Source organism: Amycolatopsis sp. cmx-4-54, assembly GCF_046548895.1.
Taxonomy (GTDB): Bacteria; Actinomycetota; Actinomycetes; order Mycobacteriales; family Pseudonocardiaceae; genus Amycolatopsis.
In genome coordinates, this window is the sequence record NZ_JAEBEJ010000015.1 from 115344 (window position 1) to 173014 (window position 57671).

Below are 57671 nucleotides of genomic sequence, written 5' to 3' on the forward strand. Positions count from 1 at the left end.
TCAGGCTATCGATAATCTCCTCCGGATCTTTCACGGCTCCAGCTTGGCAGGGCGTGGGGAAGTGACAAGTCGTGGAACTATTTTCACACGTTCGGCGCAAGCCGAATGGCGAGTGGAAGATTCAGCGATATGTCCATAAAGGACAAACGATGGTCGGAACGGCTGCGTTGATGTCCGCCAGGTGGTGGTGTGAACGTGGCGGACGGTGCACAAAAACGGATAAAACCCAGAGATTTCGTCGCGGTTCATCAAAAGATCACCAACTGTCGTGTGTTGTCGGTGATGTACGTGCTAGCGTTGCCGATGGCGTCAGCGATGGCGACGACAAAGCTAACGCGCCGATTGATCATGGTGTGGTCCTAGTCCGCGACGGCTTGATCGCGACGGTGGGACCTGGGGTGCGCCGAGCGTCGGAGACAGTCGCTCCGATCCAGCGAACGAGGCCACTTCGGCATTTTCTCCAACTGGGCGGGGTCGATCGCGCCTGAGAGCACTCGAACCGTCATTGGCGCGACGCACTGCGGACGTTCACGAAAGTTCAGGTGACGGCAGTACGGGAAGGGGTCCCCATGCGCGAAACGGATCAAAACAGCGAACCGCGACGGCCCGGCGCGGCACGTGAGGGGAGAGTCTTAAGGTGACTGCTCCTCTACCGCGTCGTCCGGAACAGGAGACGGCGCACTACCAGTGCCTCGGCGTCGGCGTGGGGCCCGCGAACCTCAGCCTGGCGTCCTTGCTGCACGACCGGGACGGGATCGCGAACCTCTTCCTGGATCGGGAAGAGCGTTTCGGCTGGCACGATGGACAACAGATACCCGGCGCCACCCTGCAGGTGTCGCTGCTCAAGGACCTGGTGACGCTGTCCGATCCCACCAGCCGGTTCTCATTCCTGTCCTATTTGCACGAACACGGCCGGATCTACCATTTCATCAACGCCCAGTTCGATGCCGTGCCGCGGCAGGAGTTCCGTAACTACCTCGAGTGGGCCAGTGAGACCAACAAGAACGTCCGCTTCGGTGAAGAAGTCCGTGAGGTCGACTTCGACGGTTCGTCTTTCGTCGTCCGCACCACCAGGCGAACGGTCACGGCCGACAACGTCGTGGTGGGGATCGGCACGAAACCCTGGGTGCCCGAACCGGCGCGCGGAAAACTCGGCGGATCACAGTTCCACGTCGCAGATTTCGTAACGCACAGCCGGGATTTCGCCGGAAAACGGGTCTCGGTGGTCGGCGGCGGGCAATCCGGCGCCGAGGTCTTCCTCGACCTGATCTCCCGTCCAGCGGAGCAACTTCCGCGCCGGGTGACCTGGGTTTCCCGCCGGCACAACTACTTCCCGATCGACGACACGCCGTTCACCAACGAGTACTTCGTCCCCGGCTATTCCGACTACTTCTTCGACCTGGACCGTCCCGCCCGGGTGGCGCTCAACGCGCAGAACGTGCTGACCAGCGACGGAATCTCCGAGTCGACGCTGCGGGAGATCTATCAGCGCTGCTATGCCCGCAGGTTCGTCGACGGCGTCGATGACCTTTTCGCTCTCCTGCCCAACCGCACCGTCACCGGTGTCACCGCCGACCGCGACGCGTGGGATCTGACCGTCGAGAGCAACGACGACCCGGGCCTGGTCGAGCACGTCGAAGCCGACTCCGTGGTGTGGGCCACCGGATATCACCCCGCGACAGCGGATTTTCTGTCGCCGCTGGAGGACAGGCTCGCCCGGGAGGGCGATGAATACAACGTGGACAAGGATTTCGCCATCCGCTGGGACGGTCCCCGCGACCGCTCGGTGTTCCTGCAGAACAGAGTCCGCGATCAGCGCGGCCTCGCCGACCCGAATCTGAGCCTGGTCGCGTGGCGCAGCCAGCGAATCATGGACCGGTTACTCGGCATGCACTCCAACGAACAGAGGGAGCCCTTCATCGATTGGGCCGGCAAGCACATCGCCGACGCGTTGGACCCGACGTGAGCTCGGCGACGGCCGGTACCGCACACCGAGCCGCCGGTGGCGGGATGGCGGGCGTCCGGGGCCAGGTCGACATCGCCGTACTGGGCGGGGGCATCATCGGCTGCTTGATCGCGCACGAAATCCTCCGGCGCGCGCCGGAGGCGTCGGTGCTGCTGCTCGACCGCGAACTGGTCGGTGGCGGAGCCTCACTGCGGTCGGCCGGGTTGCACATCCCGCGCGGCGCCACCGCGACGGTGCGTGAAATGGCCCGCTTCAGCCATGAGTACTACCGGAAGCTGGTCCAGGACCGTCCTGCGCTTCCTCTTCATCCGGTGGCCATGCGAGTCGTGGGCACCGCCGCCGACGAGCCGAAGATGCGCACGGATTATCTGCCCGAAGCGGAGCTCACCGTCACCAGCGACCTGCCGGATGAAGTGAGCCTGCCGCCGGGTGCGGCCGCCTGGTCCGTCCGAGGCGGCCACCACGCCGACGTGGCCCAGGTGACCCGCGCCTTGACCGCCGATCTGCGCACTGTTGCCGAGGTACGTGAGGCAGTGCGGGTGGAAGCGGTGATCGAGCATCGGGACGGCGTCGCCCTGCGTCTGGGCACCGGCGAGGCCCTGACCGCGGGCAAAGTGGTGCTCGCACCGGGGCCGTGGCTGGCCGCCCCAGCGTGGCGGGCGATGGTGGCCCCGTTGAAGGCGAGGGTGAAGAAGGTCGTCGCGCTGCACGTCGGCGGACGGCCTGCCCCGCACGACGCGGCGGTGATCTTCGAGCGCGAAGACGCCTTTCTGTTGCCGTTGCCCGAACGAGGGCACTGGCTCTTCAGCTACACCTGCCCGGAATGGGACGTCGACCCGGACGCCCCGTCGAGAGGGCTGACCGAACACAACCTGGACGAAGCCCGGGAGATCCTCCGGCGTCACGCTCCCGCGATGGCCGCCGGCCGACTCTCCGGACGAGTCTTCTGCGACGCCTACAGCGGTACCGGCGAGCCCGCGGTGCGCGCGCTCGGTGATGGCCGGGTCGTCTTCGCGGGCGCGGCGAACGGGTCGGGCTACCGGCTCGGGCCCGCCATCGCCGCCCGCGCGGCCGACCTGCTCGAGACGGGAGGAAGTTGATCGTGGAGATCAGTACGTTCACCGGCGAAGGACTGACCCGGGCGTTCGGCATCGATGTCGCGACCTTGGATCCGGGTGCGGGCGGCGACCTGGGGGTGGGGGCGTCCTGGGGCCGGGTGGCACCCGGCGTGCGGTCGCTGACCCACCAGCACGACGAGACCGAGGTATGGGTCCTCGTCGCCGGAGGCGGCGACCTGGTCGTCGACGGCGCCGATCATCGGATCGAGGCCGGGACGGTCGTCCGGTTCGACCCGTTCGAAACCCACTACGTCACCAACAACGGAGAGACCGACCTGGTACTGGTGTCGTTCTTCTGGCGCGACCTCACCCGTGCGACGGCCGCCGCCGAGAAATCGGTGCGCCGCCGGTTCGGCGAGCGTCCGGTCTTCGTGTTCTCCTCCGCCCCGACCCCGAACGGGGATCTGCATCTGGGCCACCTCGCGGGACCGTTCTTCGCCGCCGACGCCTACACCCGGTTCCAGCGGATGAACGGCGTCCAGGCCTGGCACCTCTGTGGCACCGACGACTACCAGAACTACGTCGAGGCGGCCGCGGCCAAGGAAGGCCGCACCGCGCTGGACACCGCGGCCCACTACAGCGAGCGGATCCGCGAAACCTTCGCCGCGATGGACATCGAGGTCCACCAGTTCACCGCGACCAGTGTCGACGACACCTATCCGGACGGGCTGCGCGCCTTCTTCGGCTCACTGGCAGGCTCCGCTCCGGTCCGGTTGACCGAGGCCGACGCGCTGTTCGACCCGGAATCGGGCAAGTACCTCTTCGAATCCGGCGTCACCGGCACCTGCCCGTCCTGCGGGCAGACCACCGGCGGCAACATCTGCGAGGGCTGCCGCGAGCCCAACTCGGTGGCCGACCTGGGCAACCCGGTGTCGGTCGAGTCCGGCGCCCTGCCCCGCCGTGGCACCGTGCGCCGCTATCAGCTGTCCCTGCACGAACTCGCCGACGATGTCCGTGACCACCATCGCCGGGGCCGGGTACCCGCCTCGGTCAAGGAACTGGCCGCCCGGGTGCTGTCCCGCGGCCCCGTCGAGTTCCCGCTGACCCATCCCTCCGACTGGGGACTGTCTCCTGACGAGTCCGATGTGGACGGACAGGTGATCTGGTCGTGGGTCGACCTGGCCTACAGCTTCCTGCACGGCATCGGCGCCCTGGGGGCGCGCATCGGCCATGACTGGAAAGCCGCCGATCCGGACCCGGACTGGAAGATCGTGCATTTCCTCGGGGCAGACGGAACCTTCTTCCACCCGATCGCGTACCCGGCGCTCTACCGGGCGGCGTATCCGGGTTGGGAGCCCGACATCGACTACCACGTCAACGAGTTCTACCTGCTCCAGCAGAGCAAATTCTCCACCAGCCGCCGTCACGCGGTGTGGGGGCGCGACGTGCTCGGCCCGGAGACAGCGGACGCGTACCGGCTCTATCTGGCGCTGACGCGCCCGGAGGGCAGGCGCACCAACTTCGATCCGGACGAGTTCGACGTCTTCACCCGCGACACGCTGGAAGGCCACTGGCAGGGCTGGCTCGCCGGCCTGGGCGAGCGTCTCGCCCGTGACCACGGCGGCAAGGTCCCCGACGCCGGTATCTGGACCCCGGAACACACCGCCTTCCTGGCCCGGCTCACCGAGCGGCTCACCGCGCTGACCCGTGCACTGGGCGCCGACGACTTCTCTCTGAACTCCGCCGCGGCCCAACTTCTCGGCCTGGTCGAAGACACCCGCGTGTTCGCGGCCAGGGAGTCCGCCGCCGCGCAGATCGGTGACTGGGCCGACGAGGCGCGCACCGCCCTCGCGCTCGAAGTGGCCGCGGCCCGGTTGCTGGCCACCTGCGGCACCCCGGTGGTGCCCCGGTTCGCGGGTGCCCTCGCCGAAGCTTTGGGGTTGCCCGCCGAACGGAGCTGGCCGCGGACGGTGGAACTGGTCCCCGCGGGAACCACCGTGACCCTCGCCGGCCGCACGTTCTTCGGGGAGAAACAGGAAAGCGCCGCCGAGTCGCCGCTGTTGCCCTGGTTGTCCGACGTGGTCCGCGAGGTGCTGAGGCTGCCCGCCGACGAACCGGTGGCGCATCTTTCCCTGGCGGAGCTGGGGATGCAGTCGATTCAAGCCGTCGCGCTGCAGTACCAGCTGACCGACCGGCTGGACGCCGACGTCTCGTTGGAGACGCTGTTCAACGGAGGTGACGTCGCCAAGCTCGCCGACACCCTGGCCAAGGAGCTGCCCGAAGACGTGGTGCGCAAGCACGCGGAGGTGAGCCGATGACCACGATCGAACGAGAGACCCCGGCTCGGGTGGTTCGAGAACTGCGCTCGCGAGGGCTGAACGTCAGCCTGTCGGGTACGGACCTGAAACTGCAGGGGCCGCGCGAGCGGATGGACGCCGAACTGATCGCGAAGGTCAAGGCGCACAAGGCCGATCTGGTCGAATATCTGGACACACCGCCCGGCGTGCCGCTGACCGCGTTGCAACGCGGCTATCTCATCGGCCGGGACCGTCAGGTCGAAATCGGCTCCGCCAGCCACATCTACCACGAAATCTCCGGCAGTTGGGACATCGACGGGCTGGAGAGCGCGCTCAACACGGTGGTGGCCCGGCACGGCATCCTGCGCACCCGGTTCACCGAGGACGGAACCCAGATCGAGCAGCGTTCCGCGCATGTCCCGATCGACCGGTACGACCTGCGTGGCAAGTCCGCCGAGGAGCAGCACGCCCACCGGGAGTCGGTGCGCGCCGAACGCGGTCACCGCAGCCTCCCGGCCGACGAAGCGCCCCTGCTCGCCGTCGCGGTCACCCTGCTCTCGGACCAGGAGATGCTGCTGCACGTCGACCACGACGGCCTCATCCTCGACGCGATCAGCATCTTCCTGTTCTTCCAGCAGTGGCACGCCGCGTATACGGGGGCGACGGCGGACGCGGAAGAGGAAGCGAGATTCGCCGACTTCGTCACAGCGCGGGAACGTGCCCGGACCAAGACCCCGGCCGCACGGTCGAAGGAGTACTGGCTGGCCCGCCTGGACAATCTGGCGCCGTATCCAAATCTGCCGTTGCGCACCGGCCCGGCGGCGATCACGGAGGCCCGGTTCACCGCTCGCTTCGCCCGCCTTGACAATCCACAATGGACTAACTTGAAAGAGCTGAGTGCCCGGCACGGGCTGACCCCGTCGGGGCTCCTGCTGGCGGTCTACGCCGAAGTGCTGGCCTGCTGGGGCGCGGGCGAGCGGTTCACCCTCAACGCCACGGTGGCCAACCGGCCGCCGATCCATCCCCGGATCCACACCGCGCTGGGCAACTTCGGCGAAACCATGCTGGTGCAGGTAGAGCCGGAAGCAGGTGAAGCGTTCGCCGACCGGGCCCGCGCCATCCAGGAATCGCTGCGCGAGTCGCTGGACAACCGGCACTTCAGCGGCATCGAGGTGCTCCGCGAGCTGGCCCGGCAGGACGGCGCGGACGCCCGGATGCCCTACACCTTCAACAGCGCCATCGGCTACGAAGACGTCGACGGGTCGGCGATGGAGCTGTTCGGGCCGGAGGTGTACACCGAAAGCCAGACCCCGCAGGTGTGGCTGGACGTGTCACCCTACGAGCAGCACGGCGGGGTCGTGGTGCAGTTCGACAGTGTCGACGAGCTGTTCCCGGAAGGACTCGTCGACGCGCTGGTCGGCGGATATCAGCGGCTGCTCGGCGAACTGCGGGACCCGGACGCCTGGTCACGGCAGACCTTCGACCTGCGCCCGGACGACCAGCGCGCCCGCCGCGCCGAGGCCAACGACACCGCGACCGAAATCCCGGACCCGGTTCTGCCCCAGCGCTTCCTGGCACAGGTTCAGTCCACTCCGGACGCTCCGGCGGTGATCACCGGTACGGCCGAGATCAACTATCGCGAACTGCACGCGCACGTCCAACGCGCGGCGCGCTGGCTGCGTGATCGCGGAGTGCGCCGTGACGAGCCGGTCGGGCTGGTGATGACCCGCGGCCCCGAGCAGGTCGCGGGCATCCTCGCCGTCGTTCTCGCCGGAGGCGCGTATCTGCCGATCGACGCCGGGCTGCCCGCCGAGCGGCGTGCGCTCATGCTGGCCGACGGCGAAACCCGGTTCGTCCTGACCAACTCCGGCCACGGCGACGACGAGCGCGAGGTTCTCGACCTCGACCTGACTCGACCCGCGGAGAGGGTCGAGCCGGTGAGCCCGCTACCCGACGCCGATCCAGGCGACCTGGCGTACGTGCTCTACACCTCCGGCACCACCGGCAGGCCGAAGGGCGTCATGGTCACCCACGGCGCGGTCGCCAACGTCGTCGCCGACTGCAACAGCCGGTTCGGCGTCGGTCCCGGTGACCGGTTCTTCGGTATCAGCTTGTTCTCATTCGACCTGTCGGTCTACGACGTGTTCGGCGCGCTGTCGGCCGGGGCGGCCGTCGTGCTGCCGGATGCCGACCGAGCGGCCGACCCGGCGCACTGGCTGCGGCTGTGCGACCAGGCGGGGGTGACCGTGTGGAACTCGGTCCCCGCCATCGTCGGGCTGCTGCTCGAACAGGCCGAGGCCGACGGCGCCGAATCCCTGCGGACGTTGCGGCTGGTGATGATGAGCGGCGACCGGCTGCCCCCGGCACTTCCGGCCGCGTTGCGGGCGATCCGCCCCGGACTGGACGTGATCTCTCTCGGCGGGCCGACCGAGACGACCATCTGGAACATCTCCCATCCGGTCGGCGCGGGCGAGGACGGCTCGGAGTCGATCCCCTACGGCAGACCCAACGCCAACAACCGTGCCTACGTGCTCGACGCGGCGGGCCGCGACCTGCCGGACTGGGTCACCGGCGAGATCTGCGCGGCGGGCACCGGGCTGGCGCGCGGCTACTGGAACGACGAGGAGCGGACCGCGGAGCGGTTCTTCGAAGACCCGGTCCGCGGTGAACGGATCTACCGCACCGGGGACCTGGGACGGTGGCTGCCCACCGGCGAGATCGAGATCTTCGGCCGGTCGGACTTCCAGATCAAGGTCAACGGCTACCGCATCGAGGCGGGCGAGGTCGAGACCAGGCTTCTCGCACTCGACGCCGTCCGCCGCGCCGTGGTGGCCCGCGAGTCCGGCGCCCAGGGCGACCGGCTGATCGCGCATCTCGTGCCCGCCGGCGGCGAGCGGCCCACCGCCCACGAGCTCGGCGAGCAGGTGCGTACCGTGCTACCGCACTACATGGTGCCGTCCGGAGTGTACTGGCACGACGCGTTTCCGTTGACCCGTAACGGAAAGGTCGACCGCGCCCGGTTGCAGCAGCACAAACCCGACGCGGTCGCCGTCGCCGAAGCGCCGCCGGACACCGAACTGGAGCACGAGGTCGCGCGGCTGTGGGCGAAGGTGCTCAAAGTCGACGCCCCGCCCGCCACCGCGACCCTGTACGACCTCGGCGGCGACTCGCTGGCCGCGGCCCGGATCCTCGCGGGCGTCCGGAAACAGTTCGGCGTCGGCTTCACGCTGGATCGGTTGCCCGAACTGGACACCGTGCGCCGCATGGCCGCGATGATCGCCGCCGCCCCACCGAAGGGGGGCCGTCGATGACCACCACCGAATCCGTGACCGCCGTCCGGGTGCTGAACGAGATCAACGCGACACCGCCCGAACCCGGTCACCGGCTGCACCTCGCCCGGCTCGACCGCACCGAACAGTTCGATTTGCGGGAAGTGCACGAGATGGTGGGCAGGCTCGCCCGCGCCCTCGTGGATCTCGGTCTCCGCCGCGGTGACAGGATCGGGATCCTGGCGCCGAACTGCCTGGAGTGGGTGCTGCTGGACCTCGCGGCCCTGCGCGTCGGCGCGGTCACCGTCGGCTTCGACCCGGCCAAATTCGACGCGGACCCGGCACTGGCCGTCCGATACGGCCTGACATTGCTCTTCGCCGACGGAGAGGGCGACCGGGTCCAGCCGCTCGCCGACGTCCGGGCGCTGGCCGGCGACCAGGACGCCGTCCCACCCGAGCCGGTGCGCTACCGGCCGGAGGACTTCACGAGCCTCAAGCTCACCTCGGGCAGCACCGGCGAGCCCAAGGGCATGACCGCGTCGGCGGGCAGCATCGACGCCGGGATCGCCGCCGTACAGGAGATCTTCCGGCACGGCGCCGGCGACAACCTGTTCGTCTTCCTGCCGTTGGCGGTCCTGCAACAGCGTTACTGGATCTATTCGGCCCTGCGTTTCGGCCACGACGTCACCTTGAGCACCTACGAGGCCGCGTTTCCGACGCTGCGCCGGGTCAAACCCACCGTGGTGATGGGGGTGCCGGGGTTCTTCGCCACCGCCAAGGCCTACATCGAGCAGCAGGTCACCAGGGCCGGCCCGGAGACCCCGCCGTCGGAGGCACTGGCCCAGGGCGCCCGCCGCGTGTTCGGTGACCGGATCCGCTACCTGTGGACCGGCTCCGCCCCGGCCGCCGAAGACGTACTCCGGTTCTTCACCGACGCAGGATTGCCCATCTACGAGGGGTACGGGCTCAACGAGACGTGCGTCGTCGCGAAGAACCATCCCGGCGCGCATCGACCCGGAAGTGTCGGGAAGGTGTTGCCGCACAAAGAGGTCTTGATCGACGGTGACGGCGTCGTGAGTGTGCGCAGCCGGCCTCCCGTCTGCGATCGCTACGAGTTCGCGCCGCCCGGCGCGTCCGAACGGGTGTTCCCGGAGCCGGGTCTGGTCCGCACCGGTGACCTGGGAGAACTGGACGACGACGGCTATCTCTACATCAAGGGACGGGCCGACGACGTGATCGTGCTCGAGAACGGGCGGAAGGTGGTGGTGCGCCCGGTGGAAGACCACATGCGCACCAGTCCCGCCATCGCCGAATGCGTGCTGTTCTGCCCCTCCCAGACGTATCTGGTGGCGGTGGTGTCCCCGGCGTCGCTTCCCGCCGACGAGGCGGCGATCGCCGAACAACTCACCCGCACCAACGCGGCTTTCGGAACCGACGAGCAGATCCGCAAGGTGGTCGTCGCCGCCGAACCGTTCAGCGCCGGAAACGGGCTGCTCAGCTCACAGTTCAAACCGCTGCGGTCGCGGATCGCCGACCGCTATCACCACGAGATCCACGATGACCAGGGGAGTGTCCATGTCTGCTGAACCGTCCACCATCGACGACACGGTGCGGGACAACCTGTCCCGGGTGCTGAGCAAGCCTGTCGAACCCGCCGAAATCGACCCGGACCGCGATCTCGCCGACGGCTACGGCCTGACCTCGATGCAGAAGGTGATGTTCCTGATGTCCGTTTGCGACGACACCGGAGTCGGCCTGGAGACGTTCACCGAGCCGGACGTGGCGGCCATGCACACCCTGCGCGACGTCACCGACGCGCTCGCCGGGGCGGTGAAGAAATGACCGGGCAGCGCTGGGCGGAACTCGCCCGCACCGAACTGGCCGATGACCACGTGGTGCTCCGGCCGATAGCCGAAACCGATCGCGAGCCGCTGCGCACGATCGCACTCGATTCGGCGATCTGGCGCTACTTCGTGCAGCTCATCGAGACCGACGAGCAGTTCGACGCGTTCTTCGACGCCGCCGTCGCCGACCAGGCCAAGGGCGACCGGGTCGTGTACGTGATCACCGAGCGGGAAACCGGGCTGATCGCGGGAAGCATGAGTTTCTGCAGTATCAACCAGGACGCGGGACGGCTGGAGATCGGCTGGTCCTGGCTGGGCACGAAGTTCCAGGGCAAGGGCGTCAACCACTGGGCCAAGTACCTGATGCTGCGCGAAGCCTTCGACGCGCTGGGCGCCGAGCGGGTCGAATTCAAAACCGACGTGCTGAACAAGCAGGCCCGGCAAGGGCTTCGCAACATCGGCGCGGTGGAGGAGGGCGTCCTGCGCAGCTTCAACCCCATGCCGGGCGGCCGCCGCCGGGACGCCGTCTACTACAGCGTTCTGCGCGCCGAATGGCCCGGCGTGGCGGCCACCCTGCTCGCGGGGAAGAAGGTCACGGAGCGTGGCTCGTGACCGTCCCCTTCGTTCGTGCCCACGGTGACGCGTTCACCCGAGGCCGGGCGCACGGCGAAGCGCTGGCGACGGAATTGCGCCATTTCCTCGGTGACCGTCTCGCCCGGCTCAACGCGCTGTCGCCGGACCCGCTGAGTCTCGGCGCGTTGCGCCCGGATCTCGCCGAGTACGCCCGCGCGATCGACGAACAGATCCCGGACCTGGGCACGGAGATCCGCGGCCTGGCCGAAGGGGCGGGCATCACCCACGACGAGGCGGTGCTGCTGCAAATGCGCCGAGAAGTGCTCGGCTACCAGAAGCTGCCGACGATGGGCGACTGCACCACCTACGCGCGGACCGGCTCCGACCCCGTGCTGGCGCAGACGGTCGACCTCAACGGCGATCTCGACGACCATCTCGCCGTCCTGGACGTCCGAACAGGGAAGCGACGGTCGCTCGTGCTCAGTTTCGGTGGTCTGCTCGGGTATCTGGGGGTCAACGACGCCGGCCTCGCCGTCGGACTGAATCTTGTGCTGGCCGGGAAATGGCGCCACGGGCCGTCGCCGTATCTGGCGATCCGGCATCTGCTCGACACCTGTGGCAGCGTCGCCGAGGCCGTGGAGACCCTACGAGGCATGCGGCTGGCCGCCTCGCGTTCAGTGACTTTGTGCGATCTCACCACCACCGCCTGGGTGGAGATCGCCGATGACGACCTGCGATCGACCGAGGGGCCGGAATCCGTGCACACGAACCACTTCCTGCATCCGGACCTCGCCCCCCGCGACGAACTGACCGTGTTCGCGCGCAATTTCTCGCTCCAGCGGCTCAAAGCCTGTCAGGCGGGGATCGAACGGCTGCCGGGACAGGCGTCCACAGAGGACCATTTCGCGCTGCTGTCCAGTGCCCCCGTGCGGGTCGCCGGGAACGGCGACATCCGCCGCGAGAGGACCGTCGCCGCGGTCGTGCTCCGGCCGGATCGGGGAGAACTGCACGTACGTCCCGGCGACCCGGCATTTTCGTCCACCGAATCCTTCACGCTCTGAGAGGAGACGCACCGGTGCCCGACTGCTTCCTCACCCGCGGCGGTGATCGCCCCGCCAGAGTCTTCTGCTTCCCGTACGCGGGCGGTGATCCGCGCGTCTACCTGGAATGGCAGGAGCGTCTCGACGACCACGTCGACGTCGTCGCCGTCTGTCCGCCGGGTAAAGCGCACCGGGCGCACGAATCACTGCCGGTGTTCGATGACCTCGCCGACGACCTCGCCACCGCGATCGCCGACGAGGTCGGCGCGGACCCGCGGCCGGCGCAGTTGTTCGGCCACAGTTTCGGCGGGCTGCTGGCCTTCGAGGTCGCTCGCCGACTGCGCGACCTGCCCGCGGTCGGCCACCTGACCGCGTCCGGGGTCTCCGCCCCCTCGCTGTTGCCCTCGGACCGGGTGCGCCGGATCGCCGACCTCGACGGCGCAGAATTCGCCGACGCACTGGCGTACTTCGGGCAGTTCCCGCCCGAGGTCGTCGCGGACAAGGACGTGCTGAACCTGCTGCTGCCCGGCCTCAAGGCGGATTTCGACCTGGCCGTGGGCTACCGGTACCGTCCGACGCCACCGCTGGAGATCGGGGTGTCGATCATCGTCGGCACCGAGGATCCGCACGTCGGCGACGTGCAGGTCGCGCCGTGGGCCAAGGAATGCGTCGAACCCCCGGAGCAACTCCGTGTCGCCGGCGGGCACTTCTACTTCGACCCCGATCCCGAACCTGTCCTCTCCCTGCTGCGCGCGCACGCCGAGGCCACCACCCACGTGGAGGTCATCTGATGGCCACCGGCGTGTACCTCAGCGATCCGCGTTACGTGCTCGGAGAGCAGGAGGTGGACCACGCGGCCCTGCCCGGGCTGGAAGCCAAGGCCCAGCAGTACGGGCTCGCCTTCGACCCCGGACTGTGGGGCTGGGGCAGCGTGTTCCGCACCGAGCGCGGACTCGACGACCTCGCCGTCGACGCGGGCACGAAGGCGCTGCTTGCCAGCGGGAGCGATCCGGACGAGGTCGACGCCCTGGTGTTCTGTTCGACCTACCTGCCGGTGCCGCCGGAAGGACACGGCTCGCTCATCCGGGGAATGCTGACCCGTCTGGGTCTCGGCGACATTCCCGTCTACGGCACGAATCTGGGCCGTTGCGTCAACCTGCTGTCCGGTTTGGACATGGCCACCGCGCTGGTCGGAAGCGGACGGTTCCGGCGGATTCTCGTCGTCACGGCGGATCGGGTGTTCGACGAGGACGCCCGGATCACCGGATACGCGCTGTTCAGCGACGGCGCCGCCGCCTGCTTGGTCGGCGCGGAGAGGGCCGGCTACGAAATCCTCGGCTGCGCGTCAGCTCAGGAGACCACGTCACTGGACTGGTCGTCCGAGATCAGCTCCGACCTCGCCAAACAGGTCAACGAGCGGCTTCTCGGTGCGCGCGGGATCGACACCAGGGCACTGGACGCCTTGCTGCACGCCAACATCTACCTGCCGCTGCTGGTGATGAAGGAGAGACAAGCCGGTTTCGCCCCCGGCCAGCTGGACACCACGAACGTCACCCGGATCGGTCACTGCTTCGCCGCCGACCCGCTGATCAACCTCGCCGATCGCGAAGCCTCGGACCGAATCCGTCCCGGCGGGCACTACCTGCTGGCAGCGAGCGTTCCCGGTTCCCGCATCGGGGTTCTGGTCCGTAAACCGGAAGGAGCGACCGATGGCCGTTGAGCCGACCCTCGTCCCCGACGACACCACGACCGCCTTGCCGCCCAGGCCGTTCAACTTCACGCCAGGCACCGGCGAGGCCGTCGACGAAGTGATCGCCGCCGGTCCGCGTGAGATGTTCCGCACGCTGTTGCAGGACCGCGAGTCCGAGACGACCCTGTTGCTCGCTCGCCGGGTCCTGCACGCCTTTCTCGCGCGACCCCGGGTGCGGGCCGTGGACGACCTGCCCGCCGCCGTCGCCGAGCTGGTCGAACAGGCCCGCGCCGATCTCGTCCCGGCGCACGCGTCCCTCGCCGCGGCAGACCGGGAGGTCCACGCCGAGCTGCTGCGCCAGCGCGGGGTGATCGCACTGCTCGACGGCTGCTGGCTCGACGCGGTGTCGCAGCCCGCCACCCAGCCCGCCCTCGTGGTGAACCGCCTGTTCGGCCACCATGTCGTCCTCGCCGGGGGCGGGGACCCGCTCGAATCCGCACAGCACCGCCGGGCCCGGGCGCTGGAGGACGCCGGGGCGGCGCTGCCCGACGTCGCCGCCGCCGATTTCCTCGACCGGGCCGAGGCCCGGCCCGCGACGATCCTGCTCGCGTGTTTCCCGTTGGCGCTCGCGGTGCTGCCCGCCAACTTCCTGCCCGAGGTCGTCGGCGTTCACCACGCGTTCCACCGGCTGGGGATCGACGACCGCTTGCTGGGCACACCGCCGCCGATCCCGCCGGGCGACCTTGACGCACTGCTCGCCGAGTACGCCGGCCAGGCGAGCCCGCACGACCGTGGGCGGGTGCTGGCCGCGGTCGAGCTGACGCTGTCGCTGGAACGGGAACACCTGGGCCTGCTCACCGAGCTGCTCGAATTCCGGCGCACCCAGACCCTGGAGTCGAAGGCCGCCGAAGTGATCTCCCGGCACGCGCCGCTGGCAGGCAAACAGCACGGCCGGGTCACGCTGGGCGATCGGTCACTGGTGGAGACGTTCGCCGGCTTCGGCCGCACCGCGGCCGCTGCCGACCCCGCCGCGCTCGCCGAATTCCTCACCGAGTTCCGCGAATCCCCGTACCTGGCCGAACAACCGGACGGTGATTGCCGGTTCCTCGCCGCGACCCGGTTCGGGGGCGCGATGTTCGGCATCTTCGACGAACGCGAGGCCAAGGTGCTCGCCGACTGGATCGCCACCGTGCACAAGGGTGCCAAGCCCTCGATCGCCGTGCGGCCGAACACCGTCGGCGACGCCCTCGCGGCTCGCTGGTCCGCCGCGATTCGCCACGCCCGGCCGGAGGACGTCGTGTTCGACGCGTCGCCGCCGTCCGACGATCGCGAACTGTTCTACCGGCTGGTCAACATCGAGAACCACGCCGCGACCCTGAAGGTGGCCGCCGATCGTGCGGAGCGGTGTTTCGCCGACGCGCAGGTGCTGTTCGAACACGGCGCGGGTGGCCGCTACACCGACGCCAGCTTCTTCGAGTACGACGCCGACGCGCTCTACGCGCGAGCGGAGAAGATCTACTGGGAGAAGCTGGTCGAGCCGTACAAACCGCTGGAGCAGGTCCCGGACGCCGACGAGGTGCTGTTCGAGCAGAGCACCTATCAGCTCACCTACCTGATCGACGGCGCCTGGCTGCACCGCGTCGGCAGGCTGGGCCGCCGGGAACGGGAAAGCGACGGGATGCTGTTCAGAATTCACGCGGACGAGATGGGCAACGGCGATGTGCGCAAGAACCATCTCACCCTGACCCGCCGCGCGATGGTCAGCCAGGGCCGGGACCTTCCGCATATCCGGACCGAGGAGTTCACCGACCAGGACGAACTGCCCGACGACATGTACGGCTTCGCGTTGCAGCAGCTGTCGATGTGCCTGTTCCCGGACCGGTTCTACAACGAGATCCTCGGCTACAACCTGGCGATCGAGATGTTCGGCTCCGGGGAGATGCGGCTGCACGAGATCCAGAAGCTGCGTCACCACGGTTTCGACGACTGCTACGAGCAGGCGCATCTGACCATCGACAATTTCTCCGCCGGCCATGCCAAACAGGCCGCCGACATCATCGTCGCCTACCTGGACCGGGTGCGGCGGAACAGCGGCGAAGCGGCGGTGGCGGGGGAGTGGCGGCGGGTCTGGCGCGGTTATGCTTCGTTCGCGTTCTTTCTGGAACAGCCGCTGCTTCGCGAGGTCGCGACGGCAGAGACCGCGGACGAGAGTGCGGAGCTGGTGTTGTGAGCGGAGCGCGGTTGCTGATGCGCGAAGAGTTCCGGCCGACCGAACGCCGTGCGCCGTTGTCCCCGGCTTCGGCCCGCGACGTGATCCGCAGGGGCGTCGAGGTCAGTGTGGAACGGTCGTCGCGACGGGTGTTCCGCGACGACGAGTACGCCGCCGCCGGCTGCACGCTTGTCCCGGCAGGCAGCTGGCCCGACGCCTCGGACGACGTGTTCGTACTGGGGCTGAAGGAATTGCCCGAGCACCCTGCCGTGCTGCGACACCGGCACATCTACTTCGGGCACGCCTACAAGAACCAGCCCGGTGCGCGGGAACTGCTGCGCCGCTTCACCGAAGGCGGAGGGGCGCTTCTGGATCTGGAGAGCCTCGTCGACGAGGAAGGTCGTCGCGTCGCCGCCTTCGGCTATTGGGCGGGCTACGTCGGCGCTGCACTCGCCGTGCTGCGCCGTCGCGACCGGCTCTGCGAACCACTCGTACCCCTGTCCCGCGAGAACCTGGACGAAGCACTTCGGGTGGCGGCGGAACCGTCGCGTGCCTTGGTGATCGGCGCGCTCGGCCGCTGCGGTCGCGGGGCGGCCGACGCGCTCACCGCGGCGGGCGCCGACGTGACACGGTGGGATCTGGAAGAGACGCGGGACCTCGACGTGACGGCTCTGCTCGACCACGACATCATGGTCAACGCGGTCCTCGCCACCGGTCCGATCACCCCGTTCCTGACCGTGGAGACGCTGCGCCGTCCCCGGAGGCTGTCCGTGGTCGCCGACGTGACCTGCGATGTCGGATCGCCGTGCCACACGCTGCCGATCTACGACGAGACCACCACCTGGCGGGATCCGGTGCGCCGGATCGGTGGTCTGGACGTGATCGCGATCGACAACCTGCCGTCGCTGCTCCCCGTCGAGTCCACTGTGGACTTCGCCGCGGACCTCGCGCCGTATCTGGCGGAACTCGGCGGCTCGGGCGCCTGGCGGCGCGCTTCCGCCGCGTTCACCGCCGCTTGCGCGAGCCACGACCTGAACCGGAAGGAAGACCATGTCTGACATCCCGGCTGTGCACTGGGCCGGCACCGGCCTGTCGACCGGCCCCGGCCTCACGGCCCTGGCCGAGCAAACCCGCGTCGTGCTCTGGGGCCGCACCGAAACCAAGGCCGAGGACTGTCTGAAGCGCCTTGGCGCGGCAGGGGAACCGCGAGCGTTCACACCCGAGGCACTCGCCGCGGAGGTCGACGCGGGCGACGTCGTCGTCTCGATGCTGCCGGGTACCGAACATCCGGGACTGCTGCGGATCTGCCTGGACCGCGGCGCGCACTTCGCGTGCAGCAGCTACGCCTCGGACGCGATCCGCGACGGCGCGGACGAAGCAGCCGCGGCGGGGCTCACCGTGCTCACCGAGATCGGACTCGACCCGGGTATCGATCACCTCTTCGCCGACGTCCTGGTCGAACGGGCGTCGCGGGCGCTCGGGTCCGACAGCCGCGTCACGGCCGCGTTCACCTCCTACTGCGGCGGGGTGCCCGCCGAACCGAACGAGTTCCGCTACCGGTTCAGCTGGGCGCCACGCGGTGTCCTCACCGCGCTGCTCACACCGGCGCATTACGTCGAGTCGGGCAGGAAGCACGTCGCCGATCGCCCGTGGGAGGTGGCGCGGCCGCTGGCGCTGGACGGCGAACAATTCGAGGTCTATCCGAATCGCGACAGCCTGCCCTACATCCGCCAGTACGGGGTGCCGGAATCCTGGCAGCTGGACAGCTTCGTGCGCGGCACCCTGCGCCTGGACGGCTGGCTCGACGCCTGGGCGGACGTGTTCACCGAACTACGCCGAGGCGACGCCGACCGGATCACCGGACTCGCGGATGTACTCGCCGCCCGTCATCCGACCCGCCCGCAGGACCGGGACCGAGTGGTGCTGGCCGTGGAGTTGTCCGCTCGCCGTGAGGACGGGCGCACCTGGTCCGGCCGGTACTCGCTGGATCTCGTCGGTGACCCCGGGGCCAGCGCCATGGCCCGCTGCGTGTCGTTGCCCCTCGCCCTCGGCATCGGCGAACTGCTCGACGGTGCCCTGCCCGCGGGCCTGGTCCAAGGCGCCCCCGACCCGGCAGCCGCCGCGCGCTGGCTCGACCGCCTCGCGGCGTGGGGCCTGCCGATCCGCGTCACCGGTACCGACCTCTGAACCGATCCGCCGACCTGCGAGGAGGCAATATGACCCAGCGGACAGCCAAGCCCGGAGCCGTCATTCTCACCGGCTCTTTCCCGGTGATCCGGCGAAATCCGCTTTACCTCGGCGAGCTGACCCGGCGCGGCCTGCGGGTCCTGGTGATCACCGCCGAGTCCTATCGTGACCAGGCGACCGAGGCGATCGGCGACCCGGGCAACCCGGCGTCGCAGATCACCGAGATCGGCTACGTCTCAGGTGATTTCACCGTGCAGGGCGCCTTCCTGGCCGGGGCGATTGCGCAGGCCACCGCCTGGCGGGACAGGTACGACATCGTGGGCGCCTACGCCGTCGGCGACTACCTGGCCGAGCCGACCGGCCTGCTCTGCGACGCGCTCGGCGTCCCGTCACCCGGCCTGCGAGCGAGCCGCGCCTGCCGCAGCAAATTCCTTCAGCGCTGGTACGTCCCGGAACTGAGCCCACCGTCGCTGACGATTCCCGCTGGGGATCGCGAAACCGCGGACCTGTCCGGCATCAGCTATCCGGCGGTGATCAAACCCGCCGGCCGCTCGTCCAGCTCCGGCGTGGCGACGGTGCAGGACGAGACCGAGCTGCGGCGCCGCCTTCCCGATTACCCCGGCCACGAGGTCATCCTGATCGAGCAGAAAGTCGACGGCCCCGAGTACTCGGTGGAAAGCCTTGTACAGCAGGGAGAAATCGTCTTCGCCTCGGTCACCGGCAAGGAGACCACCGACGCACACGCCCGCACCTTCGTCGAACTCGCGCACAGTGTCCCGACCGCCGACGACGGCGTTCGCGACAGCGTGCTCACCGCGAACCGTGCCCTGCTCGGCGCGTTGGCGTTCGCCGACGGCATCGCGCATTCCGAATGGCGGGTCGGTCAGGACGGCGCGCCCAGACTGATGGAGATCGCCGGCCGAACACCCGGCGACGGACTCCTGGTGCTCTACCACCTGGCCACCGGAGCCCCGCTGGAACCGGAGATCATCCGCATCGCCCTCGGCGAACCGGCGTCGTACCCGCAGCCAGTCCGCTACGCGCGCCAGGTCTACCTCGAACACGAGACCGGAATCCTGGCCGACGTCACCGTCGAGTGGCCGGACGTGGACCCGGTCTGGATCGGCTCCAGCGGCGTGTGGCCGGACATCCTGCCCGGCACCCCGCAGGACGCCCCGACCCTGCGCGCGGTCCTGGTCCACCAGCCGCGAGGAACCGAACTGGTGCCTTTGGCCAGCTCCGACGACCGCTCGGTCAGCTTCATCATCGACGCGGCCACCCCCGGCGAACTGGACGAACTCGAGAAGACGGTGCGCACCGCAATCTCGATCGAGATCAAACCCGGCTGACCGCCTGCGGAAAACACCGTTCACGACGAGCCCTTGCTGGACACGCTCACTACCATCGCCGCCGATCACGCGAAACTCTCCGTCGGGCACACCCGCAGCCGGCTTGCCCTCACCAATCACCCGGACGCCGGGACAACGGCTGTTCTGTGATGCGGGTTGCGCTGTTCGCCGGTCCTGGTGGCGTTGTTGTTCCCGTTTACTGGTCAGAGCGACGCGACCGTTGAGGTAAAGGGTGGGACGTGGTTGGAGAGAGCCGGAACTTCCGCAGTGTGGTGGTGGGCGTGGCGGCCGCCGTGGCGATAGCGGTCTTGCTGATCGGGTGCGCGATTCCTCGCGAAACTCCTGCGAATCCGGGCGCTGACGGGGCTACCGCTTCGACGGTGCCGGCGATCCCGGTGGCTGAGGCACGAAAGCATCTCGACGAGTTGCCGGTCGCGGTGCGTGGGGTTCTGGATGGCTATGACCGGACCGAGAAATTCCCGACTTGGAGAACCCTGTCCAACAGTTGCGATGTCCGGGAAGAGGTGCTGAAACGCGACGGTGTCGACGTCGCCGTCAACGATGAGTGTGTTCCGGTGTCCGGAACCTGGCGCAGCCCCTACGACGGCCGGACGTGGACGAAAGCGTCCGATGTGGACGTGGATCACGTCGTACCGTTGGCTCAGGCGTGGGTCAGCGGCGCGAAGTCCTGGGACCAGGCCAGACGTGAGCAGTTCGCCAACGATCGGACCCTCCCGCAACTGCGGGTGATGACCGACAACCTCAACCAGGAAAAAGGCGACAAGGCCCCCGACCAGTGGAAACCACCTCTGGTGTCGTACTGGTGCGTCTACGCGACCGACTGGATCACCATCAAGCACGCGTACGCGCTGTCGATCACCGTGCCGGAACGGACAGCGCTGTCAAGCATGCTCGACAAGTGCTGACAGAGCGGTTGACGATGCCAGCCGACGCGCGTTCTGCGGTACGGCGTCGGCCGGGTCCGGCGGGGATACACCAGAAGTGTCACGGTGATTTCTCCCATGCTGCGGAGACCGCTCCGGCTTGGGACGGGGCCCTCGTCGCGATCGGCGGTTCCTGTCCAGAGCCTGCAGATCATGACGGAAGGGGCGTCCTTGCGGTGACCTGGTCGGTGGTCCCGGGGCTAGTGTGGTTGGGGTGACCGCTGAGCTGCTGCATCGTGCCATGACCGATCCCGGAGAGCTCGCTATGCGCACCCTGCCGGCCCGTGCCGCGCTTCTGCTTGAGAAGCTGCAGACCTCACCTCGACTGGTCGCGCACCTCCGCGCGGTTCACGACGTTGCCTGTCAGTTGACGGACTGGGTCCATCAGCACTATCCCGACGTGCGGTTCGACGGCGACGCGGTGGCGTTCGGCGCGGCCATTCACGACATCGGGAAAGCCGAACACCCCAACGAGTTGTCCGGGCCTGGCTCCGCTCATGAGCAGGCCGGATATCAGCTGTTACTGAAGCTGGGGGTCGAGGAGGATTTGGCCCGTTTCGCCCGCACGCACGCATCGTGGACCGCGGTCGGGGTCAGTGTGGAAGACCTGCTGGTCAGCCTTGCCGACAAGGTGTGGAAGGCCAAGCGCGTGCCAGATCTGGAGGAGTTGATCACAACGCGCTTGGCAGCTTCTAGCGGTCAGCAGCCGTGGGAAGTATTCATGGCACTGGATGACGTGCTTGACCGGATCGCGGCTGACGCGGACGGCCGACTGGCCTTTCAAGCGAGCTATCCGGTCGCGGCGTGACTCGCTTCCGCCACGGTCGTGGCCCGCGGGCTCCAGTACGTCGGCAACGGCTACCACGCGACCCGGGCGAGGTCGATCATCTTCTACCGTGTATTTTCCTGGAGATGTCTTCAAAGAGCCAACGTAGTCGCGAACTCGTGGGGCATGCCAGGAATTAAATGGATTAAGTATACTGGGTATGGCGTGGGTTGTTTGTGGGGAATGAGGTTCGGATAATGACCGAACCGTTCGGCTCGAGCGCATTGAGCGACGAAGCGGAGGCGATCTTCGTCGAGCTGCGCCGCGAACCGGTCGACGCCGAATACGTCCGTAGCCTCGTCGCCGGTACCAGTGTCACACTCGACGAAAGTCTCGCCGCGGTCATCCAGGCTGCGGCGAGACACCACGAGGCGGCCGCTCTGGCAAGCAGAATCCTCGTCGAGCGCGACCCAAATCGAAGTCCGGACTTCCTTCCTGATTTCATTCGACCAGTCACCCTGGCCAGGAGCAAAGGGGCAAAAGGCCTCGCGCGCTTCACCGAATTCTTTTTGGGCGAGCCGCCGCCCTCCGCCTTCCAATTCGGGTATTCGCGCCTGCGGAGCGTGGACGCACTCGGTGACTACACGCGAATGGCCAAACACCGCTTCTCGTCACTTCGATACGGTGCGATGCTCGGCCTCGCCGATACCGCCGACCTGGCCGCTCTCGATCCCCTCGCACGCGGACTCGACGATCGCTCGCCGCGCGTCCGTGAGGCTGCGGCGAATGCCGTGCGCCGCCTTCGCCATGCGGGGCCGGTGAAGGACATTCTCGCTCATCAAGTACATCAAAAGCTCATACAGGCGCTATCCGACAGGAGCGCCGAAGTCCGAATCGCGGCAGCGCGCGCACTCGGCGCCCTGGGCGACCACGACGCACTTCGAAAACACAGCCACGCCCTGCGCGGCGAACAGACTGAGCTTGACCAAATCCTCAACAACCGAATCCCCCCGCTCGACAAAATCTGGCCCCTCGATGACACGACCTGACCCCTTTCCGCGACCACGGCCGTAGTCAGCGCCAGACCGAAGCGCGCCCACGTGACGTGCTGCACGGTTCGAATGCCGCGATCCTGTATGCGGCACGACGTGGGCTGTAGCGCTACATGCACGCCTCATTGGCGCTGTCGGGCTGGTGCAGCACTCCTGCTCGCCCGTCACATCGACGACACCGCCTTTCTCGGGCACACCCTGCGCATGCACGGTAACGAACTCCGCAAAGCCGAACGGCTTCCCGCCGCCATCGCCCGTCTCGACCACGCCACCACACCAGAAGACCCGCGGCACCGGTGGCCGCGGAGTACGCGGCCGAATGGAGGTAGCTCGGCGCGAACGGCCCACACGCACGTGATCCGTCCTCACAGCGACGATTCGGACATCGAGGCCCGACCGCCGGACCGGGTAATGTGCCGCTACTGATGCACCTTCTGCGAGAAGACTCTGGGGTACACGATGAGCATGGATGACACCGCACGGGTAGCCGCGTCGGTGGACAAGGTCTCGGTGGGGCGGGTGTATGACTACCTGCTCGGCGGCACGCACAACTACGCCGTCGACCAGAATTTCGCTGAGAAGCAGCTCGCGGTGCTGCCGGAGATCCGGGACTTCGCCCGCGCGAACCGCGCGTTCCTGGGCCGCGCTGTCCGCTTCATGGTCGACCAGGGGATCCGGCAGTTCGTGGACATCGGCTCCGGTCTGCCGACACAGGGCAACGTGCATGAGGTCGCCGACGAGGTGGCGCCGGGTGAATGCCGGGTCGTCTACATCGACAACGAGCCGATCGCCCAGGCGCACGCGCAGATTCTGCTTGAGGAAACCGCAGACCCGAACCGGCACGCGGCGCTGGACGCCGACTTTTTCGACCGGCGTTTGCTGTGGGACCGCGTGCTCGACACCGGTCTGATCGACGGGACCCAGCCGATCGGGCTGCTGCTGGTCGCTCTGCTGCATTTCATGCCCGACGACCAGAGCCCGCACGCCGCACTCGGTTTCCACCGCACGATGCTTCCCCCGGGCAGTTTCCTGGCTGTTTCCCATATCCACGTCGAACCCGAGGATGTCGAGACGCAGAACGCGGGCAAGAAGGTAGCGCAGGAGTACGGCCGGCGGACCAACCACGCCGCGATCATGCGGTCGCGGGAACAGATCGGCGAGTTCTTCGGGGACCTGGAGCTGGTCGAGCCCGGGCTGGTGTGGCTGCCCCAATGGCGCCCCGACAGCCCGAACCCGGTCAAGGATGCGGCACGGTCGCGCGGTCTGGCTGGAGTGGCCCGCACCCCCTGAGTACTCGCTCTCGGCCCGGTCTGGGCCAGCTCAGGAATGAGGGTGATCGTGTCAGGGGCGAGGCCTGTTTCTTCGGTCAGTTCGCGCAGGGCCGCGCTGGGAGGTCGTTTTGCTCTGCCGATCGCCATGTCCGATGGAAAGACGGATAGTGGAACGGTCGGGGTCGGGTCGAACGCTAGGATGGAGCGAGGATGAACAACGATGCCACGGACCGCGCCGCGTACCTGGCGTTCGTTCGACAGCACCACCCGGATCGTGGAGGTGACGTCGATACCTTCGTCGCCGGCCTGGCCGAATTCCGTGCGGCGAACGGCCGGAGCAGTGGGGCGCAGGACCGCTTCGACGCACCGATCGTCGTGGTCGTTCGCAAACGGGGCCTGAAGGCCGTCGCGCGCCACCTCCGTCAATGGCGGAAGCGGCGCCGTCACACCCGAGTCCGGTAGCACCACCACGCGTGAGGGGTCAGCGCACCACCCGGCGGTAACGCACTGCCCGGCGCGGCCCGGGCAGGGCGAGCCGTCGGATCAGATAGGTGAGCACACCGGCGATGACCAGCCAACCCAAAGCGGCCAAACCGTCATTGACCAAGACCTCGAGCTTCGCGTTGCCCGGAGCGAAAAGCCCGCGCAGGCCCAGCGATACGCCGGCCGACCAGCTTTCGATGAACGCCGCGAACCCGTTGGCGGGGTTGGCCTCGCCGATGACGAGCACGATGTGCAAGGCGAGTATCACGGCGAAGAACCCGCATACGACGTTGATCACGGTGCACACCACACTCACGACCCGAGCCCGCCGTCGCCGCGGGTCGACCACGCCGTCCTCCACGACGGTCTCCGGAGCCCGCCGTTGCGGGTATTCCGGTGCGGCGGGGGCAGGCGGCGGGTCCGCGGGATGCAGATCCAGGCGGGTGGGGTCCTCGGTGCGTCTCGCGTTCCTGTCCGGCATGTTCATGACACAGCACCTCCAAGGCAGGCACGGCCGATGTCGCTGTCCGTAGAGCGCCGTGCGTGGTTGTCGAAATCGCCGTCGGTCAAGCGCGATCAGTGTAGGTCCGCGACGCCGACGGCGCCGAACTCTCGCGCGTTGGTCTGTGGACGGGTGGGTCTCTGAATTGATCGGCCCCTGGCACCTGCAGCAGCTCAGAGGAGTTGTTCGTACACGGCGCGGTGTTTGCCGGGGCCTTTGTAGTGGGAGATGACGGAGATGCCGTTGATGGTGGTGTCGCCGGTGATGTTGGTGAAGCCGAGGCGGGTCCAGGTGGTGTGGGCGGTGCTGTTGCCGGGTTCGGAGGTGAGGTAAAGGCGGCGTGCACCGAAGGTGCGGCCGCGGTCTCGGATGTGGCTGAGGAGTGCGGAGGTGATGCCTGTGCGCCGGTGTTCGGGGTGGGTGATGACGTCCTGCAGGTAGAGGTCGTCGGGGGTGTCTTGGCTACGGAAGGCCATGATCGCGCCGGCGAGTTGGTGTCCGACCCGGGCGAGGGGGCAGGTGCTGGAGAAGAGGGTGGCGTAGAGCCAGTAGTCGGAGGGGGTTCGGGGGCTGATGTAGGGGGCTCCGAGTTGCATGAGGGCGATGACGTCGGGGATGTCGTTCTGGTGCAGGGGAGCGATGTTCATCGGTGCCTTTCGGTACGGCGGACGAGGTCGACGAGATGTGTGGCCGCGGTGGCGGGGGTCCAGGGCGTCGATGACGCTGCGGCCGACGATGAGGATGTCCCAGTCCGGGCTGGGGGCCGTCCGCTTCCCCGGACACGGTGCTCGCCACCACGAAACCGCTGTTCCACCAGACAGGAATCTAGGTCGTCGTGTGGGAATCTTCGGGCATCGTCGACGTCCCCGGGCGGCTGTCGCGCCACTGGGTCATCGAGCCGTGCAGGTACCGCTACTCCGGTTGAGGCAGGCGGCCGAGGGTCGCGGCGTACTCTTCGGCGAGCAGGCGGACGATCTGACCGGCGGGGAGGATCGAGTCGATCAGTCCGGCAGACTGGCCTGCCTCGACCTTGCCGTGCACCACGTCGCCCTCGTGTGCGGCCATGCGCAGCGTCGACCTGGTGAACTCGGCACGCCGGGCTTCCAGGTCGGCGCCGTTCTCCTCGAGCTTGACCATCCGCTCGACGAATTCGTTGGCCAGTGCACGGACCGGACCGAGATCACGCCCGACCAGGCGGGTGCCGTCGATACCTGCCCGCAGCACCGACTCCTGATACGCCCGGTGCACGTTCGCCTCCGCACTGAGGAGGAAGCGCGTGCCGAACTGCACAGCGCCGGCCCCGAGGGCCAGAGCGGCGGCCAAGCCCGCGCCGTCGGCGAAGCCACCGGAGGCGATCACCGGCAACTGCGGCACCGCCGCAGCGACCGCGCGGACGACGACCAAAGTGGACACCTGGTTCGGCGCCGGATGTCCACCGGCCTCGGCACCGACGACCACCAGCCCGTCGACACCGGCCTCGGCGGCCTTCACCGCGTGCTCGACACCGGTGACCACGTGCAAGCAGATCGTGCCCACATCCCGGAATCGTGACAGATAGCGTCGCGGACCGCCTTGGGACGCGATCAACACCCGCGGCCGCCGGGCCACCAGCAGGTCCATGACCTCGTCGGCGCCGCGCCGGTACAGCGGCAGGTTCACCGCGAACGGCCGGTCCGTGCCGTGTTCCACCTCGTCGAGGACGCGGCTGAGGTCGGGTAGCCGCATCGGACCGGCCGCCACCACGCCGAGCCCGCCCGCCGAGGACACCGCCAACGGCAAAGCCGAAGCGGACGATGCCCACGACATCCCGGCCTGCACGATGGGCAGATCGATGCCGAGCAGGTCGGTGGCCGGTGTGCGGATCTTCATTTCCCGGCCTCCAACAGCTTCACCGCGTGCTCGGCCAAGGGTTGTTTGCGCACCTTCGAGCTCTCGGTCATGCCGAACTGCTCGAATCCGTCGACCAGGTGGACCTGCCGCGGGATCTTGAACCCGGCCAGCCGCGACTTGACCCAGCCGATCAGTTCGATCGGTGTGGCGGTGCAGCCGTAGTTGAGGACCACGAACGCGAACGGCACTTCGACCAGCCGGTCGTCTGGCACGCCGACCACTACCGCTTGACGGATCTTCGGATGCTGGTGCAGCATGTTCTCCACCTCGGCCGGTGCCACATTCTCGCCGCCGACGCGGATGATGTCCTTGAGCCTGCCAGCGAACTCCAGCCTGCCGTTCTCGTCCAGTCGGCCGAGGTCGCCGGTGTGCAGCCAGCCGTCGGGGTCCAACGCCGCCGCCGTGTCCTCGGGCAGGCCGAGGTACCCGCGCATGACGTTCCAGCCGCGCACCACGATTTCACCGTCGACGTCCGCCGGGCAGTCCACGCCGGAGGAGACGTCCCGGATGCGGACCTCGACACCGGGCTGGGGCAGCATGAGAGCCGCCGACCGGACCTCGTCGGGTTCCCACCACGCCGACTGGGCCACGTTCGGTGAAGCTTCGGAAAGCCCATACCCAACAACGCATTCCCGCGCGCCGAGTTCGTCGATCACCCGCCGCACGACCGACGGCGACGCGGCCAGCCAGGCACCGCGCAGCACCAGACTCCGATGCGGTCGGTCCGGGTGGTTGAGCAACATCAAGGCGATCGTGTCGTTTCCGGAGAAGTGCGTGCACCGCTCGGCCTCGAACAGCCGCAGGGCCTCGCCGGCCTCGAACTTCTCCATCGCCACCACGGTCGCCACGTGCTGCAGGCACGCCAGGATGGACAGCGTCGTCCCGGCGACGTGGAAGAACGGCCGCGCGGTGTGGAACCGGTCGCCGGTGCGCAAACCGACCCGGCCGCCGGAGAAGAAGCCGTTCGCGCACATGTTCCGGTGTGTCAGCAACACGCCCTTGGGATAGGATGTGGTGCCTGACGTGTACTGGACCAGCAGCACGTCGTCGGGGGAGCAGGTGGCCGGAACCGGTTCGGTGGCCGCGGCGAGAAACTCGTCCCACGTACCGGCCGCCGCGGGTACGTGGTCGCCGATCACGACGACGCGGCGCAGGTCGGGCAAACCGGGATCGGGCAGGCCGGTGTCGACCGAAGGACAGGCTTCACGCAGGATCCCGGCCAGGCCGGCGGTCAGTACCGAGTCGGCCAGGAACAACACGCTGACCTTGGATTGACGCAGGACGTAGCCGAGTTCCGCGGATTTGAGCCGGGTGTTGATCGGCACGGTCACCGCGCCGAGCGAGCTGATCGCCAAGAACAACGCCACCCACCGCGGCCCGTTGCCCACGCAGACACCGACGTGGTCACCGTGCCGCACGCTCGCGCCCGCGAGAGCCGACCGGAGACGGGCCACCTCGGCAGCCAATTCCGCGTACGTGATCCGGCTGTGCGCGGTCACCACGGCTTCCACGTCGGGCGCGATGGTCACGGCGCGCCGCAGCGCCTCGTCCGTGGTGAGTGGACAGATCCCAGTCAGCTCCATCAGGCCTCCCGATCCTTTTCAGCCGCCTTGACGGAGTCGGTGAAGTCCGCCACGCCCCTCCGCCACCCGCCTTCCGCGAGGTTGCGCTCGATCGCGGCCATCTCGATCCTGATGCCGCGGTCCAAGTCCGTCTCCGCGCCCAGGTCGACCGCTTGTTTGGTCAAAGCCATCGACAGCGGGGGAGCCTTGGTGATCTCCGCCGCCACCGTCCTCCCCGCCGCGTCCAGTTCCGTCGGTTCGACCAGTCGCGCCACCAAACCGACCCGATGCGCTTCGGTGGCGGCCATCGTCCGGTTGGTGAACAGCAGTTCCTTGGCCCGGTGACGGCCGATCACGCGCTGCAGCCGTTGCGTGGCGCCGACCGTACCCCAGTGCGGTTCCGGGAAGCGGAACGTCGTGTCGGTGGAGGCGACGACGAAGTCGCAGCTCATCGCGATCTCTCCGCCGGAACCGACCACGGCGCCGTGCACCAGCGCCACCACCGGTTTGGCGCATCGCTCGATCGCCTCGTAGGCGGCGAAGGACGCCTGCCGCCTGCGGCGCACCCAGGCCGAGTCCCTCCCGGTGCGCTCCTTGAGGTCCGCTCCCGCGCAGAACGCCGGCCCCCTGGCCCGCAGCACCACCACCCGCACGTCCTCGGCGGAGTCGAGATGTTCGAATGTGTCCCGCAGGGCAAGGCACATCGCCAGGTTGAGGCCATTGCGGGCCTCCGGCCGGTTGAGCACGACGGTCGCCACTCCGTCGACGACGTCCAGCAGCACCTCGGTGCCGATGTCGAATCGTGTCACCCGATCGCCCCTTCCTGCCGCAACGCGTCGATCTCGTCATCGCTCAGCCCCAGCCGGTCCCGCAGCACGCCGCCGGTGTCCGCACCCAGTTTCGGCGGAGTCCCGACGGGCAACGCACCATATTCCTCCACATCGGACATCCGAAGTGGAGTGCGCAACGCCGGGAACGTACCGGCCACCGGATGCTCGAAGCCGCCGACCATCCCGCGCGCCACCGTGTTCTCGTCGGCGAGGACTTCCCTCACCGTGTTCACCTCACCGACCGGCACACCGGCCGCCCGTAGAGCCGTCGCCAGCTCGGCGCGCGGTCGCCGGGCGAACGCGGCGGTCAGTGCGGACATCACCCACTCCCGCCGCGCCAATCGGCCGGCGTTGTGCCGCAAATCCATGTCCTCGGCCAGATCGGGCACCTCCACCGTTTCGCACAGCGGTAGCCAGTGCTGGTCACTACAACTGATGTGGAGCCATTTGCCGTCAGCACAACCGAACGCGGCCGAGGGCACCCGGCCGGGATGCTCGGTGCCGGTGCGGCGCGGGTCCTCGTCCAAGGCGAACAACCGGGCCGCGGCAAGGGCGAGCAGGCTGACCTGGACATCCATCATCGACAAGTCAAGGTGCCTCCCCGCGCCGGTGCCGCCACGGCCGACCAGGCCGGTGAGCACGGCGATCGCGATCCACAGCCCGGAGGTGAGGTCGGCGACGGGAACACCGGCCTTGGCGGGCGGCGAGTCCGGATGCCCGGTCAGCGCCATCAGCCCGGACAACGCCTGGAACACGGTGTCATACCCTTTGCGGTCGGAATACGGCCCGTGCTGCCCGAAACCGGTGCAGGACACGTACACCAAACCGGGATTGGCCGCCGACAACTGCGAGTAACCAAGGCCGAGACGGTCCATCGCGCCGGGGAGGAAATTCTCCACCACGACGTCCGCGGTCGCGGCCAAACCGGCGGCCAGGCGCCGGCCGCTGTCGGTCTTCAGATCGATGACCACCGACCGTTTGCCGCGGTTGAACGCGAAGTAGTAGGCGCTTTCGCCGCTGGGCAGCACGGGCTGCATGAGCCGTGACTCGTCGCCGGATCCCGGCCGCTCCACTTTGATCACGTCCGCGCCCAGTTCGGCGAGGACCTGAGTGGCCATCGGGCCGGCGAGCACCCGGGAGAAGTCGAGAACAGTGATACCGGACAAGGGAAGCACGCGTCATCAGCCCCGAAAACCACGCATGATCGCGTTGACGTCCTGCCCGGCCCGCATGGCCTGGTCCACCGGCAGGTCGGCGACACGGTAGAACAAGTCCTTGGTGGCGGCCATCGCCGCTGGGGACGGTTCGCTCCACTTGGCGGCGATCTCGATCCCGGCGCCGAGCGCTTCGTCACGCCCGACGCACCGGTTGGCCAGGCCGAGCCGGACGAGGTCCGCGGCGCCGAGCAGTTTGCCGTGGCTGATCATCTCGAACGCGAGTTTGCGGCCGATCTGGCGTTGCAGCCCGGTCATCACGATGGCGGGCACCAGGGAATGCTTCAGTTCGGGATAGCCGAATTTCACGTCTTCGGTCACCACCATCATGTCGCAGCCGATCGCCAGCCCCGCGCCGCCGCCGAGTGCCGCGCCCCAGACCACCGAGACGATCGGTTTGTTCAGCCGCTGCGGCAGAAGCTGGCTGCGGGCGGTCAGCTCCGCGCGGCGCACCACGGCGTCCTGGTGATCCGGGGTCAGCCCGGCGAACTCCGTGATGTCGGCGCCGGCGCAGAAACTGCGACCCTCGCCGGCGAGCACCACCGCGCGAACCGAGTCGGACGCGTCCGCGTCGAGCAATTCGTCCAGCAGGGCCGTGGTCAACTCGGTGTTGAGGGCGTTGTGCTTGTCCGGCCGGTTGAGCCGGATCACCCGGACCGGGCCGTGGTCCTCCCGCAATACCACTTCCTGGCGCACGATGGTCTCCTCAGCTGTCATGGGTGGCTCCCGAACCGAGCCCGGCACGCGCGACCATGCTGTGCAGTGGACGGCCGAGCACCTCCTCGCACCGGGCGGACGCGGCCATCAGCAGATCGAGGTCCAAGCCGGTGCCGACGCCCATGGCCTCGAACATGGCGACCAGGTCTTCGGTGCAGGTGTTGCCGGTCAGGCCACTGCCGTACCCGATCCGCGCCGGATGCCCTCCCACGCCACCGAACGCGCTGTCGAAGTACCGGCAGCCGGCGTCCAACGCCGCGACGCAGTTGGCGAGTGCCGTTCCCCGGGTGTCGTGGAAATGCGCCACGGCGGGCACGTCCGGGAATTCCTTGGCCAGCCGGGCGAACAGCGGCCCGACCGTGGTCGGTACGCCCAGGCCCGTGGTGTCGCCGACGGTCACCAGCGAAACGCCGAGTTCGGCGAACCGGCCGAAGTCGTCCACCACCCGCCCGGGATCCACGTGGCCCTCGAACGGGCATCCCAGCGCCATCGAGATGACGCCGACCAAGGTGAACCGGCCGCCGGTCAGGCGCACCATCTCCTCGACGTTCTCCCACTGCCGAGCGCGGGTGGTCCGCAGATTGCGCTCGGTGTGGCTCTCGGTCGCCGAGACGAGCAGGCTCAGCTCGTCGGCGCCGTTCCCCGCGTCCAGATCGGCCAGTGCCCGGTGGACGGCGCGCGGATTGGGACAGGTCGCCTTGAAGGAGACCCCCGTTCCGCGCGGCAACCGGGCCAGCAGGTCGCTGGCGTCGCGGAACGCGGGCACGCGGTCCGGGTGGCTGTAACTGGTCGCCTCGACGCGGCGGAAGCCTGCCGCGACGAACGCGCCGATGGCGGACAGCTTGGTGTCCGTAGGGACGAAATCCGGCTCGTGCTGCAACCCGTCGCGGGCGAAGCACTCGCAGATCGTGACACGGTCGGCCATCGGCCGCACCTCCTGACGACAACGATGGTGCGAGCGTGTCAGAAGGGTGTTGATAATGTCAACAGTGAGCCGGTTATCGCTCCTCGGCGCGTTCGAGTGCTCTGGCGAGTGTGCCGAGCTTGGCGAGTGCCGAGTCCAGAACCTGGCGCTCCTGGTCGGTGAGGCAGACGAGGAATGCCTCGTCGCGCTCGTTGGCCGCGCTGATCAGGCCGCGATAGAGCGCGGCACCCTTGCGGGTCAGGGTGAGTTGCGTGGTCCGCCCGGCGCCCAGTTCGCGCAGCACCAGGCCGCGGTCGCTGAGCTTGGCGACCACTCGGCTCATCTGCGCCTTGTCCAGTGCGGCCAGTCGGGCCAGCTTGTTGAGCGTCAGCGGGGCGTCCGCGCCGAGTAGCGCGATGGTCCGCCATTCGCCGAGGCTGACGTCGAATTCGCGCCGGTAGCGCAGTGCGGCGCTGCGGGACATCGCGTTGGCCACCCGGCTGAGCCGGTAGGACAGCAGGCCGTGGATCGGCAGCCGGTCCGACGGTCGCGACCGGGCCCGTTCCGGAAGGGCCTGCTCCGTGTCGGCCCGCTCCGGCGGGTCGGGGTCCGGCGAGGCGTTTGACGTGGACTTCATGTCGTGCACTGTAGGCGTTCGACGCCGGTCCGTGTTCGCCGACCGGCGGCGGTTCCGAGGAAATCCCGAGCTGGGTTCATCTGTTGACAATAACAACAGTGCGGCGGCATGATGCGGCCAAGGCCGGAAACGGCGTGATCGACGAAGGGTTGGGCGATGTCGGCGGACTCCGGGGCGACCTTGCTGATCGACGGGCAATGGCGGCAGGGCAGTGCATCCTTCGAGGTCCTGGACCCGGCGACGCTGGAACCGGTCGGCCGGGTGGCCGACGGCACCGCGGAAGACGCGCGAGCCGCGCTGGACGCGGCCTGCGCGGCGTTCGACACCTGGCGTGCCGTCACCGTGGAGGAACGCGGCGGCTACCTTCGCCGGGCCGCGGCCGCGATCCGCACCGGGCTCGAGACCCTGGCGCCGCTGCTGACGAGTGAGAACGGCAAGCCACTCGCCGAGGCGCGTGGTGAACTTCTCGGCTGCGCGCGCATGCTGGAGTGGAGCGCGGAGGAGGCGCGCCGGGCGGGCGGGCGAATTCTGCCGTCCGCGCCGAACGGTCCCGGCCTGGTGGTGACGGCTCCGGTCGGACCGGCGCTGGCCATCACGCCGTGGAACTTCCCGGCGAGCATGCTCGTCCGCAAGGTCGGCCTGGCACTGGCGGCGGGTTCGCCGCTCGTGGTCAAGCCGGCTGAGCAGACGCCGTTGATCGCCACCGAGCTGGTGCGCGTCCTGCAGGACACCGGCCTGCCCGCCGGAGTGCTCCAATCGATCACGACCTCCCGGCCCGCCGAGGTCGCGGGAGCGCTGCTGGCCGACCCGCGTTTGCGGAAAGTGAGCTTCACCGGCTCCACCGAGGTCGGTCTCAGCCTGCTCCGCGGCATCACCACGCACCTGCGGCGCACCTCTCTGGAACTGGGCGGGCACTCGCCCGCGATCGTCTTCGCCGACGCCGACCTGCCCGCCGCGGCGGCGGGTGTGGTGGCGGCGAAGTTCGCCAACGCCGGACAGAGCTGCATCGCGATCAACCGGTTGTTCGTCCACCGGTCCGTCCACGACGAACTGCTCGCCTTGATCGACGAGAAGGTCGCGAGCCTGCGCCTCGGCCGCGGAGCCGCCGAGGGCACCACCGTCGGCCCGCTGATCGACCACACCGCGCTGGACAAGGTCGAACGGCACGTGGAAGACGCCGTGAACGGCGGCGCGGAGGTCCGTGCCGGAGGCAAGCGGTGGTCCGGCCCTGCGGAGCTGAAAGGCGCTTTCTACGAGCCGACCGTCCTCACGGGAGTCCGCGACGACATGCTCATCAGCCGGGAGGAAACCTTCGGGCCGGTGCTGCCGGTGTACACGTTCGACACCGACGAGGAAGCCGTGCGCCGCGCGAACGCGACCGACTACGGGCTCGCCGCGTACCTGTTCGGCAAGGACCTGGCCCGGCTCTGGACCGCGATGGATCGGCTCCACTTCGGCGTCATCGGCCTGAACGACCCGGCTCCGGTCCGCCCGGAACTGCCCTTCGGCGGCATGCACAACAGCGGCCAGGAACGGGAAGGTGGCGCCGAGGGCATCGAGGCGTTCCTGGAGACGAAGTCGGTCGCGATCAAGCTCTGAGAACATGTGCTCGCCTCCCCGGTTCCCGGCGAGGCGAGCACATGTTCCCACTCACCGGCAGATCTCGTGCGGGAACCGCCCGCCGGACAGGAACTTCAGCACGTCACGGTTGAACTCGCCGGGCCGCTCCCAACCCGCCGAGTGCCCGACCTTGCGGTAGATGATCGAGCTGCTGTCCGGCAGATGTGCCGTGATCATTCGCAGGATCGGCGGCGGTAGATAAAGGTCCGCGTCCCCGCCGATCAGCAGCGTGCGCACCTTCAAGGTCTCCAGTCGTGCCCAGCTGATCGGCTGGGACAGCTGTTGGCTCTCGACGTCGTGCCCACCCAGCGATTTGTCCGAGATCGCCAGCCACTCGCGGGCGCCCGCTTCATTGGCGGCCCGGTAGTACGGGCTGAGCTCCAGGAAGTCGTGCCGCATGTCCGAGAAGCCCGGCGGCCGCAGCCATTCGGTCACCCGCAGGTACTCGGGATCCGAGATGCCCATGAAGCTGCTCACGATCACCAGGCTGAGCAACCGTTCCGGGTGCGACAAGGCATAGTCCGTGGCGTAGTAGCCGCCCAGTGCCGCGCCGAGCAGGTGGAACCGCCGCAGGCCCAGGTGATCGGCCAGCGCGTGCAGGTCGTCGGCGCCGACACCCGGATCGCCCGGTTCGGGCATCGAGGAGTTGTAGTGCCCACGCCGCGAATAGGCGATCACCCGGTATCCGGCCTTGGCGAACACGGGCTGCTGGTAGGGCCAGGACAACGCGCTGCCGCTGCCCGGATGCACCAGTACGACGGCGGGGCCGTGGCCGCCGGTGTCCCAGAACCACAACCGCGCGCCGGGCACGTCCAGGAAACCTTCCCTGGCGGGCACGGGGGCCGGGATGGGCTCGGGCTGTAGCGATCCGCATGGTGCGGCGCCGGCGACCGCCGGCGTGGCAGCGGGCAGCGCGACGGCCGCGGTCGCGGCAGCCAGTATCGCCCCGCGTCTGCTCAACCGATTCATGGAAGCTCCTCGCAGCTCAAGGGAGGTCTGTCCACCGTGGAGGGCAGGGCCGCGTTTCGGGTGGACGGCGATGGCGCCGAGCGTGACAGACGCCTGTTGATAGTGTCAACAGCTGACTTCAGCGCGGCGCTGCCGGGGCGTTTTCACGCCGGATCCACGGCCTGCGGCGTACGGCCGGGAACTGGCGTTCGAGCTTCCTCTCCTGGCGGAGGCGAGAAACGGGGCAGTGTCACGGTTCAGGTGTTGACAATGACAACAGCGGGAGTGAGACTAAGCCGCCAGAGCCGCGGTGAGAGCGGCGGCCGAAGCGTTCACGATCAAGTTGTGAGGGACGGCGGGCATGACCACACTCGAAGCGATGGACATGGGCGGCATCATCCACCCGCACACGACGATCGGCGCCCCGGACCTTCCGGTGATCTTCGACCGGGGTGAGGGCGCGATGCTCTGGGACGTACAGGGCAAGGCTTATCTGGACGGAACGTGCGGCCTGTGGCAATGCCCGGTCGGCCACGGCCGCAAGGAACTGGCCGCCGTGGCGGCCGCCCAGATCGAGCGGCTGGAGTTCTACTCCTCGTTCAACGACTACTCCAACGAACCGGCCATCCGGCTGGCCGACCGGCTGCTGAAGCTCGCACCCGCCGGGATCGAGCGCGTGTTCTTCACCAACGGCGGCTCCGAGGGCAACGAGACCGCGATCAAACTGGCTCGGCTGGCGCAGTACAACGCCGGGTGTCCACAGCGGACGGTGATCCTGGCCAGGACCGCCGGATACCACGGCATGGGCGGCGGATCACTCGCCGCCACCGGCATCGACCGGCTCCGCACCGGATTCGGGCCGTTGCTGCCGGACGTGGAGTTCCTCGGTAAGCCTCACCGCCTCGACCACGACACCGACACGCTGATCGCCGAGCTGGAGAACAAGATCGCCGAGCTGGGTGCGGACCGCATCGCCGCGTTCATCGGCGAGCCGGTGCTCGGCGTCGGCGGCATGGTCCCGCCGCCAGCGGACTACTGGCCCCGCGTCCAGGAAGTCCTGCGCCGCCACGACATCCTGTTGATCCTGGACGAGATCGTGACCGGATTCGGCCGCGTCGGCCACTGGTTCGCCGCCCAGTACTACGGGATCGAACCGGACATGATCGTCACCGCCAAGGGCCTGTCCAGCGGATACATCCCGATGGGCGCGGTCCTGATCGGCAGGCGCGTGCTGGACCTGGCCGATGGCGCCCTGTTCTCGCACGGTTTCACCTACAACGGCCACCCGGTCGGCGCCGCCGTCGCACTGGCCAATCTGGACATCCTCGAACGCGAAGGCCTGCTGGAACGCGCCAAGACGGTCGGCGCCCGCGTCATGGACGGACTCGCACCGCTGGCCGGGCTCGATCACGTCCGCGAGGTGCGGGGCGTCGGCCTGATGCTCGGCATCGAGCTCGACCGCGACGCCGCGAGCGTGCAGGCCGGAGCACGAACGGACGGGGTGATCATCCGTGCCGCGGGCAGCAACATCGTCATCTCGCCGCCGTTGGTCATCACCGACGAGCAAGCCGACACCCTGGTCGATGTCGTGTCCACCCACGTGCGGGCAGCCGGGAACTGATCAGAAGAGTCAACGCCGACTTCGGAGGTCGCCGTGCGCCGTATCAGAACAACCGGTTGCCTGGCACTGGTCCTGCTCCTCGCGACCGCGTGTGGCGGGAGCGGGCCGGCTGAACCGTCACTCACGTTCGTGTCCACCGGAAGCTCCTTTCAGGACAACCAGAAGATCGCGTGGCAGCAGCCGTACACCGACCGGACCGGGACGAAGTTCCGCAACGACGGCCCAGTGGACGAGGCCAAGCTGCGCACCATGGTCGAGGCGGGCAACGTCACCTGGGACGTGGTCGACACCAGCGCCGCCGCCGCCGAGCAGTACTGCGGGAAGTACGTCGAGAAGCTGGACTTCTCCGTGATCGACCGCTCCGCGTTCCGGCCGGAGACGGTCAGCGAATGCGGCGTCCCCGCGTTCTACTACGGCATCCTTTTCATGTACGACACCAGGAAGTTCACCGGCACGAAACCCACGACGATCGCGGACTTCTTCGATCCGGTGCGCTTTCCCGGCCGCAGGATCGTGCCGCCGGACGTCGCGACCGGCCTGCTGGAGTACGCGCTGCTGGCCGACGGCGTACCCGCCGCGCGGCTGTACCCGTTGGACGTCGAACGCGCCCTGCGCAAGCTCGACGTGATCAAGCCGATCACCACGTTCGCCAAGACCTACGGACAGATGCAGCAGTCCATGGTGGACGGTCAAGTCGACTTGGCGCTCGTTTCGACGGCACGGGCCTACCAGACGCTCAAGGCGGGTGCGCCGTTCGAGACGGTGTGGGACAAGACCATGGTGAACTGGAACGACCTCGTCGTGCCCAAAGGCTCACCGAACCGCGAGCAGGCCATGAAGTTCATCGCGTTCGCCAGCAAACCGGAGCAGGCGGTGAAGTTCTCCGAACTCGCCTCGGTCCAGTCGGCGCACCAGAACGCCACGCCGAAGCTCGACGACGTCCAGCGCCGCATCGACGCGTTCTCGCCGGAGCACGAACACACGGTGGTGCTCGGGAACGCGAAGTGGTGGGCACAGAACTTCGACGCGGTGACCGCGCGGTTCAGCAAATGGCTGGCGGGATGACGCCGATGACTCAGACCATGCCGGACACCCTGCCCGACACCGGGCCGGCGGACGTGCCGCCGAGGCGCCACCGCCGGCCGGTGGCGGGATGGATCCTGCTGCCCGCGATCGCGGTGCTGCTGGTGTTCTTCTTCTACCCGCTCGCCATCATCGTGTGGCGCAGTTTCACCGAACCGACGGTCGGGCTGGACAACTACTCCGCCTTGTTCACCGACGGCGTCTCGATCACCGTGCTCCTGCGCACGCTGCGGACCGCGTTGATCGTCGGCTTGACGACGCTGGTCATCGCGTACCCGTACGCCTACGCGATGACCCGGGTCTCCCACCGCATGCGGGCGGTGCTCACCGTGCTGGTGCTGCTGCCGTTCTGGACGTCGGTGATGGCCCGCAACTTCGCCTGGTATCTGCTCGAGCAGCGCGGCGGGCTGATCGACCGGTTCTTCTCCGCGATCGGCATCGACGGCGTGGTGCTGCTGGGCAGCGTCACCGGCGTGACCGTGGCGATGGTCCAGGTGATGCTGCCGTTCATGGTGCTGCCGCTGTACAGCACCATGAACACCATCGACCTGAAGCTGATGGACGCGGCCACCAGCCTGGGAGCTTCGAGGCCGAAGTCCTTCGCCCGGATCTACCTCCCGCTGTCGCTGCCGGGCGTGGTGTCCGGCTTCAGCCTGGTGTTCATCGTGACGCTCGGGTTCTTCGTCACGCCCGCGCTGCTGGGCAGCCCGCAGCAGTCACTGGTGTCCCAGGTGATCGAGACCAGGGTCGGTGATCTGCTCGACTTCCCCGGCGCGGGCGCGCTGGGCACGGTGCTGCTGGTCGTGACCCTCGTCGTGCTGTTCGCGGTCAGGCGGATCGCCCGTCCCGCGACCGCGTTGAACCAGGCGGTGGACCGTGCCTAGGACGAAACCGGGCAGCGCGAAACGGAAGATCGGCTGGGGCCTGCGGCTGTGGGTCGTCGCGGTCGCCGTGCTGCTGCTCGCTCCCACGCTCGTCGTCATCCCGATGAGCCTCGGCGCCGGCCGGACGTTCGAGTTTCCGCCGAAGGAATGGTCACTGCGCTGGTACGAGGAGTTCTTCTCCTCCACGCAGTGGATGGACTCCGTGCTCACGTCGGTCCAGGCCGCGGTGCTGACGGCCGTGCTCGCCACGGTCATCGGCGTGGCCGCCGCGATCGGGCTGGACCGGGGCCGGTTCCCTGGCCGGGAAATGCTGCGCTCGGCCATGATGGCGCCGATGATCGTGCCCGGGATCGTGGTCGCGATCGCCATCTACGCCACGTTCCTGCGCTGGCATCTCAACGGCACACTCATCGGTTTCGTCCTGGCGCACACCGTGCTGGCGGTGCCGTTCGTGGTCACCTCCGTGTCGGCCAGCCTCGCTGGATACGACCGCACGGTCGAGACAGCCGCCGCCAGCCTCGGCGCGTCCGGCTGGACCATCGTCCACCGGATCACCCTGCCGCTGCTGGCACCGGGCATCGCCTCCGGCTTCGTGTTCGCGTTCGTCACCTCCTTCGACGAAGTGGTGATCGCGCTGTTCCTGCAGACACCGGACACCCGCACCTTGCCGGTCCAGATGTACGACTCGATCACGCTGGAGATCGACCCGACCATCGCCGCGGCGTCCAGCCTGATCGTCGTGGTCACCACCGCGGCACTGCTGCTGCCCCAACTCATCCGCCGACGCCGGAGCGACGCATGAATCCTTCCGTAAGCCACGGCATCCGGATCTCCGGAGTGTCCAAAGTGTTCACCGGGCTGCCCCGTCCCGCGGTCGACGACGTCTCGCTGGACATCGCGCCGGGCGAGTTCATGACCTTCCTCGGACCGTCGGGTTCCGGCAAGACCACCACACTGTCGATGATCGCCGGTTTCGTCCCGCTGACCAGCGGTTCGATCTGCGTCGACGGCAAGGACATCAGCGGCCTCAAACCGCACAAGCGCGACCTCGGCGTGGTGTTCCAGCAGTACGCGCTGTTCCCGCACCTGACCGTGGCCAAGAACGTGGCGTTCCCGCTGCAGCAACGCGCGGTGTCCAAGCCGGAGATCCGCACACGCGTCGAGCAGGCGCTGACACTGGTCGGGCTGTCCGACTGCGCCGACCGGCTGCCTCGCCAGCTCTCCGGCGGCCAGCAGCAACGCGTCGCGCTGGCGCGTGCCGTGGTGTACCAGCCCCGCGCGCTGCTGATGGACGAACCTCTCGGCGCGCTGGACAAGAAGCTGCGCGACCAGCTGCGCAGGGAGATCGCCCGGATGCACCGGGAGCTGGGCATGACGTTCCTGTTCGTCACCCACGACCAGGAGGAGGCGCTGACCCTGTCCGACCGGATCGCCGTGTTCAACAACGGCAAGGTCGAACAGGTCGGCACACCCACTGATCTGTACGAGCGACCATCGACGTTGTTCGTGGCCAGGTTCCTCGGCGAGTCCAATGTGTTCACCGAAGACGGTGACGACCACGAGCGGGCGATCCTGGTCCGGCCGGAGCGGCTGGACCTGCACCCCGGGCCGGACAGCGTGCCGGCCGGGCATCAACGCCGCAAAGCCGTGATCACCGAGGTCGTCTATGTCGGCAACCACCACCGGATCGGGCTGCGCTTCGACGACGGCACCGAAGGATCCGCGATGCGGCCGGCCGGGTCCTCGCTGCCCGCCGCGCCCGGCGAACCGGTGATCACCAGCTGGAGTCCGAGTCACCAGACCAGCGTTCAAGGAGGATGAATCGTGCGACGACTGGGATTGGTGGCCGTTGCCGCCCTGCTGCTGGCGTCGTGCGGCACCGGTGGAGACGGCGAGTCGCTGACGTTCGTGTCGTACGGCAAAGGGGCGTACCAGGACGGGCAGCAGAAGGCGTTCTTGGAGCCGTACCAGAAGGAAACCGGCGTCAAGGTGGTGCTGGACGGCCCGTCGGACAACGCCAAACTCCGCGCCATGGTGGAAGCGGGCCGGGTCACCTGGGATGTCGTCGACACGGACGCGTTCCTGGCACGCGAGCACTGTGGAACACTGCTGGAGAAGATCGACGTCGGCCCGCTGAAGGACAGCTTCCCGGCCGGGACCTTGTCCGACTGCGGTGTGCCCGCGGCCTTTTTCGGCCTGGTGCTGATGTACAACGAGAAGACGTACGGCGCCGACCCGCCCACCGGCCTCGCGGATTTCTTCGACCCGGGGAAGTTCCCCGGCAAACGTGTCGTGTACGCCAAGGATCCGTCCACCGGTCAGCTGGAAGCCGCACTGCTCGCCGACGGCGTGCCCGTCGACCGGCTGTATCCGCTGGACATGGACCGCGCGCTGCGGACGTACGGCAGGATCCGCGGCGACCTGACACTCGCCCAGACCTACGGCCAGCAACAGCAGGTCATGGTGGACAACCAGGCCGACATGGCGCTGATCGTCAGCGCACGCGCCTACTCCACGCTGAAAGCCGGTGGCACGCAGTGGAAACGCGTTCCCGCCAAGGTCCCGGTGACCTGGGACGTCTTCGTGGTGCCGAAAGGCAGCCAGCGCAAGGAAAAGGCACAGGAACTGATCAAGTACGCCTCCGGCCCGGAACAGGGCGCGAAGTTCGCCGAACTGTCCGGCGCGGGTGCCGCCAACACCCGAGCCGCAGCGGGCCTGAACGACCTCCAACGGCAGATCGACGTGCTCAGCCCCGAACGCGCGGCCGACACGGTGTTCATCGACGCGGACTGGTGGACCGGCAACTACACCCGGGTCGTCCAGGCGTGGACGACATGGCAAACCGGCTGAGCCGAAAGGAGAAACGGATGCGGGCCGCGGTGTTGCAACGCAGCGGAGTGGACGGAATCGAGATCCGGAGCGACGTGTCCACCATCGACGTCATCGACATCCTGGTGCGAGTCCGGGTACGCGCGGCAGGCGTGTGCCACTCGGACCTCTCCGCCGCCACCGGACGGCTCGGCATCGTCCCGCCGGTCGTGCTCGGCCACGAGGCGGCCGGTGAGGTCGTCGAAACCGGCCCGGACGTGACCGGCGTGGCGGTGGGGGACCGGGTGATGGTGTCGTGGGTGCCGCAGTGCGGGTCGTGCCCGTGGTGCCGGCGGGGACAACCCGAACTGTGCACGTTCGCCATGACAGCCGGTTACCGGCGTCCGCGGTTCCTGGTGGACGGCATGCCGGTGCCCGCACAGGCCGGCTGCGGCGCGTTCGCCGAGGAGATCGTGGTGACACAGCACAACCTGGTGGCGCTGCCCGACGACGTGCCCTTCGAGATCGGTGCGCTGGTCAGCTGCGGCATCACGACCGGCGTGGGCGCGGTCCGCAACACCGCGGCGCTTCGACAGGGGGACAGCGCCGTGGTGATCGGGTGCGGCGGTGTCGGGATGGCCGTGGTCCAGGCCGCCCGCGCCGCCGGTGCCTCCGAAGTACTCGCGGTCGATCCGGTCGCCGCCAAACGTGAGCTCGCGTCGAGGCTGGGCGCGACCGCCGTGGCCTCGCCGGACGAGCTGACCGGGGCGATCGGCGCGCTGACAGAGGGGGACGGATTCGACGTCGCCTTCGAGGCGGTAGGGATTCCCGGCACCATCCGGGCGGCGTACGACGCCACCCGGCGGGGTGGCACCACCATCGTGGTCGGCGTCGGGGCGCCGGACGCGGTGGTGCCGTTCACCGCACGAGAGCTGTACGCCAACGGCCGCCGTCTGATGGGTTCGGTGTTCGGCTCCAGCGACATCCACCGGGACTATCCACGCGTGATCCGGTCATGGCAGGACGGCACGTTGCAACTCGAACCGCTCATCAGTGCCCGGATCGGGCTGGGCGGCGTGCCGTCGGCGTTGGACGCGTTGCGTGACGGCTCGGCTCTGCGATCGGTGGTGGCGTTCTGATGTCCGCTGTCGACTCCCGGTACCTGCGGATCACCGCAGGCGTTCCCGACCTCGACGACGCCACGGTGCGTGCTGTGCTGGGCGACGGTTTCGGCGTGACCGCCGTGCGCACTCGTCCGTTGGCGGGCGAGACCGACCGCAACCTGTGGATCGCCGACGAATCCGGCACCGAGTACGTGTTCAAGGTGTGCTCCGCCGACGATCTCGCCGCGGTGCGGTTCCAGGACGCTTTGCTGCGGCACCTGGCCCGGCACGCGCCGGATCTGCCGGTGCCCAGGGTGGTCGGTGAGGTGGTTCCGGTGGCCGGTGACCTGGTCGCCCGGTTGCTCACCTGGCTGCCGGGCGCGCCGCTGGCCGAGGTCGGCAGCCGCAGCGCCGAACTGAGCGCCGACATCGGAGCCATGGCGGGCAAGCTCGCCGCGGCGACCACCGCCTGGGAGCACCCCGAGCCGCCACCGCCGCACTATTGGGAGTTCCCGCACGCACCCACGGCGCTGGCCGAGTCGCTGTCCGCCGTCGCCGATCCGGGTCTGCGAGACGCGATCAGCCTGGTGGAGGCCGAATTCGTGCCTCGGCTGGACCAGCTGCCCGCACTGCCGCAGGGTGTGGTCCACCACGACCTCAACGCGTTCAACATCCTGGTCGGCGCGGGCCGTGAGCGGCGGGTGATCGGAGTGATCGACTTCGGCGACGCCCAGCACACGGCCCGCGTCGCCGACTTGGCCGTACTCCTGGCCAGTGCGATGCGCGGTCAGACCCAGCCACTCCGCGTGGCCGCCGCACTCACCACCGCGTACCACCGAGCGTGCCCGCTGACCGAAGCCGAACTGGACCTGCTGTATCCCATGGTCGCAGTCCGCGCGGCAACGGTCGCGGCCACCACCGCGCGGCTCGACACCGCCAGGGACCATGGCGATCCACGCCACCGGTCACCCGCCGCCGCCGATCTTGCGCGCGTGCTGGCCGAGGTGCCCGCCGACGTCGGCACCGCCACCCTGCGCCATGCGTGCGGACTGCCGGCACATCCCGCTCGCGACGCGGTCACCGCCTGGCTCACCGCCAATCCCGGCGGCGCCCTTGTGGACCTCGACCTGAATTCCGTCGACCTGTCGGCAGGCAGTGCCGTGTTCGACGACGTCGATCCGCGCGACTCGGCGGCGGTGCGCGGCGCGGAAGCGGCCGCGGTCCACGGCCGCCCCGTGACAGGCCGCTATGGCGAGCCTCGATTCGCCGACGACGGGGCCGTTCGAACCGGGCTCGACCTGTTCGTCGCCGCGGGCACACCCGTGTCGGCACCGATCGCGGGAACCGTGGAGACCGGGCATCCGGCCGCGGATCTGGTGATCCGCCACGAACCGGCCCCCGGTGTCCGCTTTTGGACGATCTACAGTGGACTGTCTTCGGTGGCGGGCGGCGAAATGTCCGGAGGGCAGCGCATCGGTGAGGTCGGGCCGGCCGGGCGGCTGCTCGTTCAGCTGTCGGTCGTCCCGCTCGACGGATGGCGCCGGGTTCCAGGTTCGGTGGCTCACGAGGACGTGCCGGTGTGGCGGGAGTTGCTGCTCGACCCCGGCCCGCTGATCGGCGCGACGGCGTGGACTCCGGCGACCGAACGGGCACTGGAAAGCCGTGATCGCCACCTGCCGCGCACCCATCCGACGTACTTCAGCGCACCGGTGAACATGGTGCGTGCGAGAGACTGCCGCTTCTACGACGAAACCGGACGCGGTTATCTCGACGCCCTGAACAACGTCACGCTCCTCGGCCATGGTCATCCCCGGCTGGTCGAAGCCGCGACGAGGCAACTGCGACGGCTCAACACCAACAGCCGGTTCGTCTACGATGTTCTGACCGAGTACGCCGAGGCCTTGACGGCGACCCTGCCGGACGGCTTGGACGTGGTGTACTTCCTCAATTCCGGCAGCGAAGCCAACGACCTGGCCCTGCGCATGGCCCGATACATCTCGAGGCGAGACGACGTCGTCATCATCGACGACGCCTACCACGGCTACACCACCACCGTGGCGGACGTGAGCCCGTCGCGGTACAAGCACTACGGCAAGCCGGACACCACACATCCCACGCCGGTACCGGATCGCTATCGCGGCGCTTACGGCTACGACGATCCGGACGCCGGTGCGAAGTACGCCCGGCATGTCGTCGACGCGATGGACGAGGTCATACCCGCGGCGTTCCTGTACGAGGCGCTGCTGGCCGGTGGTGGTCAGATCGTGCTGCCGCCCGGCTATCTCGCGCCGATCCACCACGCGGCGCGGCAGCGCGGTGTGTTCACCATCGCCGACGAGGTCCAAGTCGGATTCGGCCGCCTCGGCGAGGCGTTCTGGGGATTCCAGACGCAGGGGGTGGTCCCCGACTTCGTCACCATGGGCAAGGCCATGGGCAACGGATTCCCCGTGGCGGCGCTGGTCACCACACGGGAGATCTCGGAAGCCTTCGACAGCACCGGGCGATTCTTCTCCACCTACGGCGGGAACCCGGTCGCTTGCGCGGTCGGCCTGGAATTGCTGCGCGTCATGGAGGAGGAAAAGCTCCAGGACAACGCGCTCACCGTCGGCCAGTACCTGCGTGACCGGCTCGGTGAACTCACCACGCGGCATTCCCTCATCGGCGATGTCAGGGGCCAGGGTTTCTACAGCGGCGTGGAATTCGTCCGCGACCGCGTCTCCAAGGAACCGGCCGCTTCCGAGACGTTGACCGTCTGCGAGCGGATGAAGGAGGAAGGCGTGCTGGTGTACCCGACCGGACCGGCCTGGAACATTCTCAAGATCAAACCACCGCTCACCTTCACCAGAGCCCACGCGGACGAGCTGACCGCGGCACTGGACCGAGTACTGGAAACAGGATGGTGACCCCCGAACTCATGCCGGACATCGTGCTGCGCGGCGGCAAAGTACTGACCGTCGACAAGAACTTCACCGTCACCACCGCACTGGCCATCACCGGCGACCGGATCACGGCCGTCGGTGACGACGCCACGGCGCTGATCGGCCCGGACACGCGAGTCATCGACCTCGACGGCCGCGCGGTCCTGCCGGGCATCAACGACGCGCACCTCCACCTCGCCATGTTCGGCCAGTCCCGCCGCAACGCCGATCTGACCACAGTGGATTCGGTACCCGCGCTGCGCGCGGCTCTGCGCGAACACTCACCCCGCGGTGGCTGGCTGATCGGCGAGGGTTGGCGCGAAGCCAATATCCCGGACCTCGAGCCACACCGCACAGTGATCGATCCCGTCACCGACGACGTCCCGACAGTGCTGAATCACGCGTCCCGCCACTCGATCCTGGTCAACACCGCCGCGTTGCGCGTGGCGGGCATCGACCGCGACACACCGGATCCGGTCGGTGGCGTCATCGTCCGGGACAGGGACGGCGAACCGACGGGAATGCTCCTGGAATCCGCCGGAGAACTGGTCACCCGGCACATTCCCGCTCTGTCCACAGAGGAACGTCATGACGCCATCGTCGACGGCATGCGTGTGCTGAACACACTCGGGGTGACCAGCGTGACGGACCCGATCGTCTGGCCGGAACTCCTGCGTGACTACACCGTGCTGCACCAGCAAGGACGCCTGACCGTACGCGTCAACGCCCTGCTCCACTGGGATTGGCCCTCGCCGACCACGTCGCTGGACCGTCTGAGGACCATGCTCGACCAAAGCGGCGTCGCCACCGGTCTCGGCGACGGCCGGCTCAGGATCGGCGGCGTGAAACTCTTCGCCGACGGCGTCCCCAGTCACGGCACAGCTTGGCTGCACGACCCATACCCGGACGGCACGTCCGGCCACCTCGTAACACCCGGCGCGGACGACCACGCCCGCTACAGTCACCTTCTGGACCTGATCGAAGTGGTGCACCGTCACCGCCTCCAGGCGCAGATCCACGTCACCGGAGACCGCGCGGCGGACGCAGCAGCAGACGGAATAATTCGCGCCCAGCAACAGGATCCGTGGCCCGATGCCCGCCACGCCCTCATCCACGGCACGCTGCTCGCCCCGGAAACCATCCGCCGCCTGGGACAGCACCAGATCGGCGTCATCACAAGCTCCCTGATGAGGACCTACAGCGGGGCGACGATCAGCGCGGCAGTAGGAACGGAACGCTGGAGCCAGGCCTTCCCCGCCGGTGCCCTCCTGGAAGCCGGGGCGCCGGTCGCCGACAGCTCCGACGCCCCGGTCTGCTTCCCGGATTGGCGACGAGGCCTCGCCACCTTCACCGGCGTAGCCACCAACCCGCTTGCCGAAGTCCCCTCCGGCCTCCGCCTCACCCGCGAACAGGCGATCCGCCTCTGGACGGCGAACGCCGCCTACTTCGAGCACGCCGAACATCACAAAGGCTCGCTCACGCCGGGCCGGTTGGCGGATCTCGTCGTGCTCGACCAGGACCCACTGACCGTGCCGGACTCCGCGCTCACCGGGTTGCAGCCGGAGTTGACCATCGTCGGAGGCCGAGTGGTGTACGACAGGTCGGCCGAGGGCAGGAGCACAGCGGTCGGTGGTCGGCGAGAACGTTGATCCGGCACTTTCGCCGCGGCCACGATCGACGGGGCGGCGCTTAGCTTGCCAGACCTAACCGTGGTCCGCCGGCCGGAGCTGGGGTTCACCCCGCCGCCGCAACGGTGGGCTTGGTTGGACATGCCGCTCGGCGGGTATGTCGCTGGTACGCGTAAACCGGACAAAGGAGAAAACGATGGCTGGATTGATCAACCGGGTCAAGACATTCCTGCAGAGCTCCAAGGGCAAGGCGCTGACAGAGAAGGCCCGCCGCGCGGCGAGCGACCCGCGTAACCGCGACCGGGCCCGCGACGCCGCTGCCCGGTTCCGTCGCAAGCGCTGACGGCTGGCCGGGGGACCTCAGGGACCGACGGTTCCCCGGAGCAGGCTGTCCACGGCCAGATCGGGCGCCGGGGCCGCGCCGCGCCCCCTCCGGCACGCAGGAACCGATCCTCGGTGCGCAGCTCAAGCCGCGGTACGGACCGGCCACCTCAACCACCGCGGCCGAGTCCGGCGGGTGGCGGACAAGGTCGGCACAACCCGATTCGACGGTAAAGGACTCGCCCGGTCTACGACGGCAGCCGTAGCTGGGCACCAACGCATCGAGGACAAAGCCAGTACCGACGTCGTCGTTGCCGGTTCACTCCATGGCGTCGACGGCGGCCGGCACCCCGTCCGGCGGCGGACTGGATCCGAACCAACGGTATGAGGTTCCAGGATCGGCTCGCGGCGACGGTCATGCACGCGTCGGCGCGATGGACCGTGCGGTACGGGGAAACGTTGCGGTTCGCCGGGAACGAGCTGCCCTCGCCGAAGGTCGTGTGGATCCCGACCCGGCACGGAAAAGTCCGCGTCTACGTCTACCGGCCACCGGACCCGGCCCTCGACGGCGCGTATGTGCACTTTCACGGTGGAGCCTGGTTGATGCGCCACCCGGCCATGGACGACTGGTGGTGCCGCTATGTCGCCGCGACAGTGGGGCTGACCGTGTACAACGTCGACTTCCGATGTGGTCCCTACGTCGCGTTTCCGGTGGCGCAGCACCAGTGTTTCGACGCCGCGTCCTGGGTGGCCACCGGAGCACGGGTCGCGGTGGGAGGATTCTCTTCTGGCGGTGGTCTCGCGGCGGCCGTCTGCCTGCAGGCTCGTGACGCCGGCACCTGGCGTCCCGCGATCCAGGTGCTCGGGGTGCCCGCACTGGATCTCGCGAGCGACCCGGACCCGGTCGCGGGCGGGATGATCTCGCCAGGCCTGCGCGATCTGGTCCGCCGGGTGTACTTCCCGGAACCGTCGACCCGGCGGGACCCTACGCGTCACCCTTGCTGGCCCCCGATCTGACGGACCTGCCGCGCGCGGTCATCCTCACCGGCGAGCACGACGCTTTGCGCGGCGACGGTGATCGGTACGCAGCCCGGCTGCGTGACGCCCGAATCGACGTCGTGTACGACCGGACGCCGGGAGTGGATCACTACTTTCTCACCGATGACCCCGTGCGGGCTCGTACGACCATGGCCTGGGTGGCGGAGGAGATCCGCCGGGCCGTGTCGGTCGCCGACCCGGAATGACGCCGCCGCGCGCACCGGGCTTCGAAGATCTCCGTGATCCGGGCGTAACCGACGTCATTCGGGTGGAACCAGTCGTCGGCGAGACTGCCACGCACCGGCCCGAGCGCGGTCCGCGCATGTCAGCGACCTGGATTCGGCCGCAGGCGCCCGCCGTGTCCAGGACCGCGTTGGCCGCGGCAATGCCGTGTGGGAGCGTGGCGACACCGAACGTCCGGCAGGGAGCCGGTCGAGCAACTCGGTGAACCGGTTCTCGACACCGCGGCGGCGGGCGGGGCCAGCATGTCGTTGGCGCCGACCAGGACCGTCACCAAGGCCGGAGCAGAAGGTAACGAAGCCATGGAGGGGACCTGGTCCTCCAGGACGTCGGCGACCCGGGGCCGGACGTCGAAAGGTTCACGGCGCAGCAGAGGCTGGCCTAGCAGGGGCTAAAACTCTGACGGCATCTCGATACTGCGGGAGCCGATGCACGCCGCCGGGATTCCTTCAGGTACCAACCCGCCCAGACGAGCTCGCACACGGCAGGCAAAGAGGTCATACCGCGTGGCCATTCGTGCGGTTGCGATTCGGAGCGGCTGCTGCACGGACGACTCGCTGAAATGTTCACCGTCTCGGAACTGATCACGAGTGAGGTCGAGCTCCAGGCCGCTCGGCAAACGATTCCAATAGTGGAGCCCGTCGGGCCGGCCATCGCGTCGAAAGACCTCCGACCAGAGCAAGACACCACCGAGTAGTTCCGCCACTGCCATCGATGTGACACCACAATGCCCAGCAGCGGGGTTAGCGGAATCCCACGAGATGGCAGGGTCACATGTTCGCTCATCCCAGCATTGCCGGAACACCGCGTCCAGCTCCGCCAAAGACCAGACAGTAGTCATCCGCCCCCCTCAAAGACTGCGTTGCTCAGGACGGAGACCCTATCGACCGAACCAACGGTATGAAGACACCCAGAGGAAGAACAAGAACCCCCCATCTCAACAAGGGGGACTGTCCCAAGATCGGTGTTTCCGGCCCGACACGCCGGGCTGAGGTCCAGCGAGATGGGCACTGTGAGTGATGACATCGGAGCTTGTGAGTCCACGTAAGAGTGAGTCCAAGCCGGCGCGGGAGCTGTCGCCGGAGCAGGCGGCCGCGGCGGCGATGGTGGCCGAAGCGAAGGCTCGCGGGCTGGCGCTGACCGGCCCGGACGGCCTGTTGAAACTGTTCACCAAGAATGTGCTGGAAACCGCGTTGAATGAGGAGATGACCGAGCACCTCGGTCATGAGAAGAACCAGGCTGAACCGGATCGCGAGTCAACGAATGTCCGGAACGGCACTCGACCTAAAACGGTGGTTTCGGATGCCGCGGGTGAGGTCGACATCAACGTGCCACGGGATCGGGAAAGCACGTTCGAGCCGCAGATCGTGAAGAAGCGGCAGCGCCGGCTTATCGAAGTGGATGAGATCGTGTTGTCGTTGTATGCGAAGGGAATGACGACCGGGGAGATTTCGGCGCATTTCGCTGAGATTTATGGCGCCTCGGTGTCGAAGGAGACGATTTCGCGGATCACGGACAGGGTCGTCGCGGAGATGAACGAGTGGGCCAACCGGCCGCTTGACGCGGTCTACGCGGCGGTGTTCATCGACGCGATCCACGTGAAGGTCCGTGACGGACAGGTCGCCAACCGGCCCGTCTATGCGGCTATCGGCGTCACCGTGGACGGCCGCAAGGACGTCCTGGGGCTGTGGATGGGCACCGGCGGCGAGGGCGCGAAGTTCTGGATGAGCGTGCTGATCGACCTGAAGAACCGCGGTGTGCGGGACGTGTTCTTCCTTGTCTGCGACGGACTCAAAGGCCTGCCCGAAGTCGTGACGAACGTGTGGCCACAAACCATCGTCCAGACCTGCATTGTTCACTTGATCCGCAACACCTTCCGGCTCGTGTCCCGCCGGGATTGGGACGCGGTGAAACGCGACATCAAACCCATCTACACAGCACCCAGCCGGGGACGCCGCGGTGGCTGCTCTCGACGCATTCGAAGAGAAATGGGGCGCGAAGCATTCGGCGGTGATTCGTCTATGGCGCAATGCTTGGGATGAATTCGCCCCATTCCTTGACTACGACGTCGAGATTCGGACGATGATCTGCTCCACGAACGCGATCGAATCACTGAACGCCCGCTACCGGCGGGCGATCCGCGCCCGCGGGCATTTCCCGACCGAGCAGGCCGCGATGAAGTGCCTGTACCTTGTGACCCGCAGCCTGGACCCGACCGGGGCAGGCCGCGCCCGATGGACGATGCGCTGGAAGCCAGTGATCAACGCGTTCGCTATCACGTTCGGTGACCGCTGGCCGGGAGCCGAAACCTACTGATCAACAACGCCGGAAACACCGATCACGGGACAGACCCCAACAAGGTGATTGCGGTGCGGGAAGCGCGGGGAAGCGCCGTATCGAAGGGTGGAGTATCAGGCTGGTTCCGCTCCTCCGACTTTGCAGGGATGTGCTGCTAGTGTTTGCCGAGTGCGTGAGCAGGTCATCGCTGGGCGTTACCGTCTGGACGAGCGGATCGGCAGTGGAGGCATGGGCGTCGTGTGGCGCGCCTTCGATCTCGAACTGCGCCGGGTGGTGGCTCTCAAGCAATCCCATGTGGGCGACAGCGGTCAGATTCGACGAGAGGCCAGGATCGGCGCCGGTCTGCACCACCCGAACGTCGTGACGGTGTTCGATGTGGTGCTCGACGACGAGGTCCGCTGGCTCGTCATGGAGTACCTGCCTTCCCGGACCCTGTCCGAGATCATCGAGACCGACGGTCCGCTCTCCGCGGCCGAGGCGGCCGGGATTGGCGCGCAGCTGGCCAACGCGCTGGCCGCCATGCATGAGCGAGGGATGGTGCACGGCGATGTCAAGCCGGGGAACGTGCTTGTGGCCGAGGATGGCACCGCGAAACTGACGGACTTCGGTATCGCGCGGTGGGCGCAGGTGACCGTTACCGGCGGCGCGCTGGTGGGTGGCACGCCCGGTTACCTCGCCCCGGAAGTCGCCGACGGTCGGGAAATGCAAGCACCGGCCGACGTGTTCTCCTTGGGCGCGACGCTGTTCGCCGCGGTCGTCGGGCGTTCGCCGTGGGGCGCCAACGAACTCGGCCCGCTGGTGCAGTTGCGCCGCGCCGCGGCCGGCGAGCTGGGGCCCTTGTCCGAGGCCGGGACGCTGGCCCCCGCACTCACCGCGTTGCTGGAGACTGAGCCGGGCCAGCGGCCGCCCGCAGGCATGGTCAAGCGCATGTTCGAAGACATCACCGGCGACGCCGCGCCACTCACGCCTCTGCGCGGCCCCGTTCACGGCCGCAGGTCGGCGTCCGGGCGGCGGCTGCTAGTGACCTGTCTCGGCCTGGTGGCGATGTTGGTAGCGGGGTTCGCGGCGGGCCTCGTGTGGCGTGCTCCGCGCACTGAGACGCCGCCGATACCGGAACAGGCGAGGGTCGGTGTCATGGGAGACGCACGCACTGCCGATCCGTGCTCCTTGATCGAAGTGGCCTCGCTCGCCCGCTTCGGAACCGTCAAGCTGGATTCCGAGTACGGGCCGTTCTACAACTGCTTCCTCCGGGTTCGACTCAGCCCGGACGAGACCGACATCGCCGAAGTCCGGGTGGAACTACGCGGCGTGCTGGACCCACCGCCACCGGCTTATCGCCTTGGTCGCCTCGGGCCCATACAACGGCCCGCCCCGGAAAAGGGCGAGTGCCCGCGATACGTCTGGATGCCGGATGGACACGAGGTCGGTGTGTTCGCGCGGCACCTGGAGAACGGGCGCGCCGATCTGTGCGGGATGGCCGAAGCCGTGGCGAGCGGCGTGGTGGTGGCGCTCGCCGCCGGCGAAGTTCCCCGCAGGCCCGCGGCGCCCGCCGGCTCGCTGCGCAATCTGAACGCGTGTGACCTGCTTGAGCCGGACGAAACAGCATCGGTACTCGGGGTGGCCGGAGTCAAGCCAGAGCCTGACTTCGGCCAGTGGACCTGTTACTGGGAGCAAGCGCCGCTCCAGGTGATCGTCGAGTTCCATCGCAACCGCCCGCCGGTCGACGGCCCCGACGGCAGACTGATCAAGATCGGTTCCCGGGACGCTTTCGTCGAACCGGCCCAGAAAGCCGGAGACGGCGACATCGGCTGTGAGATCACCATCGTCCACCGGAGATATCGTGCCGCCGACCCGGCCGACGGGGAGTGGGCCGAAGTGGCCGACGTAACCGTGGAAACCAAAGAGAACATCTCGTCGGAAAAACTCTGTGCCATGGCCATCGACCTCTCGAAGTCCGTCACGGATCGCCTTCCGCCGTCCTGAGCCCCCCGCACTCCCTGGTCGGGGCGCACCGGCGTCAGTCACCGCTTTCGGTCAGTAGCGTCTCGATGTGCCGCGCCAGTGATTCCGGTGTGGGGTGGTCGAGGACGGCGGTCGCTGCCAGCCGAAGACCGAGGGTATTCGCGAGGCGAGTGCGCAGTTCGACCGATGCCAGGGAATCGAATCCGGTGCTGCGGAAGGATTGATCGGTCCGGACGTCGGTGAGGCTCCGGTGCCCCAGGATGCCGGCGGCGTGGGTTCGGACGAGGTCGATCAGAGCGGCTGTGCGATCGGCCTGTGGTTGCCGCAGAAGGGTGACACGGTCGACGGGCAGCTCACCGTCGGCGTGCTTCTGCGCACCGGCCGGAGGCCGGATGCCGGTGATGTCAGCGAAGACGTCCGAGACGTGTTGCTCGTCCGCTGATCGCGCGACCGAGGTGATCGTGAACTGCGGAAGGTTGTACTCGAGCGCCGCGTCGAACGCGCTGAGCGCCTCTTCGGTGGTGATCGAGGTCGTGCCAAGGCTCGCTATCCGTCGTTTGTCCGCGGCGGTCAGCTGACCGGTGAGGCCGCTTGCTTCCTGCCACAGTCCCCAGGCCAGGGTGATCGCGGGCAGCCCGAACCGACGGCGGTAGTGGGCGAAGGCATCCAGGAACGCGTTCGCGGCCGCGTAGTTGGCTTGCCCCGCTGTACCGAGAGTTCCGGCGATGCTGCCGTAGATCACGAACGCCTGCAGGTCGATTCGCCGCGTGGCTTCGTGAAGATTGACCACTGCGTCCACTTTCGCCCGGAGCACCTCCTCGAAGCGCTCCGCGGTCAGATCGGGGACCAAGCCGTCGTTCAGGACACCGGCTGTGTGGACGACGGCGATGAGGGGCAGGGAGGGCGGAATGGCCGCGATCACCGCTTCCAGCGCGGTCTTGTCGGCCACGTCGCAGTCAGCGAACGTCACCTGCGTCCCGTTGCGGGTCAACTGTTCCTCGAGTTCGTCAACACCTTCGGCTCGGGCGCCTTGGCGACTGACGAGGAGCAGGTGTTGTGCCTGGTGGACGTCGCTGAGATGGTTCGCCAGCACTTGGCCGAGGCGACCCGTGCCCCCGGTGATCAGGATGGTCCCGGTGGCGGAAAGGTCGAGCGGCTGGGTGATGGCGGTCTTTCCTACGGTGTGTCCCTGGCTGAGGTCGCGCAGCGCGTGCCGCACGTGTCCGGTACTCCACGTCTGAGTCGGCAAAGGGTGGAGCGTGCCTGTCTCGAATTGCGGCAGGAGTTCCGCGAACGCCTGCTGGAACACCTCTGGCGGTTCGGTTTCCGCCCGGCAAGGCAGGTAGGTGACGCCGGGGTAGTCGTCGGCCACCTCGCGAGGGTCACGAAGGTCGGCCTTGCCCGCTTCCACGTACCGGCCGCCAGAGCGCAGCAACCGCAGCGACGCGTCGACGAACGGTCCCGTCAAGCCACCCAGGACGACGTCGAAGCCGGTTCCGCCGGTGGAGCGGAGAAGGTCCTGCTCGAAGTCCACGGTCCGCGAGTTCGCGACGCGGTCCTCGGGCACCCCCGAATCGACGACGACGTGTTTCTTGAGCGGACTCGTCGTGGCGTAGACCTCCGCACCGAGTGCCCGTGCGACCTGGACCGCGGCCATCCCCAGCCCGCCGGCGGCGGCGTGCACGAGGACCTTCTCTCCGCGGCGCAAGTTGGCCAGCGTGATCAGTGCGTAATGGGCGGTGAAGAAGACAGTGGGGATCCCGGCGGCCTCGGCGACGGTCCAGCCGGGCAGGATCGGGAGGAGATATCCCGGTGAGATCTCCACCAGCGGCCCGTACCCGCCGAAGTCATGGACCAGGCCGGCGACCCGGTCGCCGACGTGCCACCCGGTCACCTCTGCGCCCACTTCTGTGATCACACCGGCGATTTCATAGCCGATCGGGCCTTGCTCGAGCAGCCCCAAGGCGGTGACGGTGTCGCGGAAGTTCATGCCGGTGGCACGTACTTCTACGCGGACCTTTCCGCACGCGACAGGTTTGTCCAGTTCGGTCACGGCAACCGGAACGACGTCGTCCAGGGTCCGGGTGGGGGAGACTTGCAGCCGCCACGGCGTGCCGTCCGCGGGCAGTGGCACAGGTTTGTCCTCCGCGACCGGCACCAGACGTGGAACCAGTAGCAGGCCGCCACGCACGGCGAGTTCGGGGCGGCCTGCGCTGATGGCGGCGGTAAGTCGCGCCGTGTCCGGTGGCTCGGCACCGAGATCGAGCAGCATCACACGATGGGGGTGTTCGCGTTGCACGACTCGGATCATCCCCGCGCAGGCGGCCCCGACGAGATCTTCGAGGGCCTCACCGAAGGAAGTGCTCTGAGCGCGACGTGTCAACACCACCAACCGGCAGTCCCGAAGGCTTGGCTCCGCGAGGAAATCCTGCACATCGGCGAGCAAGCGGCGCAGTGCGTGACGGACCCTCGTCGTCATCTCCCTTACCGCCGGACGTCCGGTGCTGGAATGGCTCCTGTCTCGGTAGTCCAGCCATATCACGTCGAAGGGTCGCGGACCGGATCGCGCTGCCTTGGTCACATCGGCCATGCCGCGGTAAACGGGCTCCATCGGCAGCGGGTCTTGGACCGCGCCGGCGACATACGCTTGATTCCCGATGTGCGGCTCCGGCTGCGGGAGCGCGTTGACGGGTCGCCATCGCGTGCGAAAGAGAATGTCGTCCGCGGCACTGATCGCGGACCTCAAGCCGCGTTCGGCGACAGCGCGGAACCGAAGACCTGTCATGGCGATCACGGGTCTCCTGGCGGTGTCGGACGCGATGACGTCGACGCGATCAGAAGCAACGTTCGTCAATGTGGTGCGGAGCGCCGTGGCGCCGCGTGAGAAAATCCGGACCGAATCGATGGCATACGGCAGAAGAAACCGGGCTTCGTCGTCTGTGTCCCGGCCCTGCCGAAAGAGCATTCCGTGCAGCGCGGCGTCGAGCAAGGGAGGGGACACGGCGAAGCCGTCGACCATCGAGTGCTTCGTGTCGCCGAAGGACACGTCAGGTTCCGGTGCAAGACGTGCCTCAGTGTGGCAAATACCGTCACCGGCGTGCCGGACAGCAGTCACGTTACGAAAAGCTGGTCCATAGGCGTAGCCCTGCTTTTCCAGCCTGCGATAGTGCTCGTCCACTTCCGGCTGCGTCGTCACTTCATGCGAGTCGAACGCTGTGTCGTCTCGAGGCATTTCGGCGGTATCGGTGGTCGCGAGAGTCTCGGCGTGGCACACCCAGGGGCGGACGCTGTTCTGCGGGCGGGAGTGCAGGGTGATTCGCCTGCGGCCATCGGCCGTGACCTCGACGTGGACTTGGATGTTGGTCAGTTCGCGCCGCACCCGCAGCGGTGCGTGGAACACGACGTCGTCGAGTCGATCGCAACCAGCGCCGGCTGCTGCGTGGAAAAGCAGATCGAGCATCCCAGTGGCCGGAAGCAGAGAGACCCCGCACACGAGGTGGTCGCCGAGCCACGACGCGGTGGTCAAGGACAAGCTGCCGGTGTGCAGAACAGCGCCGTTCGGCAGGTCGGTGGTCGCCGACAGCCAAGGATGTCCTGCACTATCCAAGCCGGCCGAGCGGAAATCGACGGCCGATCGCGCCCCGGCGAGCCAGTAGTCGCCGTGCTGGAAGCGGTAGGTGGGCAGATCCACCTCTTCGGCCGCCGGATACAACGGTGTCCAGTCGAGCTCGATCCCGCAGGCGTATGCGGCCGCGAGCGCTTCGGTGAAGTCGGCCGTCGCGCCGTGCTCACGTCGCAGGGTTCGGAGCACGTCGACGTCGGCATCGGTGTCGGCGGCGATGTCTTTGATGGCGCCGAGCAAGACCGGATGCGGTGAGACTTCGAGGAAGCACCGATGCCCGTGTCGCAACGCGCTTCTGATGGCGGACTCGAACAAGACGGGCTCTCGTAAGCCCCTGTACCAGTGTTCGGCGTCCAGAACGACAGGGTTCAGCAGTCCGGCCGTCGACGGGGAAAAGATCGGTACAGCCGGATCCCGCCAGCCGATTCCACCGAGATCGGCCAACACCGCATCACGGATCGTCTCCACGTGGAAACAGTGAGAGGCGTAGTCGACGGGCAGGAGCCGTGCGCTGATTTCCTGCTCACGGCAGTGACGAAGCAGGTCGTCGACCGCGTCGATGTCTCCGGCGACAGTCGCGGCTGTCGGCCCGTTGACCACCGCGACTTCGAGCCTGCCACGCCAACTATCGATCAAGGCGGCCGCCCTGTCCGCGGGGAGCCCCAGCGACACCATGGCACCGCGGCCGCCGATCGCCTTCACCGTCCGGCTGCGCATCGCCACCACCCGCGCCGCGTCCTCCAGCGTCATCGCCCCGGCGACACAGGCCGCCGCGATCTCCCCCTGACTGTGCCCGAGCACCGCGGCGGGACGTACTCCGTATGCCCGCCACAGGTCGGCTAGTGACACATACATGGCGAACAAGGCGGGTTGGACGACTTCCGCGGCCTCTGCGCCGGAACGGTGGAACCTCCCTCGTACGACGTCGATCACGTTGAAGTCCGTCCACGGGCGCAGTGCTTCCGCACAGCGCTCCATCGCGGTCCCGAAAACCTCGGACCGGTCCAGCAGCGCCGCCCCCATGCCGTCCCACTGCGCCCCCTGACCGGGAAAGACGAACACCGGCCCACCGGCAGCCTCCCGAGCGCGCCCTCGAGCCCCCGCCGGACCGGCCAGGTCACCGGTAGCGGCGACCATGTCGAGCCCCTCCAGAAACGCCTTCCTGTTATCGCCCACCACGACCGCACGTTCGGCGAACGCCGTTCGGGTGGTGGTCAAGGACCAGCCGACATCGGAGAGATCCAGCGTCGGGCGATCGCGGATCCACTCGGCCAAAGCGGCGGACTGAGAACGCAACGCGGCCGGCGAGCAAGCGGAGATCGG

42 protein-coding genes and 2 pseudogenes (1 of these 44 only partly in view) are annotated in these 57671 nt (G+C 68.1%); 33 read left to right on the plus strand and 11 right to left on the minus strand.

Annotated features, from left to right (window positions below; all coding sequences use genetic code 11):
- The first annotated feature begins 637 nt into the window (after positions 1-637).
- The 19 genes from ACLJQ7_RS36700 to ACLJQ7_RS36790 all read left to right on the plus strand — a co-directional run bounded on the left by ACLJQ7_RS36700 (position 638) and on the right by ACLJQ7_RS36790 (position 23977).
- Positions 638-1966 carry a lysine N(6)-hydroxylase/L-ornithine N(5)-oxygenase family protein gene (locus tag ACLJQ7_RS36700; RefSeq protein WP_410652767.1) on the plus strand — a complete coding sequence of 443 codons (1329 nt, stop codon included), beginning with the start codon at positions 638-640 and terminating at the stop codon, positions 1964-1966.
- On the plus strand, positions 1963-3066 hold the full coding sequence (locus tag ACLJQ7_RS36705) for an NAD(P)/FAD-dependent oxidoreductase (protein WP_410652768.1): 1104 nt from the start codon (positions 1963-1965) through the stop codon (positions 3064-3066). The genes ACLJQ7_RS36700 and ACLJQ7_RS36705 overlap by 4 nt, the downstream gene beginning before the upstream one ends.
- A gap of 2 nt (positions 3067-3068) precedes the next feature.
- Positions 3069-5342: a class I tRNA ligase family protein gene (locus ACLJQ7_RS36710; RefSeq protein ID WP_410652769.1), complete on the plus strand. Its 2274-nt coding sequence runs from the start codon at positions 3069-3071 to the stop codon at positions 5340-5342.
- Positions 5339-8632, plus strand: coding sequence for an amino acid adenylation domain-containing protein (locus tag ACLJQ7_RS36715; protein ID WP_410652770.1), 3294 nt, complete (start codon positions 5339-5341; stop codon positions 8630-8632). Before ACLJQ7_RS36710 ends, ACLJQ7_RS36715 begins: the two co-directional genes overlap by 4 nt.
- The gene (locus ACLJQ7_RS36720) at positions 8629-10176 is read left to right on the plus strand and encodes an AMP-binding protein (protein WP_410652771.1); all 1548 of its coding nucleotides are present in this window, start codon (positions 8629-8631) and stop codon (positions 10174-10176) included. The genes ACLJQ7_RS36715 and ACLJQ7_RS36720 overlap by 4 nt, the downstream gene beginning before the upstream one ends.
- Positions 10166-10432, plus strand: coding sequence for an acyl carrier protein (locus ACLJQ7_RS36725; protein WP_410652772.1), 267 nt, complete (start codon positions 10166-10168; stop codon positions 10430-10432). Before ACLJQ7_RS36720 ends, ACLJQ7_RS36725 begins: the two co-directional genes overlap by 11 nt.
- The gene (locus ACLJQ7_RS36730; RefSeq protein ID WP_410652773.1) at positions 10429-11046 is read left to right on the plus strand and encodes a GNAT family N-acetyltransferase; all 618 of its coding nucleotides are present in this window, start codon (positions 10429-10431) and stop codon (positions 11044-11046) included. Before ACLJQ7_RS36725 ends, ACLJQ7_RS36730 begins: the two co-directional genes overlap by 4 nt.
- Positions 11043-12068, plus strand: a complete 1026-nt coding sequence (locus tag ACLJQ7_RS36735) for a C45 family autoproteolytic acyltransferase/hydolase (RefSeq protein WP_410652775.1) — start codon at positions 11043-11045, stop codon at positions 12066-12068. Before ACLJQ7_RS36730 ends, ACLJQ7_RS36735 begins: the two co-directional genes overlap by 4 nt.
- A gap of 14 nt (positions 12069-12082) precedes the next feature.
- Complete coding sequence (locus ACLJQ7_RS36740) at positions 12083-12838, plus strand: thioesterase II family protein (RefSeq protein ID WP_410652776.1); 756 nt, start codon at positions 12083-12085, stop codon at positions 12836-12838.
- On the plus strand, positions 12838-13767 hold the full coding sequence (locus ACLJQ7_RS36745; protein ID WP_410652777.1) for a hypothetical protein: 930 nt from the start codon (positions 12838-12840) through the stop codon (positions 13765-13767). Before ACLJQ7_RS36740 ends, ACLJQ7_RS36745 begins: the two co-directional genes overlap by 1 nt.
- On the plus strand, positions 13757-15967 hold the full coding sequence (locus ACLJQ7_RS36750; RefSeq protein WP_410652778.1) for an iron-containing redox enzyme family protein: 2211 nt from the start codon (positions 13757-13759) through the stop codon (positions 15965-15967). Before ACLJQ7_RS36745 ends, ACLJQ7_RS36750 begins: the two co-directional genes overlap by 11 nt.
- Positions 15964-17004: a saccharopine dehydrogenase gene (locus ACLJQ7_RS36755; protein WP_410652779.1), complete on the plus strand. Its 1041-nt coding sequence runs from the start codon at positions 15964-15966 to the stop codon at positions 17002-17004. Before ACLJQ7_RS36750 ends, ACLJQ7_RS36755 begins: the two co-directional genes overlap by 4 nt.
- Positions 16997-18133, plus strand: coding sequence for a saccharopine dehydrogenase C-terminal domain-containing protein (locus ACLJQ7_RS36760; protein ID WP_410652780.1), 1137 nt, complete (start codon positions 16997-16999; stop codon positions 18131-18133). Before ACLJQ7_RS36755 ends, ACLJQ7_RS36760 begins: the two co-directional genes overlap by 8 nt.
- A 29-nt stretch (positions 18134-18162) precedes the next feature.
- Complete coding sequence (locus tag ACLJQ7_RS36765; protein WP_410652781.1) at positions 18163-19482, plus strand: acetyl-CoA carboxylase biotin carboxylase subunit family protein; 1320 nt, start codon at positions 18163-18165, stop codon at positions 19480-19482.
- Positions 19483-19763: 281 nt separating this feature from the next.
- The gene (locus ACLJQ7_RS36770; RefSeq protein ID WP_410652782.1) at positions 19764-20408 is read left to right on the plus strand and encodes a DUF1524 domain-containing protein; all 645 of its coding nucleotides are present in this window, start codon (positions 19764-19766) and stop codon (positions 20406-20408) included.
- Positions 20409-20640: 232 nt separating this feature from the next.
- Complete coding sequence (locus ACLJQ7_RS36775) at positions 20641-21234, plus strand: HDIG domain-containing metalloprotein (RefSeq protein WP_410652783.1); 594 nt, start codon at positions 20641-20643, stop codon at positions 21232-21234.
- 215 nt (positions 21235-21449) lie between these two features.
- Entirely contained in the window at positions 21450-22241 is a 792-nt protein-coding gene (locus ACLJQ7_RS36780) for a HEAT repeat domain-containing protein (protein ID WP_410652784.1), read from the plus strand.
- Positions 22242-22709: 468 nt separating this feature from the next.
- A complete protein-coding gene (locus ACLJQ7_RS36785) occupies positions 22710-23534 on the plus strand; it encodes an SAM-dependent methyltransferase (RefSeq protein ID WP_410652785.1) in 825 nt (274 codons plus the stop codon).
- Between the two features lie 191 nt (positions 23535-23725).
- Positions 23726-23977: a hypothetical protein gene (locus ACLJQ7_RS36790; RefSeq protein ID WP_410652786.1), complete on the plus strand. Its 252-nt coding sequence runs from the start codon at positions 23726-23728 to the stop codon at positions 23975-23977.
- A 19-nt stretch (positions 23978-23996) separates the two neighbouring features.
- On the opposite strand, the gene ACLJQ7_RS36795 is transcribed toward ACLJQ7_RS36790, so the two are convergent.
- The 9 genes from ACLJQ7_RS36795 to ACLJQ7_RS36835 form a co-directional block, all read right to left on the minus strand.
- Positions 23997-24485, minus strand: coding sequence for a hypothetical protein (locus ACLJQ7_RS36795; protein WP_410652787.1), 489 nt, complete (start codon positions 24483-24485; stop codon positions 23997-23999).
- Between the two features lie 188 nt (positions 24486-24673).
- Entirely contained in the window at positions 24674-25147 is a 474-nt protein-coding gene (locus ACLJQ7_RS36800; protein WP_410652788.1) for a GNAT family N-acetyltransferase, read from the minus strand.
- Between the two features lie 265 nt (positions 25148-25412).
- Positions 25413-26369, minus strand: a complete 957-nt coding sequence (locus ACLJQ7_RS36805) for an NAD(P)H-dependent flavin oxidoreductase (protein ID WP_410652789.1) — start codon at positions 26367-26369, stop codon at positions 25413-25415.
- Positions 26366-27973 (minus strand): AMP-binding protein, encoded by a 1608-nt coding sequence (locus tag ACLJQ7_RS36810; protein WP_410652790.1) that lies wholly within the window; start codon positions 27971-27973, stop codon positions 26366-26368. Before ACLJQ7_RS36810 ends, ACLJQ7_RS36805 begins: the two co-directional genes overlap by 4 nt.
- Positions 27973-28761: an enoyl-CoA hydratase/isomerase family protein gene (locus ACLJQ7_RS36815; RefSeq protein WP_410652791.1), complete on the minus strand. Its 789-nt coding sequence runs from the start codon at positions 28759-28761 to the stop codon at positions 27973-27975. The genes ACLJQ7_RS36810 and ACLJQ7_RS36815 overlap by 1 nt, the downstream gene beginning before the upstream one ends.
- The gene (locus ACLJQ7_RS36820; protein WP_410652792.1) at positions 28758-29957 is read right to left on the minus strand and encodes a CaiB/BaiF CoA transferase family protein; all 1200 of its coding nucleotides are present in this window, start codon (positions 29955-29957) and stop codon (positions 28758-28760) included. Before ACLJQ7_RS36820 ends, ACLJQ7_RS36815 begins: the two co-directional genes overlap by 4 nt.
- Positions 29958-29963: 6 nt before the next feature.
- Positions 29964-30713, minus strand: a complete 750-nt coding sequence (locus ACLJQ7_RS36825; RefSeq protein ID WP_410652793.1) for an enoyl-CoA hydratase/isomerase family protein — start codon at positions 30711-30713, stop codon at positions 29964-29966.
- Positions 30703-31638 (minus strand): hydroxymethylglutaryl-CoA lyase, encoded by a 936-nt coding sequence (locus tag ACLJQ7_RS36830; RefSeq protein ID WP_410652794.1) that lies wholly within the window; start codon positions 31636-31638, stop codon positions 30703-30705. The genes ACLJQ7_RS36825 and ACLJQ7_RS36830 overlap by 11 nt, the downstream gene beginning before the upstream one ends.
- A 73-nt stretch (positions 31639-31711) precedes the next feature.
- On the minus strand, positions 31712-32254 hold the full coding sequence (locus tag ACLJQ7_RS36835) for a MarR family winged helix-turn-helix transcriptional regulator (RefSeq protein ID WP_410652796.1): 543 nt from the start codon (positions 32252-32254) through the stop codon (positions 31712-31714).
- A 156-nt stretch (positions 32255-32410) separates the two neighbouring features.
- Between ACLJQ7_RS36835 and ACLJQ7_RS36840 the strand changes: the two genes are divergently transcribed.
- Positions 32411-33853, plus strand: coding sequence for an NAD-dependent succinate-semialdehyde dehydrogenase (locus tag ACLJQ7_RS36840; RefSeq protein ID WP_410652797.1), 1443 nt, complete (start codon positions 32411-32413; stop codon positions 33851-33853).
- Positions 33854-33904: 51 nt separating this feature from the next.
- Here ACLJQ7_RS36840 and ACLJQ7_RS36845 read toward each other — a convergent pair whose 3' ends face one another.
- Positions 33905-34843, minus strand: coding sequence for an alpha/beta fold hydrolase (locus ACLJQ7_RS36845; RefSeq protein ID WP_410652798.1), 939 nt, complete (start codon positions 34841-34843; stop codon positions 33905-33907).
- A 340-nt stretch (positions 34844-35183) separates the two neighbouring features.
- Here ACLJQ7_RS36845 and ACLJQ7_RS36850 point away from each other — a divergent pair, with 340 nt between their 5' ends.
- The 13 genes and pseudogenes from ACLJQ7_RS36850 (at position 35184) to ACLJQ7_RS36910 (ending at position 52747) form a co-directional block, all read left to right on the plus strand.
- A complete protein-coding gene (locus ACLJQ7_RS36850; protein WP_410652799.1) occupies positions 35184-36443 on the plus strand; it encodes an aspartate aminotransferase family protein in 1260 nt (419 codons plus the stop codon).
- 129 nt (positions 36444-36572) lie between these two features.
- Positions 36573-37508 carry an extracellular solute-binding protein gene (locus ACLJQ7_RS36855; RefSeq protein ID WP_410652801.1) on the plus strand — a complete coding sequence of 312 codons (936 nt, stop codon included), beginning with the start codon at positions 36573-36575 and terminating at the stop codon, positions 37506-37508.
- 5 nt (positions 37509-37513) lie between these two features.
- On the plus strand, positions 37514-38410 hold the full coding sequence (locus tag ACLJQ7_RS36860) for an ABC transporter permease (RefSeq protein WP_410652802.1): 897 nt from the start codon (positions 37514-37516) through the stop codon (positions 38408-38410).
- Complete coding sequence (locus tag ACLJQ7_RS36865) at positions 38403-39212, plus strand: ABC transporter permease (RefSeq protein WP_410652803.1); 810 nt, start codon at positions 38403-38405, stop codon at positions 39210-39212. Before ACLJQ7_RS36860 ends, ACLJQ7_RS36865 begins: the two co-directional genes overlap by 8 nt.
- Entirely contained in the window at positions 39209-40231 is a 1023-nt protein-coding gene (locus ACLJQ7_RS36870; RefSeq protein WP_410652804.1) for an ABC transporter ATP-binding protein, read from the plus strand. Before ACLJQ7_RS36865 ends, ACLJQ7_RS36870 begins: the two co-directional genes overlap by 4 nt.
- 3 nt (positions 40232-40234) lie before the next feature.
- Complete coding sequence (locus ACLJQ7_RS36875) at positions 40235-41260, plus strand: extracellular solute-binding protein (protein ID WP_410652806.1); 1026 nt, start codon at positions 40235-40237, stop codon at positions 41258-41260.
- 17 nt (positions 41261-41277) lie between these two features.
- Positions 41278-42357 (plus strand): zinc-binding dehydrogenase, encoded by a 1080-nt coding sequence (locus ACLJQ7_RS36880; RefSeq protein ID WP_410652807.1) that lies wholly within the window; start codon positions 41278-41280, stop codon positions 42355-42357.
- The gene (locus ACLJQ7_RS36885) at positions 42357-45224 is read left to right on the plus strand and encodes an aminotransferase class III-fold pyridoxal phosphate-dependent enzyme (protein WP_410652808.1); all 2868 of its coding nucleotides are present in this window, start codon (positions 42357-42359) and stop codon (positions 45222-45224) included. The genes ACLJQ7_RS36880 and ACLJQ7_RS36885 overlap by 1 nt, the downstream gene beginning before the upstream one ends.
- On the plus strand, positions 45218-46888 hold the full coding sequence (locus tag ACLJQ7_RS36890) for an amidohydrolase (protein WP_410652809.1): 1671 nt from the start codon (positions 45218-45220) through the stop codon (positions 46886-46888). Before ACLJQ7_RS36885 ends, ACLJQ7_RS36890 begins: the two co-directional genes overlap by 7 nt.
- Positions 46889-47063: 175 nt before the next feature.
- The gene (locus ACLJQ7_RS36895; RefSeq protein ID WP_410652810.1) at positions 47064-47210 is read left to right on the plus strand and encodes a hypothetical protein; all 147 of its coding nucleotides are present in this window, start codon (positions 47064-47066) and stop codon (positions 47208-47210) included.
- A 596-nt stretch (positions 47211-47806) separates the two neighbouring features.
- A pseudogene (locus ACLJQ7_RS36900) lies at positions 47807-48432 on the plus strand (alpha/beta hydrolase fold domain-containing protein).
- A gap of 1053 nt (positions 48433-49485) precedes the next feature.
- Positions 49486-50782 (plus strand): annotated as a pseudogene (locus ACLJQ7_RS36905) (IS256 family transposase).
- Positions 50783-50932: 150 nt separating this feature from the next.
- On the plus strand, positions 50933-52747 hold the full coding sequence (locus tag ACLJQ7_RS36910; RefSeq protein WP_410652811.1) for a serine/threonine-protein kinase: 1815 nt from the start codon (positions 50933-50935) through the stop codon (positions 52745-52747).
- Between the two features lie 34 nt (positions 52748-52781).
- Here the strand turns inward: ACLJQ7_RS36910 and ACLJQ7_RS36915 are convergent, their stop codons facing one another.
- Positions 52782-57671, minus strand: partial view of a type I polyketide synthase gene (locus ACLJQ7_RS36915; RefSeq protein WP_410652812.1) — the 3' portion only. The gene runs 1359 nt beyond the window's last position; the window shows 4890 of its 6249 coding nt (coding positions 1360-6249); its start codon lies beyond the right edge, outside the window; it ends in the stop codon at positions 52782-52784.

What these genes read in the sequence shown, in the direction of transcription:
- ACLJQ7_RS36715 (WP_410652770.1), top strand. Translation starts at nt 5,339, where the DNA reads ATGACCACGATCGAACGAGAGACCCCGGCTCGGGTGGTTCGAGAACTG.
- ACLJQ7_RS36720 (WP_410652771.1), top strand. Translation starts at nt 8,629, where the DNA reads ATGACCACCACCGAATCCGTGACCGCCGTCCGGGTGCTGAACGAGATC.
- ACLJQ7_RS36725 (WP_410652772.1), top strand. Translation starts at nt 10,166, where the DNA reads ATGTCTGCTGAACCGTCCACCATCGACGACACGGTGCGGGACAACCTG.
- ACLJQ7_RS36730 (WP_410652773.1), top strand. Translation starts at nt 10,429, where the DNA reads ATGACCGGGCAGCGCTGGGCGGAACTCGCCCGCACCGAACTGGCCGAT.
- ACLJQ7_RS36745 (WP_410652777.1), top strand. Translation starts at nt 12,838, where the DNA reads ATGGCCACCGGCGTGTACCTCAGCGATCCGCGTTACGTGCTCGGAGAG.
- ACLJQ7_RS36750 (WP_410652778.1), top strand. Translation starts at nt 13,757, where the DNA reads ATGGCCGTTGAGCCGACCCTCGTCCCCGACGACACCACGACCGCCTTG.
- ACLJQ7_RS36760 (WP_410652780.1), top strand. Translation starts at nt 16,997, where the DNA reads ATGTCTGACATCCCGGCTGTGCACTGGGCCGGCACCGGCCTGTCGACC.
- ACLJQ7_RS36765 (WP_410652781.1), top strand. Translation starts at nt 18,163, where the DNA reads ATGACCCAGCGGACAGCCAAGCCCGGAGCCGTCATTCTCACCGGCTCT.
- ACLJQ7_RS36780 (WP_410652784.1), top strand. Translation starts at nt 21,450, where the DNA reads ATGACCGAACCGTTCGGCTCGAGCGCATTGAGCGACGAAGCGGAGGCG.
- ACLJQ7_RS36785 (WP_410652785.1), top strand. Translation starts at nt 22,710, where the DNA reads ATGGATGACACCGCACGGGTAGCCGCGTCGGTGGACAAGGTCTCGGTG.
- ACLJQ7_RS36790 (WP_410652786.1), top strand. Translation starts at nt 23,726, where the DNA reads ATGAACAACGATGCCACGGACCGCGCCGCGTACCTGGCGTTCGTTCGA.
- ACLJQ7_RS36795 (WP_410652787.1), bottom strand. Translation starts at nt 24,485, where the DNA reads ATGAACATGCCGGACAGGAACGCGAGACGCACCGAGGACCCCACCCGC.
- ACLJQ7_RS36800 (WP_410652788.1), bottom strand. Translation starts at nt 25,147, where the DNA reads ATGAACATCGCTCCCCTGCACCAGAACGACATCCCCGACGTCATCGCC.
- ACLJQ7_RS36805 (WP_410652789.1), bottom strand. Translation starts at nt 26,369, where the DNA reads ATGAAGATCCGCACACCGGCCACCGACCTGCTCGGCATCGATCTGCCC.
- ACLJQ7_RS36810 (WP_410652790.1), bottom strand. Translation starts at nt 27,973, where the DNA reads ATGGAGCTGACTGGGATCTGTCCACTCACCACGGACGAGGCGCTGCGG.
- ACLJQ7_RS36825 (WP_410652793.1), bottom strand. Translation starts at nt 30,713, where the DNA reads ATGACAGCTGAGGAGACCATCGTGCGCCAGGAAGTGGTATTGCGGGAG.
- ACLJQ7_RS36830 (WP_410652794.1), bottom strand. Translation starts at nt 31,638, where the DNA reads ATGGCCGACCGTGTCACGATCTGCGAGTGCTTCGCCCGCGACGGGTTG.
- ACLJQ7_RS36835 (WP_410652796.1), bottom strand. Translation starts at nt 32,254, where the DNA reads ATGAAGTCCACGTCAAACGCCTCGCCGGACCCCGACCCGCCGGAGCGG.
- ACLJQ7_RS36840 (WP_410652797.1), top strand. Translation starts at nt 32,411, where the DNA reads ATGTCGGCGGACTCCGGGGCGACCTTGCTGATCGACGGGCAATGGCGG.
- ACLJQ7_RS36845 (WP_410652798.1), bottom strand. Translation starts at nt 34,843, where the DNA reads ATGAATCGGTTGAGCAGACGCGGGGCGATACTGGCTGCCGCGACCGCG.
- ACLJQ7_RS36850 (WP_410652799.1), top strand. Translation starts at nt 35,184, where the DNA reads ATGACCACACTCGAAGCGATGGACATGGGCGGCATCATCCACCCGCAC.
- ACLJQ7_RS36860 (WP_410652802.1), top strand. Translation starts at nt 37,514, where the DNA reads ATGACTCAGACCATGCCGGACACCCTGCCCGACACCGGGCCGGCGGAC.
- ACLJQ7_RS36870 (WP_410652804.1), top strand. Translation starts at nt 39,209, where the DNA reads ATGAATCCTTCCGTAAGCCACGGCATCCGGATCTCCGGAGTGTCCAAA.
- ACLJQ7_RS36880 (WP_410652807.1), top strand. Translation starts at nt 41,278, where the DNA reads ATGCGGGCCGCGGTGTTGCAACGCAGCGGAGTGGACGGAATCGAGATC.
- ACLJQ7_RS36885 (WP_410652808.1), top strand. Translation starts at nt 42,357, where the DNA reads ATGTCCGCTGTCGACTCCCGGTACCTGCGGATCACCGCAGGCGTTCCC.
- ACLJQ7_RS36890 (WP_410652809.1), top strand. Translation starts at nt 45,218, where the DNA reads ATGGTGACCCCCGAACTCATGCCGGACATCGTGCTGCGCGGCGGCAAA.
- ACLJQ7_RS36895 (WP_410652810.1), top strand. Translation starts at nt 47,064, where the DNA reads ATGGCTGGATTGATCAACCGGGTCAAGACATTCCTGCAGAGCTCCAAG.